The organism is Pontibacter cellulosilyticus, assembly GCF_014306105.1.
Taxonomy (GTDB): Bacteria; Bacteroidota; Bacteroidia; order Cytophagales; family Hymenobacteraceae; genus Pontibacter; species Pontibacter cellulosilyticus.
Map to the genome: position 1 here is coordinate 929,099 of NZ_JACRVF010000001.1, position 57,671 is coordinate 986,769.

56 protein-coding genes (2 of these 56 running past the window's edge) are annotated in these 57,671 nt (G+C 46.9%); 40 read left to right on the forward strand and 16 right to left on the reverse strand.

The window, feature by feature from the left end; genetic code table 11:
- The 4 genes from H8S84_RS04050 to H8S84_RS04065 all read right to left on the reverse strand — a co-directional run.
- Positions 1-286 carry the 5' portion of a hypothetical protein gene (locus H8S84_RS04050; RefSeq protein WP_230407034.1) on the reverse strand. 161 nt of this gene lie to the left of the window's left edge, so the window shows 286 of its 447 coding nt (coding positions 1-286); its start codon is at positions 284-286; its stop codon lies beyond the left edge, outside the window.
- Positions 287-297: 11 nt separating this feature from the next.
- Positions 298-1,146 (reverse strand): TIGR02587 family membrane protein, encoded by an 849-nt coding sequence (locus H8S84_RS04055; protein WP_187065973.1) that lies wholly within the window; start codon positions 1,144-1,146, stop codon positions 298-300.
- 300 nt (positions 1,147-1,446) lie between these two features.
- On the reverse strand, positions 1,447-1,647 hold the full coding sequence (locus tag H8S84_RS04060; protein WP_187065974.1) for a hypothetical protein: 201 nt from the start codon (positions 1,645-1,647) through the stop codon (positions 1,447-1,449).
- Positions 1,648-2,191: 544 nt separating this feature from the next.
- Positions 2,192-3,034 (reverse strand): Mut7-C ubiquitin/RNAse domain-containing protein, encoded by an 843-nt coding sequence (locus H8S84_RS04065; protein ID WP_230407035.1) that lies wholly within the window; start codon positions 3,032-3,034, stop codon positions 2,192-2,194.
- Between the two features lie 79 nt (positions 3,035-3,113).
- Here H8S84_RS04065 and H8S84_RS04070 point away from each other — a divergent pair, with 79 nt between their 5' ends.
- Both H8S84_RS04070 and H8S84_RS04075 read left to right on the forward strand, forming a co-directional pair.
- Positions 3,114-3,536: an EamA family transporter gene (locus H8S84_RS04070; protein WP_187065975.1), complete on the forward strand. Its 423-nt coding sequence runs from the start codon at positions 3,114-3,116 to the stop codon at positions 3,534-3,536.
- Positions 3,537-3,696: 160 nt separating this feature from the next.
- Positions 3,697-4,464, forward strand: a complete 768-nt coding sequence (locus H8S84_RS04075; protein ID WP_187065976.1) for a DoxX family membrane protein — start codon at positions 3,697-3,699, stop codon at positions 4,462-4,464.
- Positions 4,465-4,798: 334 nt separating this feature from the next.
- On the opposite strand, the gene H8S84_RS04080 is transcribed toward H8S84_RS04075, so the two are convergent.
- On the reverse strand, positions 4,799-5,245 hold the full coding sequence (locus H8S84_RS04080; RefSeq protein WP_187065977.1) for a hypothetical protein: 447 nt from the start codon (positions 5,243-5,245) through the stop codon (positions 4,799-4,801).
- A 239-nt stretch (positions 5,246-5,484) separates the two neighbouring features.
- On the opposite strand from H8S84_RS04080, the gene H8S84_RS04085 reads away from it, so the two are divergent.
- Both H8S84_RS04085 and H8S84_RS04090 read left to right on the forward strand, forming a co-directional pair.
- Positions 5,485-5,652, forward strand: a complete 168-nt coding sequence (locus tag H8S84_RS04085) for a hypothetical protein (protein WP_187065978.1) — start codon at positions 5,485-5,487, stop codon at positions 5,650-5,652.
- Between the two features lie 390 nt (positions 5,653-6,042).
- Positions 6,043-6,234 carry a cold-shock protein gene (locus tag H8S84_RS04090; RefSeq protein WP_187065979.1) on the forward strand — a complete coding sequence of 64 codons (192 nt, stop codon included), beginning with the start codon at positions 6,043-6,045 and terminating at the stop codon, positions 6,232-6,234.
- Positions 6,235-6,352: 118 nt separating this feature from the next.
- Here the strand turns inward: H8S84_RS04090 and H8S84_RS04095 are convergent, their stop codons facing one another.
- The gene (locus H8S84_RS04095; RefSeq protein WP_187065980.1) at positions 6,353-6,769 is read right to left on the reverse strand and encodes a hypothetical protein; all 417 of its coding nucleotides are present in this window, start codon (positions 6,767-6,769) and stop codon (positions 6,353-6,355) included.
- Positions 6,770-7,392: 623 nt separating this feature from the next.
- Here H8S84_RS04095 and H8S84_RS04100 point away from each other — a divergent pair.
- Entirely contained in the window at positions 7,393-7,821 is a 429-nt protein-coding gene (locus H8S84_RS04100) for a hypothetical protein (protein ID WP_187065981.1), read from the forward strand.
- 101 nt (positions 7,822-7,922) lie between these two features.
- Here the strand turns inward: H8S84_RS04100 and H8S84_RS04105 are convergent, their stop codons facing one another.
- Complete coding sequence (locus H8S84_RS04105; protein WP_230407036.1) at positions 7,923-8,354, reverse strand: acyl-CoA thioesterase; 432 nt, start codon at positions 8,352-8,354, stop codon at positions 7,923-7,925.
- Between the two features lie 186 nt (positions 8,355-8,540).
- Between H8S84_RS04105 and H8S84_RS04110 the strand changes: the two genes are divergently transcribed.
- Both H8S84_RS04110 and H8S84_RS04115 read left to right on the forward strand, forming a co-directional pair.
- Positions 8,541-13,070 (forward strand): DUF7619 domain-containing protein, encoded by a 4,530-nt coding sequence (locus tag H8S84_RS04110; RefSeq protein WP_187065982.1) that lies wholly within the window; start codon positions 8,541-8,543, stop codon positions 13,068-13,070.
- Positions 13,070-13,690 (forward strand): DUF1684 domain-containing protein, encoded by a 621-nt coding sequence (locus H8S84_RS04115; protein WP_187065983.1) that lies wholly within the window; start codon positions 13,070-13,072, stop codon positions 13,688-13,690. The genes H8S84_RS04110 and H8S84_RS04115 overlap by 1 nt, the downstream gene beginning before the upstream one ends.
- Positions 13,691-13,820: 130 nt before the next feature.
- On the opposite strand, the gene H8S84_RS04120 is transcribed toward H8S84_RS04115, so the two are convergent.
- Positions 13,821-15,701 (reverse strand): vWA domain-containing protein, encoded by a 1,881-nt coding sequence (locus tag H8S84_RS04120; protein WP_187065984.1) that lies wholly within the window; start codon positions 15,699-15,701, stop codon positions 13,821-13,823.
- Between the two features lie 215 nt (positions 15,702-15,916).
- Between H8S84_RS04120 and H8S84_RS20070 the strand changes: the two genes are divergently transcribed.
- The 8 genes from H8S84_RS20070 (at position 15,917) to H8S84_RS04155 (ending at position 22,312) form a co-directional block, all read left to right on the forward strand.
- Complete coding sequence (locus H8S84_RS20070; RefSeq protein WP_230407037.1) at positions 15,917-16,111, forward strand: hypothetical protein; 195 nt, start codon at positions 15,917-15,919, stop codon at positions 16,109-16,111.
- A gap of 12 nt (positions 16,112-16,123) precedes the next feature.
- Positions 16,124-16,516 (forward strand): RNA polymerase sigma factor, encoded by a 393-nt coding sequence (locus tag H8S84_RS20075; RefSeq protein WP_317175423.1) that lies wholly within the window; start codon positions 16,124-16,126, stop codon positions 16,514-16,516.
- Complete coding sequence (locus tag H8S84_RS04130; protein WP_187065985.1) at positions 16,503-17,864, forward strand: energy transducer TonB; 1,362 nt, start codon at positions 16,503-16,505, stop codon at positions 17,862-17,864. Before H8S84_RS20075 ends, H8S84_RS04130 begins: the two co-directional genes overlap by 14 nt.
- Positions 17,865-18,491, forward strand: a complete 627-nt coding sequence (locus tag H8S84_RS04135) for an HD domain-containing protein (protein ID WP_187065986.1) — start codon at positions 17,865-17,867, stop codon at positions 18,489-18,491. It begins immediately after the preceding gene.
- A gap of 123 nt (positions 18,492-18,614) precedes the next feature.
- Entirely contained in the window at positions 18,615-19,343 is a 729-nt protein-coding gene (pxpB, locus tag H8S84_RS04140) for a 5-oxoprolinase subunit PxpB (protein WP_187065987.1), read from the forward strand.
- The gene (locus H8S84_RS04145) at positions 19,333-20,346 is read left to right on the forward strand and encodes a 5-oxoprolinase subunit C family protein (RefSeq protein WP_187065988.1); all 1,014 of its coding nucleotides are present in this window, start codon (positions 19,333-19,335) and stop codon (positions 20,344-20,346) included. The genes pxpB and H8S84_RS04145 overlap by 11 nt, the downstream gene beginning before the upstream one ends.
- The gene (pxpA, locus tag H8S84_RS04150) at positions 20,343-21,119 is read left to right on the forward strand and encodes a 5-oxoprolinase subunit PxpA (protein ID WP_187065989.1); all 777 of its coding nucleotides are present in this window, start codon (positions 20,343-20,345) and stop codon (positions 21,117-21,119) included. The genes H8S84_RS04145 and pxpA overlap by 4 nt, the downstream gene beginning before the upstream one ends.
- Before the next feature lie 2 nt (positions 21,120-21,121).
- Positions 21,122-22,312, forward strand: coding sequence for an NRAMP family divalent metal transporter (locus tag H8S84_RS04155; protein WP_187065990.1), 1,191 nt, complete (start codon positions 21,122-21,124; stop codon positions 22,310-22,312).
- A 12-nt stretch (positions 22,313-22,324) separates the two neighbouring features.
- On the opposite strand, the gene H8S84_RS04160 is transcribed toward H8S84_RS04155, so the two are convergent.
- A complete protein-coding gene (locus tag H8S84_RS04160; protein WP_187065991.1) occupies positions 22,325-22,789 on the reverse strand; it encodes a DUF4268 domain-containing protein in 465 nt (154 codons plus the stop codon).
- Positions 22,790-22,867: 78 nt separating this feature from the next.
- Positions 22,868-23,449, reverse strand: coding sequence for an AraC family transcriptional regulator (locus H8S84_RS04165; protein ID WP_187065992.1), 582 nt, complete (start codon positions 23,447-23,449; stop codon positions 22,868-22,870).
- Positions 23,450-23,805: 356 nt separating this feature from the next.
- Here H8S84_RS04165 and H8S84_RS04170 point away from each other — a divergent pair, with 356 nt between their 5' ends.
- From H8S84_RS04170 to H8S84_RS04180, 3 genes are all read left to right on the forward strand, one after another.
- The gene (locus H8S84_RS04170; RefSeq protein ID WP_187065993.1) at positions 23,806-25,992 is read left to right on the forward strand and encodes a PAS domain-containing sensor histidine kinase; all 2,187 of its coding nucleotides are present in this window, start codon (positions 23,806-23,808) and stop codon (positions 25,990-25,992) included.
- Positions 25,985-26,383, forward strand: coding sequence for a response regulator (locus H8S84_RS04175; RefSeq protein ID WP_187065994.1), 399 nt, complete (start codon positions 25,985-25,987; stop codon positions 26,381-26,383). The genes H8S84_RS04170 and H8S84_RS04175 overlap by 8 nt, the downstream gene beginning before the upstream one ends.
- Positions 26,384-26,593: 210 nt before the next feature.
- Positions 26,594-28,027, forward strand: a complete 1,434-nt coding sequence (locus H8S84_RS04180) for a M48 family metalloprotease (RefSeq protein WP_187065995.1) — start codon at positions 26,594-26,596, stop codon at positions 28,025-28,027.
- Positions 28,028-28,103: 76 nt separating this feature from the next.
- On the opposite strand, the gene H8S84_RS04185 is transcribed toward H8S84_RS04180, so the two are convergent.
- From H8S84_RS04185 to H8S84_RS04195, 3 genes are read right to left on the reverse strand one after another with little or no spacing between them, the layout of a single operon-like run.
- Entirely contained in the window at positions 28,104-28,541 is a 438-nt protein-coding gene (locus H8S84_RS04185) for a nucleoside deaminase (RefSeq protein WP_187065996.1), read from the reverse strand.
- Positions 28,542-28,595: 54 nt separating this feature from the next.
- On the reverse strand, positions 28,596-29,288 hold the full coding sequence (locus H8S84_RS04190) for a CPBP family intramembrane glutamic endopeptidase (protein WP_187065997.1): 693 nt from the start codon (positions 29,286-29,288) through the stop codon (positions 28,596-28,598).
- Between the two features lie 31 nt (positions 29,289-29,319).
- Entirely contained in the window at positions 29,320-30,207 is an 888-nt protein-coding gene (locus tag H8S84_RS04195) for an alpha/beta fold hydrolase (protein ID WP_187065998.1), read from the reverse strand.
- A 221-nt stretch (positions 30,208-30,428) separates the two neighbouring features.
- Between H8S84_RS04195 and H8S84_RS04200 the strand changes: the two genes are divergently transcribed.
- Positions 30,429-31,706 carry a metal-dependent hydrolase family protein gene (locus tag H8S84_RS04200; RefSeq protein ID WP_187066677.1) on the forward strand — a complete coding sequence of 426 codons (1,278 nt, stop codon included), beginning with the start codon at positions 30,429-30,431 and terminating at the stop codon, positions 31,704-31,706.
- 3 nt (positions 31,707-31,709) lie between these two features.
- Here H8S84_RS04200 and H8S84_RS04205 read toward each other — a convergent pair whose 3' ends face one another.
- Positions 31,710-32,627: a mechanosensitive ion channel family protein gene (locus H8S84_RS04205; protein ID WP_187065999.1), complete on the reverse strand. Its 918-nt coding sequence runs from the start codon at positions 32,625-32,627 to the stop codon at positions 31,710-31,712.
- A gap of 94 nt (positions 32,628-32,721) precedes the next feature.
- On the reverse strand, positions 32,722-34,002 hold the full coding sequence (locus tag H8S84_RS04210) for a hypothetical protein (RefSeq protein WP_187066000.1): 1,281 nt from the start codon (positions 34,000-34,002) through the stop codon (positions 32,722-32,724).
- 296 nt (positions 34,003-34,298) lie between these two features.
- Between H8S84_RS04210 and H8S84_RS04215 the strand changes: the two genes are divergently transcribed.
- The 17 genes from H8S84_RS04215 to H8S84_RS04295 all read left to right on the forward strand — a co-directional run bounded on the left by H8S84_RS04215 (position 34,299) and on the right by H8S84_RS04295 (position 52,304).
- Positions 34,299-34,730, forward strand: coding sequence for a CBS domain-containing protein (locus H8S84_RS04215; protein WP_187066001.1), 432 nt, complete (start codon positions 34,299-34,301; stop codon positions 34,728-34,730).
- Between the two features lie 80 nt (positions 34,731-34,810).
- Positions 34,811-35,245 (forward strand): NADH-quinone oxidoreductase subunit A, encoded by a 435-nt coding sequence (locus tag H8S84_RS04220; protein ID WP_187066002.1) that lies wholly within the window; start codon positions 34,811-34,813, stop codon positions 35,243-35,245.
- A gap of 86 nt (positions 35,246-35,331) precedes the next feature.
- On the forward strand, positions 35,332-35,970 hold the full coding sequence (locus H8S84_RS04225) for an NADH-quinone oxidoreductase subunit B (protein WP_187066003.1): 639 nt from the start codon (positions 35,332-35,334) through the stop codon (positions 35,968-35,970).
- A gap of 44 nt (positions 35,971-36,014) precedes the next feature.
- Positions 36,015-36,311, forward strand: coding sequence for a DUF4242 domain-containing protein (locus H8S84_RS04230; protein ID WP_187066004.1), 297 nt, complete (start codon positions 36,015-36,017; stop codon positions 36,309-36,311).
- Between the two features lie 182 nt (positions 36,312-36,493).
- Positions 36,494-38,245: an NADH-quinone oxidoreductase subunit C/D gene (gene nuoC / locus H8S84_RS04235; protein ID WP_187066005.1), complete on the forward strand. Its 1,752-nt coding sequence runs from the start codon at positions 36,494-36,496 to the stop codon at positions 38,243-38,245.
- 124 nt (positions 38,246-38,369) lie between these two features.
- A complete protein-coding gene (gene nuoE / locus H8S84_RS04240; protein WP_187066006.1) occupies positions 38,370-38,834 on the forward strand; it encodes an NADH-quinone oxidoreductase subunit NuoE in 465 nt (154 codons plus the stop codon).
- A gap of 15 nt (positions 38,835-38,849) precedes the next feature.
- Positions 38,850-40,118 carry an NADH-quinone oxidoreductase subunit NuoF gene (gene nuoF / locus H8S84_RS04245; protein ID WP_187066007.1) on the forward strand — a complete coding sequence of 423 codons (1,269 nt, stop codon included), beginning with the start codon at positions 38,850-38,852 and terminating at the stop codon, positions 40,116-40,118.
- Positions 40,119-40,121: 3 nt separating this feature from the next.
- A complete protein-coding gene (nuoG, locus tag H8S84_RS04250; RefSeq protein WP_187066008.1) occupies positions 40,122-42,854 on the forward strand; it encodes an NADH-quinone oxidoreductase subunit NuoG in 2,733 nt (910 codons plus the stop codon).
- Complete coding sequence (gene nuoH / locus H8S84_RS04255) at positions 42,824-43,786, forward strand: NADH-quinone oxidoreductase subunit NuoH (RefSeq protein ID WP_187066009.1); 963 nt, start codon at positions 42,824-42,826, stop codon at positions 43,784-43,786. Before nuoG ends, nuoH begins: the two co-directional genes overlap by 31 nt.
- Positions 43,787-44,104: 318 nt before the next feature.
- Positions 44,105-44,620 carry an NADH-quinone oxidoreductase subunit NuoI gene (gene nuoI, locus H8S84_RS04260; protein ID WP_187066010.1) on the forward strand — a complete coding sequence of 172 codons (516 nt, stop codon included), beginning with the start codon at positions 44,105-44,107 and terminating at the stop codon, positions 44,618-44,620.
- Positions 44,621-44,623: 3 nt separating this feature from the next.
- Positions 44,624-45,154 carry an NADH-quinone oxidoreductase subunit J gene (gene nuoJ / locus H8S84_RS04265; RefSeq protein ID WP_187066011.1) on the forward strand — a complete coding sequence of 177 codons (531 nt, stop codon included), beginning with the start codon at positions 44,624-44,626 and terminating at the stop codon, positions 45,152-45,154.
- An 11-nt stretch (positions 45,155-45,165) separates the two neighbouring features.
- Positions 45,166-45,459, forward strand: a complete 294-nt coding sequence (nuoK, locus tag H8S84_RS04270) for an NADH-quinone oxidoreductase subunit NuoK (protein WP_230407038.1) — start codon at positions 45,166-45,168, stop codon at positions 45,457-45,459.
- A 2-nt stretch (positions 45,460-45,461) separates the two neighbouring features.
- Entirely contained in the window at positions 45,462-47,348 is a 1,887-nt protein-coding gene (gene nuoL / locus H8S84_RS04275; RefSeq protein ID WP_187066013.1) for an NADH-quinone oxidoreductase subunit L, read from the forward strand.
- Positions 47,345-48,928: an NADH-quinone oxidoreductase subunit M gene (nuoM, locus tag H8S84_RS04280; protein WP_187066014.1), complete on the forward strand. Its 1,584-nt coding sequence runs from the start codon at positions 47,345-47,347 to the stop codon at positions 48,926-48,928. Before nuoL ends, nuoM begins: the two co-directional genes overlap by 4 nt.
- Positions 48,915-50,369: an NADH-quinone oxidoreductase subunit N gene (locus tag H8S84_RS04285; RefSeq protein ID WP_187066015.1), complete on the forward strand. Its 1,455-nt coding sequence runs from the start codon at positions 48,915-48,917 to the stop codon at positions 50,367-50,369. Before nuoM ends, H8S84_RS04285 begins: the two co-directional genes overlap by 14 nt.
- Before the next feature lie 242 nt (positions 50,370-50,611).
- On the forward strand, positions 50,612-51,997 hold the full coding sequence (locus tag H8S84_RS04290; protein WP_187066016.1) for an FAD-binding oxidoreductase: 1,386 nt from the start codon (positions 50,612-50,614) through the stop codon (positions 51,995-51,997).
- Between the two features lie 25 nt (positions 51,998-52,022).
- Positions 52,023-52,304 carry a cyclase gene (locus H8S84_RS04295; protein WP_187066017.1) on the forward strand — a complete coding sequence of 94 codons (282 nt, stop codon included), beginning with the start codon at positions 52,023-52,025 and terminating at the stop codon, positions 52,302-52,304.
- A 43-nt stretch (positions 52,305-52,347) separates the two neighbouring features.
- Here the strand turns inward: H8S84_RS04295 and H8S84_RS04300 are convergent, their stop codons facing one another.
- Positions 52,348-52,764 (reverse strand): carboxymuconolactone decarboxylase family protein, encoded by a 417-nt coding sequence (locus H8S84_RS04300; RefSeq protein ID WP_187066018.1) that lies wholly within the window; start codon positions 52,762-52,764, stop codon positions 52,348-52,350.
- Between the two features lie 113 nt (positions 52,765-52,877).
- On the opposite strand from H8S84_RS04300, the gene H8S84_RS04305 reads away from it, so the two are divergent.
- From H8S84_RS04305 to H8S84_RS04320, 4 genes are all read left to right on the forward strand, one after another.
- Positions 52,878-53,330, forward strand: a complete 453-nt coding sequence (locus tag H8S84_RS04305; protein WP_187066019.1) for an Lrp/AsnC family transcriptional regulator — start codon at positions 52,878-52,880, stop codon at positions 53,328-53,330.
- Between the two features lie 12 nt (positions 53,331-53,342).
- The gene (gene dinB / locus H8S84_RS04310) at positions 53,343-54,425 is read left to right on the forward strand and encodes a DNA polymerase IV (protein WP_262890223.1); all 1,083 of its coding nucleotides are present in this window, start codon (positions 53,343-53,345) and stop codon (positions 54,423-54,425) included.
- Positions 54,426-54,842: 417 nt separating this feature from the next.
- A complete protein-coding gene (locus H8S84_RS04315) occupies positions 54,843-57,353 on the forward strand; it encodes a zinc-dependent metalloprotease (protein ID WP_187066020.1) in 2,511 nt (836 codons plus the stop codon).
- 286 nt (positions 57,354-57,639) lie between these two features.
- Positions 57,640-57,671 carry the beginning of a CTP synthase gene (locus H8S84_RS04320; RefSeq protein ID WP_187066021.1) on the forward strand. 1,582 nt of this gene lie beyond the right edge of the window, so 32 of the gene's 1,614 nt are visible here — the first part of the coding sequence; its start codon is at positions 57,640-57,642; the stop codon falls past the right edge of the window.

Genomic DNA, 57,671 nt, shown 5'->3' on the forward strand with positions numbered 1-57,671 from the left:
CAATTATTACCGTTTCTGCCGTGGCGCCGCCTTTGTTCTCAAGCAATACATGGTACCGGTTAGGACTGTTCTGTGAAGGGTCAGGCCAGCTTTGTACATATAGATCTGCTGTAGATGGCTTATGGGTATAAGTCTGATAGCCCAGGTAACCCAATATGGATAGCACCAACAACAGGCTTATGCCAAAAACAACCCACTCCAGCCAGTTCTTTTTATTATCACGCTCATCACTTCCGTTCTGCTGACTACCCTTTTTGTTGTTTCCCAGCTCGTTGTTCTCTTCCATTTAAATTATGTTTACTTTATCAAAAGCCGGCCAGCTGAGGCTCCTAAAGAGGCTAACACTCCGAGTACAATAACATGCTGAAAAGCCACCCAGAAACTAACGCCATCAAACCTGCCAAAAAACCATAAGACAAAGGCAGAGACACCCAGTGAAGTTACATAGCTAACACAAGTGTCGAAGGCCATATCGAAGAATAGTAATTTCTTGCTTTTGCTTACTGTGCCTTTAAAATTGCTGAAAAATACAACCACCACACTTATAAAAAGGGATACAATGGCCATGGCCAAGATATGGCCCGGAGCAGCCTCCACAGCGATCATAATTATTTCTTCGGTAGGTGCCACATTACCTCCAACTACAATAGCGCCACAGATACCTAGCACAAAAAAGCCAAGTTTTGTTCTGCGTTCATCCGATTGCTGCTCTGTCTTATCCTTATTATCTTCTTTAGTTCCCAATTGTGCTGTACCAATAGAAACTCCAATGGAAACAGCCATTGCTTCTATGATAACCTTTCCCATTACCTCATCTATACTCATATCCGTCAGCTGTATCCTGTTCAGCATCAGAAGCACGCCAAAGGAAATCAGCAAACCTATACCCATTTCTTCTACAGAGTTTATAAAAACATGCTTCCAAGAAGCTTCGGGGTGCATGCCGGCAAAGCGGTTGTAGCCAAGCAGGAGCAGGTAAGTAACCGCTACCAACACCATCAGATCCAAGGGCTCGGCTATAAAACCAGCCCACCATACCTCCATCGTATAAAGTAGCGGAAAACTGAACAGCAACCCTCCTGTTATGCCGCGGGCATACTCTTTCAAGGATTTATGAACAGGTCTACTGTTGCTTTCAGATGACATACAAATGAGTTGGGTTTTAATATAACACGCATACGATTCAAGCTGTATTTTGTGTTATAATGAGCCATCAAACTACTCAGCATGTCCAAACAAAGCTGTATTTAATACTCTGAGAAATAAAACAACACGCAAACCAGACTTAGCAGTTTTCAGCAGCAACAATAACGGCTACTATAAAGAAGATGAGTTGATTTATAAACGATTATACTTTCTTCAGGCGTTCTGTTACCACAGCACTGTACTGCTTTTGATAAGGTTGACCGTAGTTATAGCGGATAAAGTCGCTGTACAACATCTCGCTTAATTCTGATGAATGGGAGAACTGGCAGCTATACTTATAGTATCACCTTTAAAAAGCAGGCGTTTAGACTCGTTGACGGAGTTGTGTTCCTGTATAGCGCTTGTAGCAGCAGAAGCGGGAGCTGCTACAGCCTCTTCCGGTACTACTGCCAATACTGTAGAGCCATGGGAAGAGAGGTTGTTAATTTTTTCTTGCATCATTAAGCTTTCAGGGCAGACGTACGGGCAACTTCAAAACTTGTGTGGCCTGTTGGTCTGAAGTATGACCGTAAGTACTTAGGATTGAAATAAGGGATCAGGTAAGACTAAATGAGGGCCATCCTCAGCACCCAATTAGGTATGGCCCTCTTTTGCCTTTCATACATCTTGTAAGTTTAACCTATGTAAACATTACGTGATAGTTAATAGGAATTACGCCTTGCAATAAGCATTGTTCAGGCATTGCACCCATTTTACCTGTATAACTGTCTAAATACCGATTAGTGCTGACTGGTACGTATTTGTTGGTATAAATGGTGAGTAAACACTGGCTATTATATTGCCTATGCTACCAAAGTATAGGCATAGCGTATAGAACTAAAGAGCAGCATGCGCAACCGCTTTGCTGCACCGGATAAATGTCTCTTAGCTTTAATTATTGCACATCTGAAGTAAATCAAAGACGGGAGAGCGGCACCTTTAGCAAGCAACACCTACCTCTATTCATCCTGCAGCTCTCCCTCTTTTCTTTAACATTTTAACGTCTTCAAACTCCAGGCTCATGCTTCTGTAGCAGTTTTGCGATTTCTTGCTGCATGTGCTCATAATGAGATCCTTTCCAGTATACTTTGTCGCATGGGATACACTTATAAAATTCGTTAAAGTACAAGCGGGTTTTCGGGGGTAGTTTATCCAGCACATCCTCTTTGGGTACAGCACTTACCACGGTATTGCAACGCAGGCAGCGCATAAAAGGCTCAAACTGCTCTTGTAGCTTATACCTTACTATCACCTCCTGCAACTGTTCTGTAGTATGCTGCGACCTTAGCCAGTAACCATGCTTTATTATTTTCTGCTTTAGGAGCCCGATGTCGCGGGTAAGCACAATACGCTCCTGGTCCCGGGCAATCTGTGCGATCTCTGCATCGGCAAACTGCTTTTGGTAACAGGTGTCGAAGCCAAGCATGCGCAGCGCTTTGGCTAGTGTACCCAAGTGTACATCAAGTATAAATTTGTAAGGCCTTGGCGGGTTTTCTATCAAACAATAGCCTTCAGGCCATTTCCTGCTCTGCTCGTGCGGGTAAATGTGCAGTTCATCTCCAGGATTAAGGCGTGCAAAAAAATTTAAGGGGTCCTCTCCTCTCAAAATAACGGCTACTTCTGTGTGAGGTACTCCAATGGCTTCAATGGCATCTTTTACAGACTGGGTTTCGGCAAACGTGTAAGCTACCGGCACCCGCTTTACAGCAGGTCTTAAAAAATCCTGCAGGTTACCGTGAAAAGTAATTGTGGCTACATGTGGCATGGTAAAGTATACTTTATACGTTAAAGTATGATTGCTTAACAGGCTTATACTTACGCTGCACGCCTCTGAATCGCTGCTATACAAAAAATTTTAGCCAACACCGGAGAATAGCCAAAAACTTACAGTAGTATTGCGCTTTGTTTACAAACTTACAAGTATAAATATGGAGCAGTGGCTGAGTTACGCCATTATGGCAATGCTGATGGGAGGTGTGGCAATGGTTTTTGCCAAGATGGGAATGGGCAGCGCGAACGAGCACGTTGCCCTCGTGATCCGGACAAGCGTGTTACTGGCCATGGTGGTTGCCAACGCCTGGTATGCCGGCGCTTTAGGAGGCGTTTCGGCTGTAGACAATAAAACGATGCTATGGCTGGTACTGGCCGGACTTTGCACAGCCGTTTACTGGATCTTATACTTTAAAGCCATTAAAACAGCCAACATATCGGTAGTGGCTACCATTGACAGGGCAGGCATTGTGGTAACGGTACTTCTCTCCTATTTTATTCTGAAGGAGCCGCTTACGCCCCGCCTGCTGCTCGGTATGGGCACCATACTTGCCGGCACACTGATACTTATCTGGAAGTAAATATAGAGAGGCAAATGCCTCTCTTTTTGTTTCTGCTCCAGCGGGTAGCAAGTTTTGTAGGGGAAATTCGGGGGTTAGTATAATTTATTTAGATATGAAAAGCTGATGTATTAACTTACTGATAGCAAAATTTTTACGACTCCTAACCACCTACAAAACTATGATCAAAAATAAAGACGTTTTCACTGTGCTAATCCGGCTCTTTCTGGGCTACATTTTCTTCTCGGCCGGCGTTTGTAAGTTATCGCATGGGCAGTTTGGACAGATAATAGGCCCACATTTAATGGAGGAGGCGCTGGCAAAGCACGGCTTGGGTCTATTTGCACAGGTTGTGGCTGTTTTCCAGGTACTATGCGGTGCACTGTTGATGTCGCAGCGCTTTAGTTTACTTGGTGCTATTATGCTGGTGCCCATGAATGTGGCCATACTTGCCGTTACCGTATCCATGAACTGGACTGGAACTCCGTATGTAAATGCTGTATTTCTGAGCCTGAACCTGCTACTCTTGTTCATGGAGCGGCAAAAGTTCAGCTTCCTGTTTAACCCAATGGCCACGCATGAAATATTGCCAACTCGTACCGATGCTTTAGGGCAGAATAAGTATAGCTGGATAGGTTTGGCATTTAGCCTGTTAATAATGATTGCAGCAAGGTACAGTCTGCCGCTTACCAACACCTTTGCCATTATTATTTTTATAAACTTCGCTTTGGCCATACTTACCGTGCCCCCTCTTAGCCTGCTTGATAAGCTATTAGTTATACTGCCTTTTGTAGCCATGTTACTGATAACCTACAGCGACATAAAAGGCATTGCTGCCCCGTCTATACTAGTAATGTTGGTAGCCGAGACTGCTTTATTAGGTACAAGACTTTATATGGGTTCCAGGGCCGGTAAACTGGGAGAAACACCCCTTGTACAGGAAATGTAACCGGGGTTAAGTGGTTACACATATTATTACACAAAAAAAAATCATCATAAATGCGTATTGCAGTTACAACTTGGAATTATTAGTTTTATTCACTAAATATGAATTAATATTACTTTATTTATAAGGCAATAGATCATTAACCACAATTCACCCTGTTATGAGAAAAAGGTTTTTAGAAATGATCAATTTGAATGTAAAGTCACACATGCTACTCTCGATGCTTGTTAAAATGATAAGCCGCGAAAGCTGAAGAAATGCTCTGAACGATTGAGCACATGATGCTATAAAACTTAATGCCTGCTATATAAGCAGGAGAAGGGTAATCTGTCAGCTGTTACGAGACATGCATTGCTGCTCTGAGTTTTAATAGAGCTGTGTCATTGTTCGTTTCGGGAGCTACATAGTGTAGTGCCTCTTCGAGTGTAGCAAAATGCTGCAGTTCTTTTCGCATGCCAAAGATCGTGTAGATTTTTTTCCTCATAGCCTCTGCAACAATCTGTAGTATAGCATCCTGGCCCCGCACCATTGCCACTTTCAGCAGCGGTGTATCTTGTAGCAAAAGACCCAGCTGCTCCACAGACCATTTCTGGTCCTGCATTGTGAAGTTACTTTTAGTAGAGTCCATGATCCAGTTTTCCAACTGATGCTCTTTGATAGTAGAATAGACCTGCAACATTGCCTGCTTGTAAGCATCGTGCTGAGCGGGGCGGGTAAATATAGTAAATATCAGCCTTTGAGGTTTTAAAACCTGGCAGATGAAGAGTTCTTTGGATGCGCTCATAAAAGTGAGATTTTGACCTAAAGTTATACGATAAATTATTACATCATAACAATATATTCTTAAATTAATAATACTGTTCGATAACGTACATAATGATGCATTTTAATGTCCGGTTTAGGACATCTGTACAGCCAGCTAAAACATACAATATATTGATATAAAGACACTTATACTTATGGCATCTTACTTGTAATTAAAAATTCGAACACCACAACCTGAAACGTATGCAGACTAAAACTATGAAACCAGTAATTGCAGCAGTAGCTATGCTAGTCTTGCTCACTTTTACTATGCTAGGCGTTAGAGGCGTTAGCAAATGTGAGATGGATAAACGAGCTAAAGCAGGTAACCTGGAGTGGCATAACCTGGAAAAGCAACTGCCATCAGAAGCCTCGCCTACCAGTTAATGGCGATCCATTTAAATTAGCTTTCATTTAAAATGTAATACTTAATACTTCATCGTTCACAGCTTTAATGCTACACTACCAATCTACCTAAACTATGAAAAAAGAGAAGCCCCTGTAGTACAGGGGCTTTTTGTTTGCTTATTTCCAAAAGAAACGCCTCTACGTATTCCTGTAAGCAACACAACATTAGGCTATTTTATGAAGTTAACTATACTATAAATGTCTACCCTTAACGTTATACTTAGACTTATCACCAAAATAAACTACGATTGATAAAATGCTTTATTTTACAGTTTAGGGCGATTTTTTAAAATAAAATCTGCATTTTGTAAAATATTATGAACAAATTTACCTCCCTAAACGTCTTCAAGACAATAACATCAAAAATTTATGAACAACGGAACAGTAAAATTCTTCAACACCGAAAAAGGTTTTGGCTTCATTAAGGACGACAACACAAACCAAGAGTACTTTGTACATGTAACCGGTTTGGTTGATGAAGTTAGAGAAAATGACAAAGTAACTTACGAACTTCAGGAAGGCAGAAAAGGCCTTAACGCCGTAAATGTTAAGCGTGCCTAACTTGTGGTCACCTTATAACAGAAAAGCCTTACGCCAAACGTAAGGCTTTTTTTATGCCTGCACCGTATTCGTTGGTTCATTCTTGCTGATTTAATACATTATCAAACTATCTGTTGGTTTATTTCATAAAAAGCCATTTCAGAGCGTCTGTTCTCGTTACAAAATCCCTAGACTCACAAGGCAGCGGCACTTCAGATGCCATGCCATAGATTGTGTGTATAGCTAACTGCTGAAACATATCCTGCGCCATAATATTAGCTACTTTTCGGAGTTTACTATGTTGCAAAAGTTCTGCAGTGTGATTTGCGATCCAAACCTGGTCATCAAGGCTAGGGGCAATCATTAAAGTATAGTCAGCCAGAATCAGCTCGACATTATTTTTTAATATAAAATCGCACGAGAAAATCATAGCTTCACGTAATTCTACACTTGCTATGGCTCCTCTCCACTCGTTCCAGATAAAGTGCTCTCCTGAGCAATAACGCATTGTTACATACTCCTTCTCCCATGCTATAGCAAGCTCAAGTGTTTCCATAAGGTAGTGCAAGTCTTCTAATCAATTGTACGATATCAACAATAATTAGTAATTTAAATTTGTTAATTGAATGAAAATTTAACATAGAACTTAGAAATTTGTTTTATAACTAGGTTTAGCTAGAATAACTTAAGCCGCTATGTATCATAGTGCTCGCAAAACATCTTTATATTTGCTTCTCAATTAAAGTTCTAATATGCCAATGTTGCGATTTATACTTTGTTTTGGGTTCTTATGCCTAACTATTGTTGCCTCTGCACAACCGAACTGCCCCGCTCCTACTCTCAAATTATACCATAACGATAAAGAACTTACAGGCACAGCTCCTGAAGGTATTGTATCACTTACAATTAAAATACAGCCAGATGCACAGTGCTCTAAAGGCACAGCATATGAAATTGTGAGAGGGGCGGCTTATTTAATCAGAGGCGAACAGATGCTATCTCAGCACTTGATAACAGGCTCTTATTTAATGCTTGCCCATTGGTTGCCGCAAATGAAGACAGGTGATAAAATCTCTGTTGTTGTTAACCGAATGTACCTGGTTACTGACAAAGAGCAAAAGATACCTTATACTCAGCAGGTTTTCACACGGCTTACCATCAAATAGATTAAGAAATCACATGAGATACCTATTACTAACTTTATTCCTGTTTGCAGCACTTACTGCCACTGCACAAAGTAAGCCCCAGAAACAGGACACCCCTTGCAATTCTCCAGACCTGGTGCTCTACAACGAACTGAACAAACAGCTTCCTGAAGATAGTTTGCCCATCACGAAGGTGAAGCTTGTGGTAAACAATAATCCGGATTGCGATAAAAACGTGAATTTTAAAGTACTTAAAGCAAAGGCATATTATGTAAGGGATGTGCGCCCTCTTGCTGAGGTCGAAATAGAGGGTGACGTTTTTGACTTTTCGATTTGGGAAGGTCCACATAAAGTCGGTGATCGGATCTTAATTCAGGTGCTGGATGTAAGCTATACTTTTGCTGACGGGAAAACGGGAAAGTTTCCGGGAGCAGTCATGAAAAACTGGCACTTCACAAAGTAGGTACCACTACACAAGAAAAGGCGCCTGCAAAGCGCCTTTTCTTTTGATACTGTTATGCTGAACTTAGCTTATAAGTTAGAAAAAGTAACAGCACTGCTAATTTATAATTCCACAAATTCAGCTGCCCTTGGAAGGTGAGCAAACTGCTCGGCCAGTTCATCAGGTAAGGTAGCCAGCTTTCTCTTTAAGGTATCGATCCAGGCTCCCTCTACATTAATTTCAGCGGCTTTTACACCACCCTCCTTAAAAATCTCGTGCTTTATAGCCCATCTCGAGCCGTCTTTTCTGCTGCTGGTGAGTGCGGTAGTAACAGTTACCTGTTCGTTAATGCCTACCTCTCGCAGGTAGATAGTCTCTTCCCTGAAAAGTATAGGCCCGATGTGCAGCCGCTGGAAAGTCTTCAGGTCCAACCCCAGTTGTTCAAGGGCTTCAATTCGGGCTTGTGCGGCAAAGTCGGCATAGGCAGAGTGGCGCATGTGCATATTGGCATCCAGGTGCGACCACATCACCTTACCAGTGTAAGTATGGCTCATGTGTCTTTATCGGTTTGGTTAGGTGCCCCTAAGAAGGCACGCACAAAGATAAAACCTTAAAATGTAACACGGGCTGTGTTTTTCAGAAATGGACTTAGCTGGGATAAAGCATAGCTGTATATTTATACTTTAATTATTACATTTACAGCCTGATAGCCATACTTACAGCATTCACCCTTTTTGCCTATGAGAACAGCTTTACTTCTTATATCCTTTCTGATTTTTACTGCACCTGTTTTTAGCCAGGTTAAAAACTATACACCAGCCTATGTTCTTGGGAACAGCCTCAATAACCCTTATGATCTCATCATCGGGAATGATGGAAACATTCATGTAGCCGACAGTTACACAACACGGATCTTTGATACCTCCGGTAAGTTTATAAAAGAGCACCACCAACCTGGCAGATACAACGACTTTAACAGCAGTACAGGTATAGCCCAAGACAGCCAAGGCAACACGTATACACTTACCGGGTGGGGCAATACTGTGCATAAGATCTCACAAGATGGTAGCGTTACACCCATGTTCGGTGTGGCAGGATCTGAACCGGGGCAATTCAATAATCCCAAAGGTATCGCAGTTGACAAAGAAGGTAACATTTACATAGCCGACACGCAAAATCACCGGATTCAAAAATTCGATCCAGATGGAAATCTGATCTTAATGTTTGGCTCCTTCGGTGCAGAGCAAGGGCAGTTTAACATGCCTACTCAGCTAGCCTTCGATAAGGATGGGAAATTATATATAGCCGATAGTAACAACTACAGAATACAGGTTTTTACAAAGGACGGCGTTTTCTTGCGCCTTATCGGCTCCTCAACTAATCCCGAAGCCATTTTTTACCCATCTGATGTAACAGTAGACCACAATGGCAATATTTATGTGGCAGACATTGCTCAATATCAGATCAAAGTCTTTAATCCACAAGGCGCATTAATAAAACGCATTGGTAAAAAAGGCAGCAATGATGGAGAGTTTATCAGTCAACTATCGCTTGCTGTAGACGGAGCCGGCTTTATTTATGTGGCTGATTTAATAGAACCTTCACGAATACAAAAGTTCTCGCCTGATGGCACTTTCTTAATGGGTTTTGGACAAACAGGCACGGAAGGAGGCTTGATAGATTCTCCTCTTATTGCCGCGTCAGATGATGTAGGCAACTTCTTTGTTGCAAACTCTATCTCCGGGCTAGTTAAAAAGTATGATACAAACGGAATGCATCTTTTAACTTTTGGCGGAAAAGGAAACTTACCCGGTAAATTTGAAGGCTTTCTTATTGATATGAAAATGGACTCGCATGGAAATGTATATGTACTTTCCAATGATGCGAAGGGAGGCATTCAGAAGTTTAACGCCAGAGGTGAATTCATCTCCCGTTTTGCACCATTTGCAACCACTGGTCAGTCTGAGCCCGAAGCACCCGCTAAGCCAATTTACATGGCAATCGACCCCGCTGGTTTTATATATGTGGCGGATAGTTTATACCTGTATAAATACAATCCTGCAGGCTCTTTTGTCAGTAGATTATCTTTCATCAATAATGAGACAGGAGCACCGATCAACTTTGCTGACTATCCAATTAATGGACGCGTTCCTTATGAATTCGACAACAACGGCCTGCTGTACATTGCTTTGATAAAAGGCATCAAGATTTATGAGTTGAATGGGAAGCATGTAAGAGATTTTGTGCCACTCGACCGCGCATGGGGAATAACAGCGGTAGGTATTGACTTTGACATGCACAATAATATGTTTGTAACGGAGCATGGCTACATGAAAAAGTATGATCCGGCAACAGGAACTCTACTCGCTAACAGTACTTACCACTCCCATCTGGTAAACTACCTGAGAAGCAAAATATCAGTAAATGCAACAGGAACAAAAGTCTACGTATCAGGCTATCAGAAAACTGTTACTTGCTTTACCGATGGCTCAGAAGCAGGCAACTCCAACGCCAACTACATTACCGGCACTATTTTCCAGGACAGCAATGATAACTGCATCAAGGATAGCGCAGATCCAGGGCTTGCCGGAATTATTGTAGAGGCCGCTCCCGGTCCTTATTATGCTATAACTGATAAGAGCGGGAAGTATACGCTCGAAGTGAAGGAAGGCAAATACAGTATAACCCAGATCTTACCCGCATCAGTTGTTGGTAAAAAGATAAATGTGTGTGACCCTGTACAGGAGATAGAATTTACCTCGCTTGGAAACGTGTCAAATGGTTTAAACTTTTCTAACCAGTTCATCCTCTCCCCCAACCTCAGCGTCAGCGTCTCCTCCACGCGCCGCCGCCGTTGCTTCGACAGCACCACCAAACTTACCTATACCAACAATGGCTTTGCTCCGGCTAATAACGCTAAAGTATACTTCCAACTGCCCAAAGAGGTAGAACTGCTTTCAGCGGACAAACCCTACACACGCATTTCAAACGGCACGTATGTGTTTGATGCCGGCACGGTAAATCCAGGCCAGACAAGTGTGATAACCATACAGGATAAGGTAGTGTGCGGCGACGAAAGTATACGCGGCCTTACCGTTTGCACAAAAGCTTGGATTACGCCAGGGAACAATGGGCCAGTAGCGCCGCCAACAGCAGTAGCCACTATTACAGGAAAGTGTGACTTTGAGAAAGGCATGGTGCGTTTTGTGCTCCGCAACACCGGTCAGCTAGACATGGATACTCGCAAAGTATTTAAATTATACCTGGATGGGCAGCTGTCTACGGTTGAAGAGTATAAACTGGCAGCCGGTGATAGCCTGGTGCTGTGGATCCCGAACGGGGGCAAAACCGCTCGCTTGGAGGCAGAGCAACCTACTGGCAGCGGCGACAATACATTAGCCAGCGCCACCGTAGAAGCCTGCCGCATCACAGCCACTCCAGCTCCGGTACCGTACAGCACCGGCTTTGTAAATGCCATGCCAACCGACGATGAAGAGGCCGAAGTTTCAGAAGAATGCCTACCTATCATCGACTCCTATGACCCGAACGACAAACTGGTTTCGCCAGTAGGTCTTACGGAGGAAAACTATACCCCGACAGGCGCGGCCCTAAAGTATAAAATACGGTTTCAGAATACGGGTACTGATGTGGCCTACAGAGTAGTGGTAGTAGACACGCTATCTGAAAACCTGGACCTGAGCACACTGGAGCTTGGCTCTACTTCGCATACGGCACGCTTTGAGGTAAGCGGCAAAGGCAAACCTGTTCTCACCTGGACCTTTGATAACATCATGCTGTCAGACAGTACCACGAACGAACCGGGAAGCCATGGTTACATCCAGTTCAGCATTAAACCCAAAGCAGACCTGGCTGAGAAAACAGCCGTGGAGAACTTTGCCGACATCTTCTTCGATTTTAACTCGCCGGTACGCACCAACACCACAGTTAACCGCATTTATGATATGCCTCCTGTGGTAGTAGATGCAGTAAAATTGACACGCGAAGAAATTATCGCTACTCCTGCCATCAGCAGCTTTGCGCCGGCTGCCGGTAAGTATGGAGCAGAAGTTATACTTAGCGGCAGCAAGTTTTCTGCAACGGCCTCTCAAAACAAAGTATACTTTAACGGCGTGGCAGCCACAGTGGTAAGCGCTTCTGAAACCGAGCTAAAAGTACTGGTACCAGCATCAGCCACTGCCACTGGCCAACTGAAGGTTGTAACAGCAGACGGTACAGCAACATCAACAGAATTTTTTGAAGTATACCAGCCACCCGTACTCAGCAGCTTTAGCCCAATAGAGGGTGTAATTGGTTCAACGGTAACACTGCAGGGCCAGCAACTCAGCCCTACCCTGATCCAAAGTATAAAACTGAGCAACTACACCTGCGAGATCATCAGTAACACGGCAAATGCTCTGGTTGTTAAAGTCCCGAACGAGGCTGTTACAGGTTCCTTTAGCATTACAACAATAGGAGGTGAAACTGTAAGTGCATCAAAGTATGTGGTATGGCACCAACCGGAAATCAGCAGCTTAAGCAAAACCACTGACATTGTTGGCGCAACCATACAAATACACGGCGAGAACTTTTCCCCTACTGCCGAACGCAACACTGTGCTGTTTGGGAATGTAAAGGCACAGGTGCTGCAGGCAACTAACACCCAACTGACAGTGCAGGTACCACAAGGGGCTGCCTCTGGTTTTGTAACTGTAGAAACTCCAGGAGGCAAAGCAACCAGTACTACTTATTTTGATGTGATTCCTGGCCCAGTGTTCGTGGCTATGGCACCGGCAATAGGAACAGTAGGTACTACAGTAGAAATCACCGGTTCCCATTTCCTTGCCCTCGGCGTGCAGGATGAAGTTACCTTTAACGGTGAAAAAGCGCAAGTTTTGGAAGCTTCTGAGTCAGTGTTTAAAGTACAAGTGCCACGCGGTGCCACTACGGGTAAGATCAAAATAAAAGGTATAGGTGGCGAAGCTGTAAGTACTATAGATTTCGTGGTGGAAGCCCTTACTCCGGCGCAGGCCATCGATGTTTTCCCGAACCCGACTTCGGGTAACTTTACCATCAGCTTTTTGCATGCTGATTTTGATGTGCAGGATGTGAAAATTTATACTCCTGTAGGAGAGCTGGTGCATACGGCTTCGCTAATCAAACCACGTCCTGAAAAACTGGAAGTAAATATGGAAGCTGCCAAACCAGGCATGTACCTGTTGCAGATAAGAACAGACAGAGGAATCGTAATCAAAAAACTAAGCGTGTTGTAATGAAAGGTAAATTTATACTTGCATTGGCGTTTTTTCTCTCGGCTGGATTAGTCCAGGCACAGGAACAAAACAGCCAGAACTGGCAACAGGAAATAGCAGCTTTTCAGCAGGAACTTAACCAGGAGTTCGCAGACCCGGAAAGGTCTCCCCTGACCAAAGTCGCACAAAAAAAATTTACAGCACTGGCATTTTTCCCGGCAGACAGCAGCTTCCGTGTAAAGGCGAAGTTTGTACGTACTCCCGACCAGCTGCCTTTCGAAATGCCTACCACCACCAGCCGAAAAGCTGTTTATGAAAAGTATGGCGAACTGCATTTTATACTTCAGGGCCAGCCCTATGTGTTAACTGTTTTCCAGAACCACGCCCTGCGCGAGAAAGCAGGCTACGAGGATTACCTGTTCCTGCCTTTTACCGATGCTACAAACGGTTTTACCTCTTACGGCGGTGGCCGGTACCTGGACCTGCGTATCCCTAAGAGCGATACCATTCTGCTTGACTTCAACAAAGCTTACAATCCTTTCTGCGCCTATAACTACAACTACTCCTGCCCTATTCCGCCGAAGGAAAACAGGCTAGAATTAAAGGTAAAAGCAGGTGTGATGGCTCCAAAATCAGAGTAAGAAAAACTGTCATTTCGAGCAGCGCGCGAAATCTATTTAAAACTAATTCAATAAAATCCTGAAGAGATTTCTCGCGGTGCTCGAAATGACAGCATTAGTCTTGTAACCATCAACAATTTGACAATCTAAATTATCTCCTGTCACTTAGCAGGCTCATAGACTTTACCAGGTTGATGAACTCTATCCGATAACCTTCTTCATCTTTACCGCGCGCATCTTTTGCCAGTTCCAGCACCATAGGGTAAGTAGCACTGCCTTTATACTTCGAGTCACGGAGCAGCATGCCACAGGCAGCAACGGCAGCCGAGAAACGGAAGTCGTCGGAAGTTTTTGCAACAGGTGTAGCCTTATCAGTTACAGTAGAGGTTATAAGCTTGCTTTTACTGCCGTCCGGGTCTTTGTAGCGCAGCTTTAGGGTAAGTATTTCAATCGTGTTGTTAGCCTTCGGGTCGAGTTCTATTTTCTGGTATTTGAGTGGATCTACGTTACCAGTTGTTGTCTCTGATTTAGAGTCGGCAGGCACGATCTCATATAGTGCCGTAACTGTGTGGCCTGCTCCCATGTCGCCAGCATCTTTTTTGTCGTCGTTAAATTCCTCGTCAGCCAGGGCGCGGTTTTCATAGCCAATCAAACGGTAGGCTTTTACTTTGGCGGGGTTAAATTCGAGTTGCAGTTTTACGTCTTTGGCAATCGTAAACAGTGTGCCGCCAAACTCATTTACAAACACCTTTTTTGCCTCCAGGATATTATCTACATAGGCATAGTTGCCGTTGCCTTTGTCAGCCAATTGCTCCATGCGGGAGTCTTTCAGGTTGCCGGTGCCAAAGCCCAATACGGTTAAGAAAACACCCAACTCACGTTTCTTCTCTATTATGCGAACCAGTTCGCTGTCGCTGCTTACACCCACGTTAAAGTCGCCGTCGGAGGCAAGTATAACGCGGTTGTTGCCGCCCTTTACAAAATTATCCTGCGCCACCTTGTAAGCCAGATTTATACCTGCTCCACCTGCTGTAGAACCACCTGCCTGTAAGTTTTCAATCGCCTGCATAATAGCTGGCTTGTTATCCCCGGAGGTGGCAGGAAGCACCAGCCCGGCAGCACCGGCATACACCACAATCGCCACCTTGTCCTGCGGACGCAACTGATCTACAAGCAGCTTAAACCCGGCCTTAACAAGCGGCAGTTTTTCTGGCATATTCATCGAGCCCGATACATCTATCAAAAACACCAGGTTAGAAGCAGGTAAATTATCGGTAGCGATGTGCTTGCCCTGAAGTCCGATGTGCAGCAGTTGGTTCTCTTTGTTCCAGGGACACTCCGAAAGCTCAGTGGTTACAGAGAAAGGCGCATCGCCGGTTGGTTGTTTATAGTCGTAGCTAAAGTAATTAACCATCTCTTCAATCCGAACAGCATCTACCGGTGGTTTTTGACCCTGGCTCAGGAAGCGGCGCACGTTGCTGTAAGAGGCATTGTCTACATCGATAGAGAAGGTAGATAGCGGTGTTTTCTTTGCATCCTGAAAAGTGCTTTCTTTTATGTAATCATAGTTTTCGGTGTTATGAGGCGGAGCAGACATTACCATTTCATGAACGACTACCGAATGTGCCATTACCTTACTCTCCGCATTTCTATCTTTCTGTACTCTTATACCCGCTACCTTACCTGCCACACCTCTGATACCATAGCCGGTTACCACAACTTCTGAGAGTGTTGTCGTATTCACCTCCATCTTTACATCCACCTGCTGCTTGTCCCCGACCTTTACTTCCTGTGTGTTGTAGCCAAGAAACATGAATACAAGTATAGCTTTATCTCCGGGCACGCTGATGCTGTACTTTCCGTTTTGGTCGGTGCTGGTGCCGGAAAGAGTACCCTTTAGTTGCACGGTTACCCCCGGCAGCACATTGCCACTGCTAGCGTCAGTTACGGTACCGGTAATCATTCGTCCCTGGGCGTTTGCCTGAAGCCCGACAAACAGAAGGGCTAGCAGCAGGTAGATGTGTTTTTTCATGGCTTTTATGTTTTGGTTTCTTACTGGATGCAGCCATCACACACTTTCCATAAAAATTCTGAAAAATTTTACGTTTCTTTAGTTGAAGGTTCTAATGCATCCTGCTTTGCGCCCTTAGTGGGATTCTTAGCGCACCTTGCGTTTAAACTAACCGCAAAGGACGCAAAGGCTTACGCTAAGACCGCAATGCTCTAAAAAATTAAAAGTATAACCCAATGCTGCCATTCTTCCTCAAGCTTTTTACCAGCGGCAAGCCGCCACCCGGCGATGAGGAACTGCTGCGCCTGTACCGACAAACCGGGCAGTTGGAGCATTTGGGAGAGCTATACCAGCGGCACTCTGAAATGGTATACCTCGTGTGCCTGAAATACCTGAAGGATGAGGAGGAGAGCAAAGACGCTACTATGTAATTGTTTGAGCATGTGGCTGAGGCACTACTAAAGTATGAGGTGGAGAATTTTAAAAGCTGGATGCACAGCACTACCCGCAACTTCTGCCTGATGCAGCTGCGGGCCGGTAAAAAGATACGAAACATCCCCTTGGAAGATTCTCCAACCTTGTTTATGGAAAACACTGCTCCCATGCATCTAACAGAGGCAGAACAGATTGAGAAATCGGAACAGGTTTTGCACCAGGCATTACAGGAACTGCCGCCGGAACAGCGCCAATGCATCGAATTGTTTTACCTGCAACAAAAGAGCTATAAAGAAATAAGTACCCTCACGGGTTGTGATCTGAACAAGGTGAAAAGCTACATCCAAAACGGAAAGCGTAACCTGAAACTATACCTGGAGAAACACCATGCACCAAGATAACCGACATATACTTTGGGAACAGGGAGACCATCCTTCCACGGAACTGCTGCGCCAGTACCAGGAAGATGCGCTGCCTTCGCCCCTGCAGCACCAGTTGGAGCGCCACCTCCTGGATTGCGACCTGTGCTCGGATGTGCTCGAAGGCATAGCTGTATCGGATGTGCGAAGAACTGGTGCAACTGTTAAAAGTATAAACCAACGCATCGCAGCTAAAACCCACAAGCGTAAACGCAGACCCCTACCGTTATACTTAACTGACTGGCGTGTGGCTGCTGCCATACTTTTGGTACTCTGCTCTACACTGCTTGTATTCTATTACAATTACCAGGAACTAAACCGGCAAGAGCAAAGTATAGCCACAGCAGATGCCGAAAGTATAACTGAAGAAGATGTTGTGGCGCAGCCGGAAGATCCCGAAACAGAAAGTATAGCTATGGCTGTACCGGATACTGTAAGCCCGACTGCCATTGCGTCTGCCGCTCCTGTTATTCGGTCACAACGCAACCGAAGCGCAGTCACAGATCTTGAAGAGAAAGAAGACGAGGTAATTGATTTTATTCATACTGCAGAAGAACCCTTCAAACTAACTGAAGCTGTGCCTGAGGCACCTGCTCTTGCCAAAACCGCAGAAAAGACAGAGGCAGCAAAGCCAAACGCCTTTGATACTAAGGCAGCCTTTGCACCTGAAAGCACCTCAGTTTCCAGAGCACTGGCTGGCAGGTCGGCTGGCGCTCAGATAAGAGGGATGAATTCGATTACGACTAATCAGATACAGGGGCAGGTACTCTCATCAGACGGTACGCCTTTGCCGGGTGTGGCTGTAACGATAAAAGGAACTACATCCGGCGTTGCCACAGATGCAGACGGCAACTTTACCATCAACCTTCCGAAAGACAATGCTACGCTGGCCTTCAGCTTTATTGGGTTTGAGCGCGAAGAGAAAACGGTGAGTGCAAACACCCAGAATCTTAAAGTAAACCTGAAGGAAGACACAAGATCATTGAGCGAAGTGGTGGTTACAGGTTATGGTACGGCAAAGGCGCAGCCTCCTGTTATTGTTGCGGCTAAACCGGTTGTGGGGATACGTGCCTACAAGCAATACTTAGAAAAGAACATACGCTATACTTCGGAATCAGAAAAAGGTCGTGTGGTGGTGCAGGCAACAGTTTCGCCTACGGGAGTGCTACAAAACCTGCAGGTTGTAAAAAGCCTGTGCCCCGCTTGTGATGCCGAGGCCCTGCGTTTAGTAAAAGAGAGCCCACGCTGGAAACCAGCCACAAGAGACGGAAACGCAACAGAACAGCAGGTTAAAATAACTATTCGGTTTAAACCTAAAAGCAGCAACTAAATGGCACCACACCTGAAAAAGGAATGGGAACAATTGTGCGGTAAGTATACTTCTGATACAGCGTTAATAGACACGCTTTGGGAGGAACTCGAGCAGGCCTATACTTCGGAGGGCAGGCACTACCATAACCTGGCGCATATTGCCTATATGCTGGAGTTGGCTGAAAAGTATAAGCAGGAGCACCTGAAGTATGACCCGCTGCTTTTTGCTATCTTTTACCACGACATCATCTACAGCCCAACCCGCTCCGACAACGAAGAAAGAAGCGCTGAACTGGCCAGAGAACGCCTCAACCGCATTGGCCTGCCTTCAGCCGATATCACCTTTATTAAGGAAATGATTCTGGCCACCAAATCACATCGGCCACAGCATAACGAGACTACAAACTTTCTGCTGGACCTGGACCTGGCTATACTTGGCACAGGCTGGCAAAAGTATAATGTGTACCGGGAGGCAGTGCGAAAAGAGTACAGCGTGTATCCGGATGCAGTTTACAAGTCTGGCCGAAAGTCTGTTTTACAGCGTTTCCTGGCGCAGCCCCAAATTTTCAAAACAGAACTCTTCCGGGATAGGCTGGAGTTGCGAGCAAGAGAAAACCTGCGCATGGAACTGGACCTGCTGGTGTAGTAACTGCTCTCCAGCTTTTTTTCTGCAGATTAGGCGAGGAAGAAACCCCTCCCTGTTACTTCCAAAAGCACGATTTTTTGCTTAGCTTGAACAGAAGTGTTACCTGGCGCCGTATCAAACTGTATGAATCGTAAAGAATTGCTTCCTATTCAACTGTTCCCCTTAGGCGAGAAAGCTGTTTTGCTGCAGTTTGAGGAAGAAGTATCGGAGCATACGCACGCGAAGATACAGGCCGTGGCAAGATACTTAGACCTCCATCCCACTCCGGGTATGATCGAATATGTGCCAGCTTATACTACCCTTACCGTTTACTACGATCCCTGGTTGCTCAGCGAGAAAGGCAAAATTGACCCATACGATAAAATTGTAACGATGCTGCAGGAGGTGCTCTCTAAAGCAAAAGAGCAAAAAACAGACAAACGTACACCAGTAGAAATACCCGTGTGCTATGGTGGCGACTTTGGGCCAGATTTGCAGGAAGTGGCAGAGTATAACAACTTAAGCACAGAAAATGTGATCGAGCTGCACAGTAAAAATACGTACCTCGTGCACATGATTGGCTTTGCTCCCGGCTTCCCGTACCTGGGTGGTATGGACAAACGCATTGCAACACCGCGTAAAAAGGAGCCAAGAACCATGATACCCAAGGGATCTGTAGGCATAGCAGGTGAACAAACAGGTATCTACCCCATCGAAACTCCCGGCGGATGGCAATTGATAGGGCGCACACCCCTGGTGCTTTTTGACCCGGAGCGGGAACAGCCAAGCTTACTTAAAGCCGGTGATCAGGTTAAATTTGTTCCTGTCTCTGAAAAGGAATTCCAAAAGCAGGTAAAGCAATATGAGCATTAAGGTAGTTAAACCCGGCCTGCTTACAACCATACAGGACCTTGGCAGGCAGGGCCATCAGCAGGAAGGAGTTATTGTGAGCGGCGCCATGGATACGTTTGCCATGCGCATTGCCAACCTGCTGGTGAGTAACCCGGAAAATACTGCCACGCTGGAGGCCACGCTGCAAGGCCCTACTTTATACTTTGAGCAGGACCAGTTAATTGCGCTGACCGGTGCCGACATGGCAGCAAGTATAAACGGAAAACCGGTGCGCATGTGGCGGCCTTTGCTGGTAAGAGGCGGCAGCACCCTTACCTTTAAAACAGCCCGGGAAGGCTGCCGCTGTTACATTGCTGTTTCCGGAGGAATGAATGTGCCAAAGGTGATGGGCAGTGCCGCAACTTATCTGCGGGCTGGTTTTGGCGGCTACCACGGCAGAGCATTGCAGGCAGATGACGTTATACACTGCCGAAAGTATAACGAAACAGATGCCGCAGCACTTTCGGCACGGCTCTCTGACGAAGCTATAGGAGAATGGTTTGCGCAGCCCAACTGGACGCTGGAGCCACAGCCTTATATGGTGTACGAAGAGCAGCCGGTAATACGAGCCATGCGCGGCATAGAGTACGAACTGTTTGATGAAACTAGCCAGGAAGGATTTTGGCAGCATATATTCCAGGTAACTCCGCAATCCGACAGAATGGGCTACCGCTTGCTTGGCCAGATGCTACAGTTGCAGGAACCGAAAGAGTTGCTATCGAGTGCTGTTACCTTTGGAACAGTGCAGGTACCGCCACAAGGAATGCCTATTATACTTATGGCAGATCACCAGACTACTGGCGGCTACCCCCGCATTGCACAGGTAATTGCTGCCGATTTGCCTAAACTGGCACAAGTACAGCCGGGAAAAAATATTCAGTTTAAAGAAGTAAGTTTACAGGAGGCAAACGCATTCTACCTGAAGCAGGAAATGGACCTGGAACAACTTAAAAGCGCTATCAGCCTTAAACTAAACACCACATGAAACCACTCTCCGTTGAGCCGCTTGCAGTAGATCTGAACTGCGATATGGGCGAAAGCTTTGGGGCTTATAAAATCGGAAACGACGAAGCCATACTTCCTTTCATCACCTCGGCCAACATTGCCTGCGGCTACCACGCCGGCGACCCTATGGTGATGCAACGCACAGTGCAGCTGGCGCTGCAGCACAAGGTAGCCGTTGGTGCACACCCCGGTTTACCAGATCTGGTTGGCTTTGGAAGAAGAGAAATGGCAGTTAGTGCTGCTGAAGTATATGCTATGGTGGTGTACCAGATTGGCGCCTTACAAGCTATTGCAAAAGCAGAGGGCGCAGCTTTGCACCATGTAAAACCGCACGGCGCACTCTACAACATGGCTGCTGTAAACCCACAACTGGCGCAGGCTATAGCTGAGGCTGTTTATAAAGTTTGTCCGGAGGCAGTGCTGTACGGTTTGGCAGGCAGTACACTGATAGATGCGGGAAAGGCTGTTGGCATCAGAACAGCCAACGAGGTTTTTGCAGACCGCACCTACCAACAGGACGGTACCCTTACCTCACGCAGGCAACCCGATGCACTTATCACAGACCCGAACAAAGCAGTACAGCAAGTGGTACGGATGGTGAAGGAGAATAAGGTAAAATCGCAGCAGCAGAAAGATGTAAGTATACAGGCTGATACCGTCTGTATCCACGGCGATGGCTCCCATGCGCTGGAATTCGCAAAATTCATCAACGAAACGCTTACAAAAGAAAATATTCAGCTAAAGGCAGTATAGGCATGTTCAAAAACAAAAACTGGGGCGTACTGCTGGGTGCGGCCTTCCTGATGGCTACCTCTGCTGTAGGCCCCGGCTTCCTGACCCAAACAACTGTATTTACCCAGGCTTTAGGTGCAAGTTTCGGCTTTGTTATACTTGCCTCCATCATCCTGGACATTGGTGCGCAGCTAAACGTGTGGCGGGTTATTGCAGTGTCGGAAAAACGTGCCCAGGAAATTGCCAATATGGTGCTGCCAGGTCTAGGAATCTTTATTTCTGTGTTGATCGTGCTGGGCGGCTTCGCATTTAACATAGGCAATGTAGGTGGTGCAGGCCTTGGGTTTAATGTTTTGTTCGGTATGAGTGCAGAGGCCGGTGCCATACTGGCTGCAGCTATTGCCATAGGTATTTTCCTGGTGCGGGAGGCAAAGAAAGTAATGGACAGGTTTGCACAAATTATGGGCCTTCTCCTGATCCTGCTGATGGTGTACGTGGCATTTACTTCTGCTCCTCCCCTTGCCGAGGCTGCTGTTAAAACCATACTTCCGGATGAGATCAGTTTCACAGCGATTATCACATTGGTGGGTGGTACAGTGGGTGGTTACATTACTTTTGCCGGAGGCCACCGGTTATTAGATGCCGGCATTAAGGGCAAAGCATCGTTGCCCGAAGTTACAAACAGCGCTGTGTCAGGCATCACTATCGCCTCCGTTATCAGAATCTTCTTGTTTCTAGCGGCATTGGGCGTGGTAAGCAAAGGTTTGATACTCGACGAGAGTAACCCGCCTGCCTCTGTTTTTCAGTTGGCGGCAGGCAATGTAGGGTATAAGATTTTCGGGGTAGTCATGCTTTCGGCGGCAATCACTTCTGTTATCGGGTCGGCTTATACTTCCGTGTCCTTTATAAAGTCCTTTAAACCTGCCTTTGAGAAGTATGAGAACTGGCTGATAATCGGGTTTATACTTATCTCTACCATAATTTTTGTAACCATTGGCCGGCCGGTGCACCTGCTTATACTTGCTGGTGCTCTTAACGGGCTTATCCTTCCAATAACCTTAGGAACTATACTTTGGGCAGCCCATAAAAGCAAAATTGTAGGCGACTATAAACATCCGATTATACTTACTGTTTTCGGCCTGTTTGTGGTGCTGGTTATGGCCTGGATGGGCGGCTATACATTGGTGGAGCAATTGCCGGCTTTGTTTAACTAGAGAAGACAGCTACTAGTCACGTAGCTCATCAAAGCTATACTTGGCGCCACTCCAGAAATCGTCGAGGGCAATGATGCGGGGCTTGAAAAAGGAGATAAGGGCTGGCCAGTCATTCTGATTAAAAACACTTACGCCGGGAAGTTCTTTGTAAATCCTGCTGATCGTTTTTCCCTCGCTGTTGGTGGTGTGCAGATCCCACTCCCACTCCTCTCCCACATACTCGTGCAGCAGGCTCTTCAGCTCCAGAAACTGCTCAAAAAAGAGCTCCTGAATCTCCGGGTCCGGATGCGTGATTTCGATGCCAATGGATGCAACTTTCTTTTCGGCCTGCATCCGGAAATATACATGCTTAAGCCCTGTTTTATAGTTAGCCCAGTTTATCTTGTAGCCATCAGCAGACGGGTGTGGCGCAATATATTGCCCAAAAGCTGTCCAGAATGCCTGCCGTAGTTGTGATGCCTGCTCGCGTGTGTACATGTATTTATACTTTGGCCGCTTAATTCATACTTCTGCCAGCTGTTTACGAAACTGTTCACTGAAGTATGGCAAAAACATTTACTTCTCTTGTACCTGATCTATGGTTTTGCGCTTTTTGTCTTTAACCTCTTTAAAGTAACTTGGAGTTAAACCCGTTACTTTCTTAAACTGGTTTGATAAATGCGCCACGCTGCTGTAGCCAAGTTTATAAGCAATCTCTTTCAGGCTAAGCTCATTGTACACCAGAAGCTCTTTTACCCTCTCTATCCGCTGCAGGATCAGGTATTTTTCGATGGTGATGCCTTCATGTGCCGAGAAAAGTGAGCTCAGGTAGCTATACTCCATACCCAGTTTATCAGCCAGGTAATCAGACGTATTAATATGCAGGTCTGCCTCGCCCTGGCGGTGCACCAGTTCGATAATTGCTAGTTTTATCTGTTCAATTAGCTGGGTTTTACGGTCATCGAGCAATTCAAAACCGCTTGCTGTAAGTGCTTCTCTTATCCTGTTAATATCGAAGTTATTATCAGCACTGCTGATCTCGGCCTCCCCTAGCGATACCTTTAACACCTGGTAGCCCAGTTGCTCCAGTTCTTCGGTAACTACACGGTTGCAGCGTGCACAAACCATGTTTTTGATATGCAGTTTTAGTGTTGCCATAGCCATTCGCTTTCATGCAAAGGTAAATAACTCTGCTAAGGGATAAACACCATCAACAGCAATTTTATTCGCTGCAGTAGTAGAAGCGGTCTGTTCAAAGCTTTGACTTTTAAACACCAGCTAATCAACCTCATACATTTAGTACAATTTCAATATTGGTATTGATTTAAGATCTTGAGTCACTGACTTGAAAGCAATGATGATTTTTTTTATTTAATTTCAGAGAATTTTATATTGCTGAAAGTTGTATACAGGTAAAGTTTACTGCCTATACTGTACCTTGGGTATAACTTATGTACTATTTGCGCCAACCGAAACAGACTTATTACAAATAATTTTATAGTAATATTATTAATATGAGTCTGTTACCCTCAGATTTTTACAGGCACTTACTTGTGAACAGCACCGATCTGCTAACTATTATCGGCGAAGACGGAATTTACAGGTATGTCGGAGAATCAATAGAACCTTGGTTGGGATTTAAACCGGAGGAGTTAGTAGGCACCTGTGCGTTTGACCTGGTCCACCCCGACGACCTTCCCATGATTCTGGAGGCTTTTCAGCAGATTGCAACCTGCGAAAAAATGCAGATTTCGCCTTTCCGGTACAAAACCAAGTATGACGGCTGGCGCTGGCTAGAGTGCACTGCATCCAACCAGGTACACAACGAAAGTATAAGAGGGTATATCACCAACTCCCGCGATATTACTGAGACCATTGAAGAGAGGTCCAGAAAAGATTTGCACCAAGCTTACTACCAGTCGCTGTTCCAGGAGCACCCCGATGCTGTTTTTTCGCTAGATACCTACGGTTATTTTAAATCTGTAAACAAGCAGTTCTTCCAGATACTGAGCTATCCGGTTAAGGAAATGCTGCATGCACACTTCACAGAGTTTGTTCACCGCGAAGACATCAATAGATTACGTGACTTATTTCTCCAGACTGTAGCAGGCAAGTCGCACGCAACTGAGCTCAAAGTGGTTGATGCGACGGGCAAGGTAAAAGTTACGCATATCACACTGTTGCCGGTTTACCTGAGAGGCACTGTAATTGGTGTGCAGGGCATTGCCAAGGATATTACCGAAACAGTGTACGCACAGCAACTAATACGGGACCACTCGGAGCAATTAAGGAGAATTTTGGATAGTGTGGCCGAACCCTTCTTTGCACTGGATGCTGACTGGAAGTATACATTCGCCAACCAGGCTCACTGCAATTTCTTAGGTGTTACCCCAAGTTATTTAGAAGGCAAAAATATCTGGGAGCTTTACCCCCATATGGCGCGCACAGAGTTTTTCAGGAATTGCCACGAAGTTGTATTAAATGGAAAGCCAGCGTATCTGGAAGAGAATTATCCGTTAGATGATAACATCACGCTCAGCTACAGTATTTTCCCATTTGAAGGGGGAATTGCCATTAGCTTTATTGATGTGACCGCCCAAATTGGTTTGAAGCGCGAAATGGAGAAACTTTCTTTGGTTGCCAGTAAAACCATTAACGGTGTAGTAATCATGAATCCTGATGGCAGTATAGAATGGGTAAACGATGGCTTTACACGTTTAACAGGATACAATAGAGAAGAAGTAATTGGTATTTGGCCAAGCAAACTACTACAAGGCGAAGACACCAATCCTGAAACCTCGAACTACATCCGCCAGAAATACCAGGAACAAGTATACTTTACCTCAGAAGTTCTAAACTATCGCAAAAGCGGAGAGCCGTATTGGGTTAACATAGATGTAACGCCTATTAAAAACGAAGAGAACGAACTGGTAAATTATGTAGCCATCCAAACCGATATCACCGAAAAGAAAAAAGCGGAAGCAGAGCTCATTAAACTGGCAGACGACCTTTACAAGCAGAACCTGAACCTACAACAGTTTACATACATCATATCACATAATCTGCGTGCACCGGTAGCTAATGCGCTAGGTTTGGCAAAACTGGTTAATAAAGTAGAATTAGGCTCCCCTCAGTTTAACTCTATACTAGAAAAACTAGAGCTTTCTATCTTCCAGCTCGACAATGTAATAAAAGATATAAACAACATTCTATCTGTGCGGGATGCTAATAAAACGCTGCCTCGTGAAAAGGTAAACATACTTTCCATTATAAACGAGGTACTGCATCCTTTTCAGGATGAACTGCTGCTAAATAAGGCAAGTGTCAGGCTAAACGTAGACAGTAGCTTTGAAATGCTGTCAAATAAAGCGTACTTGTACAGTATTATACAGAACCTGGTATCGAATGCTATCAAATATCAAGCTCCTGAAAGGCCGCTGGAGTTAAGTATTTCTGTAGAAAAAGACACACGCGGATATGAGTTTAACGTAAGTGATAATGGCTTAGGAATGGAAATGCAGGTTGTAGAGAACCAGCTTTTCAAATTGTATAAGCGCTTTCATCCGAACACACACGGTAAAGGCATTGGTCTATTCCTAGTAAAGACGCAGGTTGAAACAATCGGCGGAAAAATTATCGTTAACAGTGCACCGGGTGTAGGCACAACATTTAAACTGCTTCTGGGAGCAAATCATGTATAACAAAGTACTTATCATCGACGACGACGAGATCAGTATCTTCTTAACCGAAGCCGTACTGGATGTTGCCCAGTTTGCACGGGAATATGTAGGGTTTGCCTGCGCCAAAGAAGCGCTGCAGGAGTTAAATTTTATACTTGGTTCAGGTCAGTTCCACAAGCTTCCGGATGTTATATTCCTGGACCTGAACATGCCCTTTTTGAGCGGCTGGGATTTGCTCGATTCACTAAAGCCTTTTGAGGAAATTATTCGCAACAGGTGCTATATATTTATACTTACCTCCTCGGTAAATGAAGATGAGGTTGAGAAAGCTGAAGACTATGGTCTTGTAACAGGCTTCATCCAAAAACCTCTGGAAGAGCATGCAATTGCAGGTATAGCCAAACGCAACTAATATTTGTACTTTAACATCAATTACTACTATTTATACTTTGGCTTTAGTTAGCAGCTTAATGCATAGGCTAAAGGTATAAAATTAATAGGCACGGCATAGCTAGACAGCTCCGGAAACCTATACTTTTCTGTGCCGTTTGATAAAGTAAATGTAGCTTTTCCAAGAAAACAGATAATATGGAAAAGAGACGCGAAACATTAAACTACGACTATGAAAAAGTATATAACTGTCTGTATGCTGGCAGGCATAATGAGTGTATGGAGTTCGTGTTCTAAAAATCCGGTCACGGGCAAAAAAGAAGTGATCCTGATGTCGGAAGGACAGGAACTGGCCATGGGCCAAGAAGCAGATCCACAGATTGTAGCGCAGTTCGGACTCTATGATGACCCTGCCATACAGCGCTTTATTGATGTACAGGGCCAGAAAATGGCAGCCATCTCCCACCGAAGCAACATTAAGTATAACTTCAAGGTTCTTGACTCTCCTGTAATTAACGCCTTTGCCGTGCCTGGCGGATATGTATACTTTACTCGTGGCATTATGGCGCACTTTAATAACGAAGCGCAGTTTGCAGGTGTGCTCGGACACGAGATCGGGCATATTGCGGCCCGCCACTCGGCACAACAGCAAAGTAAAGCCATACTTGCGCAAGTTGGTTTGATTGCCGGTATGGTACTGGTGCCTGAGTTGGCACAGTTCGGCGACGCAGCCTCACAGGGTTTAGGCCTTCTATTCCTGAAGTTCGGGCGTGATGATGAACGCGAGTCAGACAGGCTAGGTGTAGAATACTCTACTAAGATTGGCTACGATGCTGATGAAATGGCTGACTTCTTTTTAACGCTGCAGCGCAAGCAGGAAGAAAGCGGCTCAGCCATCCCGGAGTTCTTTTCTACGCACCCAAACCCGGAAAACCGCTATATGACTGTGCAAGAGTTAGCTGCGGAGTGGCAGAAAAAACTGAATGCCACTAAGGTGGAGGTAGGCCGAAACTCATACCTGAAAATGATAGACGGTATGATCTATGGCGAAGATCCAAAGCAGGGCTATGTAGAGAACCAGGTATTCTACCATCCAGAGCTGAAGTTCCAGTTCCCGATACCTACTAACTGGAATTACTTAAACTCGCCGCAAGTGTTCCAGATGGCACCGAAAGACGGTAAAGCGATCATGAACTTAACCCTTGCCCCTGGCAATTCATTAGAGGAAGCAGCACAACAAGTAATGCAACGCTATAAATTAACGCCTGTTCAATCCGGTAAAACAACTGTGAACGGATTGCCTGCCCTGGCTATTGTAGCAGACCAGCAGCAACAGCAGAACACTATCCGAACGCTTACTTACCTGATACAATATGGAGGCCGCATTTACAGTATGATGGGTATTACCACAGCTCAGCTTTTTGATTCTTATGCACGTCTGTTTACTAATACTATGGAGAGCTTCAAAGAGCTTACAGATGCCGCTAAGATAAACAAACAGCCAGAACGTATTGACATTATAACGGTACCGCGCACAACAACATTAGCGCAGATACTTCAGCCTTACGCCAAAGAAAACAAAAGACTGGAAGAAATGGCAGTGCTTAACGGCTTGCAGCTACAGGATCGCGTAGAACAGGGCACGCTGATCAAAGTGATTAAGTAAGTATAAACAAGTGTAAACAAAGAGGGGCATTGGCCAATAGCCAATGCCCCTCTTTGTTTACACTTGGCAACTTGCATTACACACCAATGTCCTCATTCCACAGCTCAGGCTTCTCCTGAATAAACTGCTGCATCAACTTATAGCAAACTTCGTTATCAGCAACTTCAACAGCTACGCCTCTGCTGCGGAGTAATTCCTCTTCTCCCATAAAGGTTTTATTCTCGCCTATCACCACTTTTGGTATGCCATACAACAAGATAGTGCCAGAACACATCGGGCAAGGAGAGAGCGTGGTATACAGCGTACACTCACGGTAAATAGATGCAGGCTGGCGTCCTGCATTTTCAAGAGCATCCATTTCGCCGTGCAGCACGACACTCCCCTCCTGCACCCTTTTGTTATGCCCACGGCCAATAATCTTCCCCTTATGCACCAGCACCGATCCGATGGGAATTCCGCCCTCTGCATATCCTTTTTCTGCTTCCTCTAGTGCAGCCTTTAAAAATTCATCCATAGTTTTTTTGTTAAATATCCTTCTTAAAACACCTTTGCAGGTATACTTACACTTCTAGCTGGTAGCCATATTTTGGTTAAATCTTGACAACAGCACCATTACAATAACCGCAAATGCAATGGTGGGCAGGTGCAGATACAACATGCTCTCCAGCGCACTGAGATAACGTGTATGGATGGTAGTGACTGGTTCAAACAAGCTCAGGCGGTCATTGGAGAATATGTACTGGTCTACCAGGTTCCACCCTAGGTGCAGGCCCACAGGCAAAGCGAGGGAGCGTGTTCTGGAATAAGTATAGGCAAACATCAGCCCCCACACGCCAGTGTAAAACAGCACCCAAGCCATGATCACCGGATTTCCCAAAATGCCGAAGCTAAACCAGTGATATACTCCAAACGCAGCGGCACTGATAAGATTCGCATTGCGCTCCCCAAGATAACCAATGGCTTTGTAGAGCAGGTATCCCCTGAATAAAAGCTCCTCGTACAGCACAGAGTTAAACACAGTGTATAAACCCTTTGCCATGTAAGCAGCGCTTATGCCTGCAGCAGGTACCCATGTAAAATTTGCAGTAAGAGAGAAAATATTGCTGATAAGTATAGCCAGTGTAGTTGTAGCCATGAAACCCAAGCCAAACTGCAGCAGCCTGTACAGTGGTGGTGTAAAGCCTAGTGCATGGTGCAACTGCTTATGCTCCAGGCGCAGTAAAAACCAGGAAAGCGCAAGTATAAGCAAGTTGCCAAGCATCGTCTTAGGGGTTGATATACTTAAAATTAGCTTAACTGTGCTTTGTTTGCAAAATTAACTCCTCTGTTTTGTCTGCTATTTCCTGCCATTTCTCTTCCTGCAGCAGGTGCCTTGCCCGCAGCTTGCATACATCCTTCAGGCCGGCGGCAGCCATTATTTCGGTACCATAGCGCTCAAACTTCAGCCCCGGATCATCCGCTCCCCAAATGGCCTGCACCGGGTAATCTGTGTGCTGTACCGCCTGCATGCACAGGTTTTTAAAGGCTTCAGATTTATCAAAGTTCCGCATTATTTTTAGGAATGCTTTTCCTTTGTCCTCGCGTTTAAGCAAGTCTACATAGGCATAGATTTCTTCGTTGGGAATATTGCTGCTATCCACTACTCCAAGGGCTTTAAACATCAGGTGCCAGGTCTGGTGAACCAGCCCAGCCAGTTCGGCTTCGCCTAGAACCGGTTTCTCAAAAGGCCGCATAGGCAGCGGCTTCTCAAACTTGTCTACCTCGATCCAGGTGTTTAGTATGGTAAGGGACAGGATCTTTTCTTTGTTTTCGGCAGCCAGGGCAAAGCCAATGGGCCCTCCAATGTCGTGCACCACCAGGTGAAACTTCTCCAGACCCAGCACATTGGCAGCATCGTTCAGGAAACGGGCAAAGTTATGGAAGCTGTAGTCAAAATCTTCAGGCCTCTGAGACAATCCCAATCCCGGTAGATCAACGCAGATGCCGCGATAGCTTTTGCCTGCAAGCGCACGCAGCATCTTACGGTATAAAAACGATGAAGTGGGCACGCCATGGATACAAAATACTGCCTCTCCGGTTCCGGTATCAGCCACAAACGTTCTAATACCATTCACATTGATATACTTACCGGTTGCCTCATGCTGGCTTATCACACGTGCTACGTCTTCTGATGTGCTCATACCTGTGCTACAGTTTAATTCTTGTTTAAGGATAAAGTCTCATTTACTGATCAACTCAAGTTGATTACGTGTTGCATAGCCATGTAAGTTTAGTTTATAACAAGGAACTACATTGCACTAACTAATACAGCGCTTTTTACTAGCGCCACTAAACAAGTATGTGCGCATTCCTTTTTATGCTATATTTAGCTGAGCAAATTCCATCATCATCACATGTAAGCATGACCATTCGTTCTCTTTTACTTGTACTTCTGATATCCCTTATCACACAGATTGCCTTTGCGCAGTCACCTGCTCAGGAGACGTATTATCTTTTAAAGCCAGACAGGGTTTTTGACGGGGAACAAATGCACGAAGGATGGCAGGTGCTGGTGCATAACAATAAGATAGCGGCAGTAGGTAAAGATTTGAAAGGCGTACCTGCATCCGCAAAAGTCATTGAACTGAAAGGAAAAACCTTACTTCCCGGATTGATAGAAGGCCACAGCCATCTGTTTCTGCACCCTTACAACGAAACACCCTGGAACGACCAGGTACTAAAAGAATCCCGGGCAGAGCGTACAGCACGGGCAGTGAACCACGCCAGGGCCACCTTGTTGGCTGGCTTTATCACAGTAAGAGACTTAGGAACAGAAGGCGCAGCGTATGACGATGTGGGTCTGAAACAAGCAATCGAAAAAGGTGTGATTTCCGGCCCACGGATGATCATTGCCACCAAAGCCATTGTTGCCAGCGGCAGCTACGGACCAAAGGAACTAAGCTATGAAATCGAAACTCCCATTGGTGCCGCAGTAGCCGATGGTGAGGAGGGACTGATACGGGAAGTGAGGACTCAGATAGGTAAAGGAGCAGACCTGATTAAAGTATACGCCGATTACCGCTGGGGCCTGAACAGCGAGGCGCAGCCTACCTTTACCCTTGATGAACTGAAGAAGATTGTGGAGGTGGCCAACAGCAGCGGCCGCCCCGTGGTAGCCCACGCCTCTACTCCGGAAGGAATGCGCAGAGCCATACTTGCCGGTGTCTCAACCATAGAGCATGGCGACGGAGCCACGCCAGAGATTTACCGCCTAATGAAGAAACACAACGTGGCCCTCTGCCCCACTCTTGCTGCCGGAGATGCCGTGGCGCAATACCGAGGCTGGAAAAAAGGAACTGAGCCAGAGCCTGCACGCATACAGGAAAAGCGCAGAAGTTTTGCTGCAGCACTGGATGCCGGCGTAAAGATTTGCATGGGAGGCGATGCAGGTGTTTTCAGCCACGGTGACAATGCCCGCGAAATGGAAATGATGGTTGACTACGGCATGAAACCAATAGAAGTATTGCGCTCAGCCACCGCTGTTAACGCCGATGCATTTGGCGTGGCAAACAAAATAGGAAGAATTAAGTCAGGCCTGTCAGCCGATCTGGTTGCAGTGGATGGAAACCCACTTTCTGACATGAGCAACATCAGAAATGTGGCATTGGTAATGAAAGGAGGAAAACTCTACAAGGAGTAAAAATTAAGGAGCTGTACCCGGCGAAGTATGGCTCTCTCCTGCCGTGTAAAAACGAGTGGTCGGGTAAGCAAACTGAATGTCAGAAGTAGTTGCAAAAGCTTTTAGCACATCCTCCCAAATGGCTTCCTCGCTTTTCCTGCGGCGCATGATACTGCACATGTAGCGCATAGTAAGCCTGATGCCGTTTTCGAGCACATCTGTATAAACATGGGGGTTAAAGTTCTCATAGAAAATAAGGTGCTGTTGCGATTGCTTCTTCACCTGGTTTAGGGCCGTGTCGCTAAGGCTCTCACAGTGCCGCTGCACAATTTCGGTAAGTATAGCCTTGGCCCTTTGCCAGTTGCTTTCAAAGGTTATTCGCACCGTCACCTCGTTCCAGATAAAAGGAAAGCCATAGTTATAGTTGGCCTGCGGCTCTGTAAAAACTTTTAGGTTAGGGATGTGCACAATGCGTCCTGTTGCCTGGTCTGCGTCTACCCAACCATCTATCTCGTTGATAGTAAACTGAAAGAGCCGCTGGTCAATTACGTCGCCGGCATATTCACCGACCTGAATTCTGTCTCCTACCCTGAAAGGGCGTTTCCAGATGATAAAAACCCAGGCAGCCATGTTTAGTACAGGCTCTCTCAGGGCCAGCACCAAGCCAGCGGATAACAAACCCAGAAAAGTAGCCACTGAGCGCAAGCCACCCAACCAGATGTTCACTAAAAGGATAATACCGATAATGGTAATGGTGTAGTTGGTGAATTTTCGCCACTTATAGCGCTTGCGCAGGTCTTTTTCCTGCCTGAATACAATACTTAAGGTAATCCTGCTTAGCAGCCAAAGCCCCAGCAACACCAGCAGCGTTATAAGTAGGTGCTCTACAAATTCGTATGTAAGTCCGGTAAGGTCAGAAAACCAACGCGTAACTCTTTCCATCTGTGCTTTTTTATCTTTCCGCTTACGCTTTTGTCCTATGTTAAGGTTATCGCTGCCATACCTACCATGTTATTTTATAATTTATACTTGCTTTTCAGTGCCACTTGTTCATGTGATCGGCGTGCGTTTTAAGGTAGGCTCCGGGTTTGTAAAAAGTATCGTAAAACTCCAGATCGAGGTGGTGCGCCTGCAGGTACATGAGCATGAAAATAGATGGGACTGTAGCCGGAAACTTACCAAAGGTATCGTACACGTACTGCGCCTGCAACGCCACACATTCTCTAAACCGCTCGTCGTGAACCTGTGCTGCGCCTCTTACTTTGGCAGTGTCTTTCCAGGGGCCCGGAGTTGCCGGATTAAACGGCCCACCTTTACCAAACTTACGCTCACAAACAGCTTGAACAGCTGCACGCATATCCGGGTAGTGTGGCGGACAAAATCCTTCCATTACTCCCTCAAGCCCAGTTGGGTTAGGATAAGGCCAGTCTTTTCTCGTGTCGTACCGGAAGCCAAGCCCAGGCACCTCTGGGTTACCACTTGCCCCCAGCACGCTAAACAAATCGACGCCATCGTACATCCAGCCGCCTAGTCCCATCGCCTGCAGCATTAAAGTGCCTGCATAACAACTGGTAGCTATCTCTACGGTAACTTCCGCCAAACTCAACTGCTCCATAAAAGTAATGTTCCAGTTGTTGTTGATGTCTACCATGTCTTTGTACTTCTCAATGCCGGGGATAGGGCGTTTGTTTATGTCATCAGTCAGTACCATCCCGTTTTGCAGCATATAACAGATAGAAAGTAACACGTGCTGAGCCAGGTCAGCAACCGGGAACACCAAAAGCGTACCCGGTTTGTTCGCTACCCATGTGTTGTGCGCCTCTACGTAAGGCACTTCTGATGGCAGCCGCAAACGGCCATCCTGTATTTTTCGCACATGATTCTTTAGCGCATCCGTAATAGCCTGTAAATCTATACCTCCGTCATCGCTGCGTTCGGCAGCCGCGGCGGCATCACGGTTATCCAGCACATACACCCCGTCATCGTCTGTAAAAAAAGTTTTACTTGTATGGAAGCCCGCAGCCGATGGAAACGTACGGCCTCCTGCAGCGGCTGCATAATTCGAAAGATGCGGCGCATACCGTTGCGCCCTGTGTATCATGTGGTGCCAACCTGTGTTCCCACCACAGGCAGTTACCACCAGCATTTTCTCTAGTTCCGTAAGCGGCACAAGTTCATGCTTCGATTTATAAGCAAATACACCGTCTGGTATTTCGGCTCCCATAAAAAAGCGGCGCGACCTGCGCCCCAACAGCGCTTCAACTAATCCAAATTGGAGCATGTCCTGAAATCCTGGAGGCACGGAAGTAGTTTTCATAGTAGTATACTTAGGTCATACTTCGTTTACTTCTTCTGCTTTTTTCAGTTTTAGTTTATACTTTTTAAATACCAGGCCTCACCATTTATATTCTGATTCTCCAAATTTTATAACATCAGCTAAATGCAACTTATAACCCTCTGGATATTAATTCATAAGCATTCAATATTGCTTTTAGCACATTGTTGAAAATATTTTATGGATATTTCTATTATTTTTTTGACCTTTTTCACCTATCACCGTATACAAAAGCAAATATTCAAAATTCATTATTAACTTATTTACAGGAGGTTGTCATGGGAACAGTTAGAAACATACTCCAAACTAAGGGAAACAACATATTCTCTGTTAGCCCAAATGACACCGTGTTTAGTGCCCTGGAAAAAATGGTTGAGAACAACATAGGCGCATTGCTTGTGCTTAACCATGGAAAGTTCGAGGGTATCTTTACAGAAACTGATTACGCCAGAAAAGTAATCCTGAGAGGCAAAGCCTCCAAAGAAACCCTTATCAAAGAAATCATGACGGAGCGCCCGGTAACGGTAACACCCGATACCACTATGGAAGAATGCATGACGCTCATGACATCCAAGTACATACGCCATCTACCCGTTTTCGAAGGACGAAGCCTTGTTGGCCTGATCTCTATCGGCGACATAGTGAAGTACATCATAGACGAGCAGAAATTTATAATCGAGAATCTCGAACACTATATATCCGGCACCTGATAGCAAGTACTGTTAACTGAGCCTGAACAGAATACCGTTTTTATTTTCAACGAGTTAGCTGCGCCAAAGGGCGAAAGTGTATGTATGCTTCAACTGAAAATGATGTGGTCCTATGGCCATTGTTGGTCTACGGTACCATCGTTCTAAGCCTTGTTGTGCTCATTCTGGGTTTGTCTCATGTGCTGGGACAACGTGCTCAGGGGCGTGCTACAGGGCAACCATACGAAGGCGGCATTGTGAGTGCGGGTTCTGCACGCTTACGCTTCTCCTCCCAATTTTATTTAGTAGCCATGCTCTTTGTCATTTTCGACGTGGAGACGGTATTTATACTTTCCTGGGCCATTGCTTTCAGAGAACTAGGTTGGTACGGTTACATAGGTGTGGTAGTGTTTATTGCCTTGCTGCTGGTGGTGCTGGTGTACGAGTGGCGCAACGGAGCACTGGACTTTGGGCCGGATGGCAAGAAAATTTTAAAAGCGTATAAGCGGCTCATTAAAAAACCGCAGGCTGAATAGTATAGCTTGATTTACAAAATAGAAAGACACTCGGGAAAGTATAACCCAGTGTAATACATCACCCAAACATAAAACGTCAAATGCCTATGAAGTGGTGGCTAAGCAAACCCGACGCACCGGTAAATACCGTGAAAGGTACAGGCTCTTACGAAGATGCCGTGCAGCAAAGCATTATGCTTACTACGGTGCAGGACCTATTGGCCTGGGGGCGTAAAAACTCTATGTGGCCTTTCCACTTTGGCCTTTCCTGCTGCTTTGTTGAGATGGCTACCAGCATGACGCCCAAGTATGACGTGGCCCGTTTCGGTGCCGAGGTAATACGGGGCACCCCGCGCGAGGCCGACGTTATGATCATTGCCGGTACTGTGTTCATCAAAATGGCACCTATCATCAAACGCCTTCATGAGCAGATGATGGAACCGAAATGGGTGATCTCGATGGGTTCCTGCGCTAACTCCGGTGGTATGTACGATATCTACAGCGTGGTGCAGGGAGTTGATAAATTTTTGCCGGTGGATGTGTATGTACCCGGCTGCCCTCCCCGACCAGACGCTTTTATGGAAGGCCTAATGCTGCTTGCCGAGGGAGTAGGAAAAGAACGAAGACCTCTGAGCTGGACCATTGGAGAGCAGGGCGTGATAAGACCTGAAAAAATTGATGTAAAAGCTCGCAAACGGGAAAGATGGGATACCATGAACGAGTTCAGATCACCGGATGAAGTATAAAATTGCTATAAAAACATTCTTAAACTATTCTACCAGAAAGTAATATGCCAAAATACGTTATCGAGCGGGAAATTCCCGGCGCCGGCAAACTGACTGCCGAACAACTTAAAAGCATTTCTCAAACTTCATGTGGCGTGCTTAGCAACATGGGTCCCCAGATACAATGGGTGCACAGTTATGTAACAGGTGACAAGATCTACTGTGTATACATAGCACCAAACGAAGAAATGGTACGTGAACATGCAAAACAAGGCGGGTTTCCGGCTAATTCAGTAAGTGAGGTATCCACTGTAATCGACCCCACAACTGCTGAAACAGTAACTGATAAAGCACTGGCCTAAAGCTGGTTACAAATAAATCAAGGTATACCTATTTGCTGGCGTTCCGGAAACTAACCATTGCCAGAACACCAGCAAATGGAAAACATACAAAACATCAACAAAAACAAATTTTAAAGTAAGCTTACAGCACTTTCTTACAATGAGTTAACAGTAATACAGGCATAAATTTTTCATTCCTCCTTATGGAAAATAACAGCGGCACATTGCTGGAACTGCAATCGCGGTTCGGCGAAGATACGTTTAAGCAGCAACAAACCCGGGATGAGATACTCACCCTCTGGATGCCATGCAACCAGCTGAAGGAAGTGCTCACATTCCTTAAATCGGCTGTTCCGAAGCCATTCCGGATGCTGTATGATTTAGCCGCTGTAGATGAGAGAACACGCAACAAGCAACACAATGGCTTCCCGTCTGCTGCCTTCACACTCGTTTATCACCTTTTCTCATTCGAACGCAATGAGTTTGTTCGCTTAAAAGTAGCTCTCTCCGACGAATTCCCGACCGCACCAAGTATAAGTAACATATGGGCTAACGCTAACTGGTACGAGCGTGAAGTATATGACATGTTCGGCATCAAATTCGAAGGGCACCCGCACCTTTCACGTATTCTCATGCCGCGCACCTGGGTAGGCCATCCGCTTAGAAAAGAACATCCTGCCCGCGCCACTGAAATGGGACCGTTCCAACTTTATGACGATAAGGTAGATCTTGAACAGGCAGCGCTGCAGTTTAAACCTGAAGAATGGGGACTGGAACGGCAAAGTGAAGACAGCGACTTTATGTTCCTGAACATCGGCCCGCAGCACCCCGGCACGCACGGTGTACTTAGAATTATACTTCAGCTGGACGGTGAGGATATCGTGGATGCCATTCCGGATATCGGCTTTCACCACCGTGGTGCCGAAAAAATGGGCGAACGCCAGACATGGCATTCCTACATCCCCTATACCGACAGGGTAGATTACCTGGGCGGCGTGATGAATAACCTGGCCTACCTGCTTTCGGTGGAAAAACTAGCTGGTATCGAAGTACCAGAGCGCGTGAAAGTGATCCGTGTAATGCTGTGTGAGCTCTTCCGTATTGCCAGCCACCTGGTATGGTATGGCACCTTTGCACAGGACTTAGGCCAACTTTCCCCTGTTTTCTACATGTTCTCCGATCGTGAGAAAATCTTCAATATCATAGAGGCCGTTTGTGGCGGGCGCATGCACCCGAACTGGTTTAGAATTGGTGGTGTGGCGCAGGACCTGCCTAAGGGTTGGGAAAAGCTGGTGCAGGACTTTGTCGATTACTTCCCGAAACGCCTGAAAGAGTACGACAGCATGGTGATGAAGAACAGCCTGTTCAAGGCACGCACCGTGGGTATCGGCATCTTTACCTTGGATGAGGCCATTGAATGGGGCGTTACCGGACCTGGCTTAAGAGCCTGTGGCATGGAATGGGACTTCCGCAAAAAGCGCCCTTACTCCGGCTATGAGATGTTCGACTTTGATATTCCGACTGCTGCCAACGGCGACTGCTACGATCGCGCTGTAGTACGCGTGGAAGAGATGCGCCAGAGCCTGCGCATTATAGAGCAATGCCTCAAAAATATGCCCGAAGGACCTTACAAAGCAGATCATCCGCTTACCACCCCTCCTATGAAGGAACGCACCATGCACGATATAGAAACCCTGATCAGCCACTTCTTGAGTGTAACCTGGGGACCTGTGATGCCTGCCGGTGAGGCCATGAGCTGCATTGAGGCGACAAAAGGTGCAAACGGATATTACCTGACCAGTGACGGGAACACGAACCCTTACCGGGTACGCATCCGGACTCCCTCTTTCCCGCACATGCAAATGCTCCCTTACATCAGCAGAGGCTATACCGTAGCCGACATGCTATCTATACTTGGAGCCATGGATTATGTGCTGGCTGATATTGACAGATAGCTTGCTAGATGAGTGAATTCTGAATGCGTGAATGAATAGAAATAAATGGTACACAGTGGCGCTGTATTCAAGTACGCGCCGCTTGTACCACCAAAAATATGGTCTTGATACTTGTCTCTTAGCTATGCTTACATCAGAAGAAATAGAAAAAATTGAGCATGAGATCTCGCTGGTGCCTGTCCGGAAAGCAGCCTGCGTAGAGGCACTGAAGGTGGTACAGCAGCATCGTGGCTGGGTGTCAGATGATACCCTGAAAGCTGTGGCAGAGTTCATGGAAATGTCTACTGCCGAACTGGACAGTGTAGCCACCTTCTACAACCTGATCTACCGCCAGCCGGTGGGTCGCCACGTGATCCTGATCTGCGACAGTGTGAGCTGCTGGGTGATGGGCTATGAAAATGTGCGGGAAGTACTGTCGGATAAACTGGGTATACAATATGGCCAAACCACACCAGACGGAAAATTTACGATGCTCCCCAACGTTTGCCTCGGCTGCTGCGACCACGCTCCTGCCCTGATGATAGACAACGACCTCTACCACGACATCACACCTGAGAAACTGGACGAAATACTGGCAAAGTACGCCTGATAAAACAATGGCACCATGGAAACGCCCCTGACCCAACATATCGTAGCCAACCGGCCGCCACTCAGCTTAAAAGAGTATGAGCAGGTAGGCGGTTACCAGTCTGTAAGGAAAGTCCTGAAGCAGATGACACCGGCTGAAGTAACCGAGCTTGTAAAAGCCTCTAACCTGAAAGGCCGGGGTGGTGCCGGCTTTAGCACAGGTATGAAATGGAGCTTTGTGCCGATGGATGTTCCGGGGCCGAAATACCTGATCTGCAACGCCGATGAGATGGAGCCAGGCACCTTTAAAGACAGGCTGCTGCTTGAGGGAAATCCGCACCAGCTGATAGAGGGGATGATCGTGGCGGCCTATGCCATACAGGCAAATGTTTCTTACGTGTTCCTGCGCTGGGCCTACAAACTGGCAGCACACGAGATCACCAAAGCCATACAGGAAGCGTACGATGCCGGCTACCTTGGCAAAAATATATTGGGCACGGGCTTTAACCTGGACATGCACCTGCATACTGGCGTAGGCCGCTATATCTGTGGCGAAGAAACGGCTTTGATAAACGCACTACAAGGAAAAAGAGCCAACCCAAGAGCCAAACCTCCTTTCCCGCAGGTAAGCGGACTTTACGGCAAGCCTACTATCGTGAACAACGTGGAAACGCTTAGCTGTCTGCCACACATTGTAAACAACGGAGCAGAGTGGTTTAAAGGCCTGAGTAAAAGTGAGGATTCCGGCACCAAATTGTACGGGGTAAGCGGCAAAGTGAAAAGGCCCGGTACTTGGGAGTTACCCATGGGCATAACTGTTCGGGAGCTGCTGGAAGAGTATGCCGGCGGCATGAAAGACGATGTGCAGTTCAGAGGTTTGTTACCAGGCGGCGCTTCCACAGACTTTCTGGTAGAAGAGCACCTCGACCTGAAAATGGATTATCCTTCCATTACCAAAGCAGGCAGCCGCATGGGCACAGGCACTATGATCGTGCTGGACGATAAGACCTGTCCTGTTGGCTTTGTGCTTAACCTGCAGCATTTCTTTGCCCAAGAATCTTGTGGCTTCTGTACCCCTTGCCGTGATGGCCTGCCCTGGGTAGAGAAGATACTCCTGGCTATGGAACGTGGTGAAGGAAAGCCTGAACATATGAACATACTTGAATTTCATACACAGTTCCTTGGTCCCGGCAACACCTTCTGTGCCTTGGCTCCCGGTGCTATGGAGCCCCTGCAAAGTGCACTTAAGTATTTCAGAGCAGATTTTGAAAGACACATCACAGAACATAAATGCCCCTGGAAGTAAGATATGGCAACAATATACATAGACGACAAACCCTTTGAGGTACCAGAAGGCAAGAACCTGCTGGAGACTTGCCTGAACTTGAAAGAAGACCTCCCCTACTTTTGCTGGCATCCGGCAATGGGTTCGGTGGGAGCCTGCCGCCAATGCGCTGTTACTGTTTACAAAGACGAAAATGATAAGGTAGGCAGGCTGATGATGTCGTGTATGGAGCCGGTGCGGGATGGCATGCGCCTTTCCATCAAGAACCAGCAAGCGAAGGACTTCCGCAACAACGTAATCGGCTGGCTGATGACAAATCACCCTCACGACTGTGCCGTGTGCGACGAAGGCGGTTCCTGCCACTTACAGGACATGACCGTAATGACCGGCCATACTTACCGCAAGTATAGTTTTGATAAGAAAACGTACCGCAACCAATACCTGGGCCCGTTCCTGAACCATGAGATGAACCGCTGCATACAGTGCTACCGCTGTGTACGCTACTATAAAGACTATGCCGGCGGGAAAGACCTGGACGTTTTCGGAGCCCACAACCATTTATACTTTGGCCGCGCAGAAGAAGGCGTGTTAGAGAGTGAGTTCAGTGGAAACCTGGCAGAAGTATGCCCTACCGGTGTATTCACAGACAAAACCTTGAAACAGCACTATACCCGCAAATGGGACCTGACCACCGCTCCATCGGTTTGCCACCACTGCAGCCTGGGATGTAACACTATTGCCGGGGAAAGATATGGTACTTTGCGTAACATCACCACCCGCTACAACGGCGAAGTTAACGGGTACTTTTTGTGTGACCGTGGCCGCTTTGGCTACGAGTTCGTGAACAGTGCCGCCAGAATCAGAAAGCCACTGGTAAGAAGTCAGTTACCGGAAGCCACTACCAAAGAGCATGCTTTACAGGAAGCAGCCGGCATGATCAGCAAAGGCCGTGTGATTGGTATTGGATCGCCACGTGCATCCGTAGAATCCAACTTTGTTCTGAAAACGCTGGTTGGTGAAGATAATTTCTACCTGGGTGTATCAGAGCCGGACCACGACCTGGTGGAGTTCAACCTGCGGGTGCTAAGAGAAACAAAGGCGCACATCCTATCACTTAGAGAAGTAGAGAAGTGCGATGCAGTACTTATACTTGGCGAAGACTTGACCAACACAGCTCCAATGTTGGCGCTGGCGGTGCGGCAGTCGGTAAGGCAGCAGCCTTTAGAGGAAGTAGCTGCTCTTAAAATACCGCTGTGGCAGGATGCAGCCGCACGCGAACTGATTCAGGATAAGAAAGGACCGCTGTACATTGCCACCTTCAACCCAACCAAGCTAGATGAGGTTGCCACCGAAATATTTAACGCCACTCCTGCCGAAATTGCCCGACTTGGTTTTGCCATAGCCAATAAAATTACCGGTCAGCCGTCAGAGGTAAACGACTTAGGCAAGGCAGAAGAAGATTTGGCAGCGCAGATTGCAGAGGCACTGCTTTTGGCAAAACGCCCTGCCATTATCTCCGGAACGCACGGTGGCCGCGAGAGCATCATTAAAGCAGCAGCCAATATTGCCAATGCCCTGCACGACAAAGGCAAAGAAGCAGGCATTATGCTCACTGCTCCGGAATGTAACAGTATGGGTTTGGATATGCTGGGCAGCCACCGGCTGGAGTCAGCCTTTGCGGTAATGGAACACGGTGAAGCTGATACGGTAATTATACTTGAAAACGACCTGTACCGTAGGGCCTGCTCAGATGAAGTAAATAAGTTCTTTGAGCAATGTAAAAATGTGATCGTACTCGATCATCTGCACACGCCCACCACCGAAAGGGCAAATGTGCTTTTATCGGCGGGTACCTTTGCTGAGTCTGATGGTACACTGGTGAATAATGAGGGACGTGCACAGCGGTTTTACCAGGTATATCCTACCTCAGAAGACTTACAGGAAAGCTGGCGCTGGCTCATGCAACTCGGTGCAGCTATAGAACATAAGCAGATGCTTGGCTGGAGCACGTTTGATGATATCTTGCCTGCCATTGTAGTAGCACACCCTGAGTTAAAGGGAATTGAGCGTGTTACACCATCTGCCGATTTCAGGATAGCCGGACAAAAGATACCACGCGAAACACACCGTTTTAGTGGCAGAACAAGTATGAACGCAGGCATGAATGTTAGCGAACCAAAGCCGCAGGAGGACCCGGATTCACCACTAACCTTCACGATGGAAGGCTACCGCGGTCAGGCACCTTCCTCGATCATACCATTCTTCTGGTCACCGGGCTGGAACTCACAACAAGCTATCAATAAATATCAGGAAGAAATTGGCGGGCCGCTACATGGCGGCGACCCTGGTATTAGAATGATTGAAAAAACAGAGCAAAGTATAGGCACGCACTTCAGCGAGGCTCCGGAGCATTTCCAACCACTGGCCGACCACCTGTTCATGGTGCCGGTTTACCATACTTTCGGCTCCGAAGAGTTAAGTGCACAGGCTCCGGCAATTGCTCAACTCACTCCAGAGCCTTATCTCATACTTAATGTGACAGATGCCTTGGAATTAAAACTGGAAGAGGGACAGCACCTGACATTTAAGATAGGTGAACTGATGTACCACCTACCGATAAAGATAAGCATGACGATCACAAGAGGTACGGCTGGCTTGCCTGTTGGATTGCCGGGTGTGCCATTTGCTGAGTTGCCAGGTTGGGCCATTTTAAATAAAGATCTGATATGGAAGCAGAAACCACAAGCTATCTCCTGATCATTGGAGTCACACTTTTTGTGCTTCTGAATGTAGCGGCACTCCTGATATGGGTAGAACGCCGCATGCTGGCACTCTGGCAGGACCGCTATGGCCCTAATAGAGCGGGTCCGTTTGGCTTGCTCATCGTAGCAGCCGATTCCCTGAAACTGTTCTTTAAGCAGGATTGGATTCCGCCGTTTGCCGATAAAAAGGTATTCGTGATTGCGCCAACTGTTGTGCTGATTTCGGTGCTGATGGCTTTTGCCGTAGTACCTTTCGCACCAGGCATTGTGGTGGCTGATCTCAACATCGGACTCCTGTTTTTCCTGGCTATGTCGTCGATGGGTGCTTACAGCATTATTCTTGGCGGCTGGGCTTCTAATAATAAGTATTCCCTGCTTGGCTCCATGCGCGGCGCTGCCCAGATGATCTCTTACGAGGTTTTCATGGGCTTATCGCTGATGGGGGTTGTGCTGATGGCGGGCAGTTTTAACTTATCAGACATCGTGCTGGCGCAGGCAGAAATGTGGTTTGTGGTGCCGCAGATATTAGGCTTCATAATCTTCTTCATTGCCGGCATCGCCGAGACGCACCGCCTGCCACTGGATATTCCAGAAGCAGAAAGTGAGTTAAGTGCAGGTTTCCACTCAGAGTATTCAGGTATGAAGTTCGGCATGTTCTTCATTGGCGAGTATCTGGGCATTACCCTTATCTCCTGCATGGTGGTGACTTTATACTTTGGCGGTTGGCTTGGCCCTGATTTTCTGCCGCCTATCGTGTGGTTCATACTTAAAGTAGCTTTCTTCATCATGATTTTCATACTGTTGCGGGCCTCACTGCCAAGACCAAGATATGACCAGTTGATGGAGTATGGCTGGAAAATCCTGCTGCCACTTACCCTGCTGAACCTGCTGGTAACTGCTGGGGTGTTGCTATGGCTGGCGGAGTAGGAATATTGAATGAGTGGGTGAGTAAATTATCCAACCACCCCTAACCCCTCCTTATCCAAGGCGAGGAACATTCGCAGATGTAATTAACCTCTAGGGAGAGGCTATAGGTGGGTTTGAACAGGTTACTATTACTACTGGGATGGCAGAAAAAGTGGTAATAGCGGACTCCCCGCCTTGGATAAGGAGGGGATAAAGGGGTGGTTTGACCCGGTACTGCAAAAAGACGGAATTAGAATCCGAAACACAATTGCAGTCCCCTCAAGGGGACAAATAAAAAATAGATTAGAATAATAGCTATAAAAAGAAAGGAGCAGGAATATGTTTAGTTTACTGCGTACCATGTGGCTCACGTTTTTACATGCATTCCACAAGCGTGATACCATACTTTACCCTGAGCAAAAGCCCATACTTCCAACGCGCTGGCGGGGCCGCATTGTCTTGTCGCGCGACCCGGATGGTGGCGAACGCTGCGTGGCCTGTAACCTCTGTGCCGCCGCCTGCCCCGTGGACTGTATCTCGCTGCAGGCTACCGAAGACCCTACCGGCAGACGCTATCCGGAGTTCTTCCGCATTAACTTCTCGCGCTGCATCTTCTGCGGCTACTGCGAAGAGGCCTGCCCTACTTATGCTATCCAACTCATACCTGATTTTGAGATGGGAGAATACAACCGCCAGAACCTCGTGTACGAGAAAAAGGATCTGCTCATTAACGGGCAAGGCAAGTACCACGGCTACAACTACTACAGAGTGGCAGGTATGGCCATTGGCGGAAAAGACAAAGGAGAAGCAGAAAATGAAACGCCTCCTGTAGATGTTAAAAGCTTAATGCCCTAACCTATGGAACTGACATTTTACATAGCTGGCGCCGTAGCCATACTTGCTACCATCATGGTTATTACCAGGTATAACATGATCCACGCCTTACTCTACCTGGTTGTCTCTTTCCTGGCAGTAGCCGTGGTATTCTTTACACTGGGTGCACCGTTTATGGCGGCCCTGGAAATCATCATCTACGCCGGGGCCATTGTGGTGCTTATCATCTTCGTGATCATGATGCTGAACCTGAGCGAGGATGCCACCCAGCAGGAGAAAGAATGGCTGAAACCCAGCATCTGGATAGGCCCGGCCATACTTTCAGCGGTGCTGCTAGCCGAGCTGATATACATTTTCACAGCGATGGATGTACCTACTACTGCCACTGTTCCGGTTGATGCCAAGCTAGTTGGTCTGGCTCTGTTCGGACCATATATGCTGGGAGTGCAGCTGTGCGGTATGATGCTGATGGCAGGTATCGTGGGAGCTTATCACCTGGGTCGTCAGAAGAAAAAAGTTACTCACCGCTTTTTGGAGAAGGAGGCCGCACAATGAACGGAATAAGCATGGAAGCCGGACTGCTCTTAGCAGCCATACTTTTTGCCCTGGGCCTAATGGGTCTGCTGATGCGGCGCAACATCATTTTTATGCTGGTGTCTGTGGAGATCATGCTCAATGCTGCCGGCCTGGCCTTTATTGTAGCAGGTATGCGCTGGGCCCAACCCGATGGACAGGTGATGTTCATTTTTATACTTACGATGGCAGCCGCAGAGGTATCTGTAGGCCTGGCACTTATACTTCAGTTGTATCATCAGTTAAAAACCTTGGACAGCGATGCCGCAAGTAGAATGAGAGGATAACAATGGAAAATCTGATCTGGTTAATTCCCGCCCTGCCCTTTTTAGGTGCACTGCTGCTTATACTTTTCGGCCTGAAGATGCCGCGCATTATGGTACCGGTGATTGGAGCTGGTAGTGTAGGCATATCGTCACTGCTCACTATATTTTTGGGCATACAATTCTTGTCGGATGGTGCGGCCATGTACGTGCAACATGTCTGGACGTGGTTCAGTATTGGTGGCTTCAGTCCGGGCATTGCTTTCCATGTGGATGCGCTGACAATGGTGTTCATTTTTGTCATCACATTTGTCGGTTTTCTTATCCATTTATATTCTGCAGAGTTCATGGCCGAGGATGCCGACTACTCCCGCTTCTTTGCCAGCATGAACTTGTTTGTGGGCTCTATGCTGGTGCTGGTTTTGGCTGATAACCTGGTGCTTTTATACTTAGGTTGGGAAGGCGTAGGCTTGTGCAGTTTCCTACTGATCGGTTTCTGGTACCGTGAGCCCGCCAACGGCTACGCGGCTCGCAAGGCCTTCATCATCACACGCGTAGGCGACACAGCCATGGCCATTGGTCTTTTCCTGCTATTCCAGTACTTCGGTACACTTAATATTCAGGAGATACTCACGCAGGCACCGCAAACCTGGTCGGTTGGTTCGCAAACGGCTGTGCTGGTGGCGCTGCTGCTGGTGGGTGGCGCTGTGGGCAAATCGGCTCAGTTGCCTTTGCAGACTTGGCTACCAGATGCGATGGCTGGCCCTTCTCCTGTTAGTGCGCTGATACATGCGGCAACCATGGTAACGGCTGGTGTATACTTGATTACCAGAACCTACGTGCTGTTCGAGTTGGCTCCTACGGCACAAATGGTGGTAGCTTTTATTGGTGCTGCCACGCTGCTAATTGCCGGCTTCACCGCCCTCACGCAAAACGACCTGAAACGGGTGCTCGCCTACTCCACCATCAGTCAGATCGGGTATATGTTCCTGGCTTTGGGCGTGGGTGCCTGGTCTGCTGCGGTGTTTCATTTCATGATTCACGCTTTCTTTAAGGCTTTACTATTCCTCGGAGCAGGGGCGGTTATCATGGCATTGCACCACGAGCACGACATGTTTAAAATGGGAGGCCTACGCAAAAAAATGCCTGTAGTGTTTTGGACCTTTTTGATCGGTTCTGCCTCGCTGGCTGCTGTGCCTTTAATCAGTGCCGGTTTCTACAGTAAAGACCAGATTTTATGGCTCGGACTGGCAGGTGGAAACGGCAGTGTTATACTTTACATCGCGGCGTTGCTGGGTGCATTTGTCACCTCCATTTATACTTTCCGGATGGTGTTCATCACCTTCTACGGCGAAGAAAAAACGCACATCAGCCACATGCCGGGCTTCTGGATGAAGCTGCCTTTGGTGGTGCTGGCCATACTTTCGTTGCTGGGTGGTTTTATAGAACTGCCGCACAACTTCGCCCATTTTACGCTGTTCACAGATTACCTGAAGCCGGTATTGCCTGTCATTGTGATTGATGAAGGACTGGCAACCATTGAATGGATCTTCCAGATCGTGGCGGCGCTGGTGGCACTATCGGGTATTTACATTGCGTACCTGTTCTACCTCAAGAAACCATACCTGGCGCAGAACATGGAGCGATCAAAATTTGCTATGTCGTTGCATCGCTTCTGGTACTCCGGCTGGGGCTTTGATGCGCTGTATAATGCCGTTTTTGTAAGGCCATACGTGTACCTATCCAAAGCAAACCGGAGCGATGGTATTGACTTCTTTTACACCGGACTCGCCTACTTTACCCAATGGCTTAACAGCCTGTTTACCCGCACCCAAACCGGTATGCTGCGCACCTATATGATGGGCGTGCTGGTGGGGGCTATACTTGTTGTAACTATAAGTCTGCTGCTATGATACTACTCTGGATGATCGTGATTCTGATGGCAGGCGGCGTGCTTGCCTGGATTACAGGTCGGGTAAACGATGCGCTGCCCCGATGGATCTCTTTGCTGACTATACTAGCCAACCTGGCGCTGGCAGTGTGGCTATGGCTTGCAGAGCCTGCTACGGCGTTAGTGCCAAAAGGAGCCTGGATTGCTAACCTAAGTATAGCCTGGATTCCGCAATGGGGCGTTGGTTTTGACCTGGCGCTGGACGGACTTAGCCTGCTAATGTTGCTGCTCACATTTGTGCTGGGCTTTCTGGCAGTACTAGTATCCTGGAATGAGATCTATACCAAAGTCGGCTTCTTTCATTTTAACCTGCTGTGGGTATTGGCCGGTATCACAGGCGTGTTCCTCACCATGGACCTGTTCCTGTTCTACTTCTTCTGGGAAGTGATGCTGATACCAATGTACTTCCTCATTGGCATCTGGGGACATGAAAACAGAACCTACGCAGCTTATAAATTCTTCATCTTTACGCAGGCCAGCGGACTTTTAATGCTGTTGGCTATACTTAGTCTATACTTTATACATGGCAGCCAGACAGGAATTTATACTTTCAACTATTTCGAGCTGCTAGGTACCAGCTTCTCTCCTGCTATGGGCATGTGGCTGATGTTCGGTTTCCTGGCCGCTTTCTTGGTAAAGTTACCGGTAGTGCCGTTCCACTCCTGGCTACCCGACGCACACTCGCAGGCACCGACAGCGGGTAGCGTTATACTTGCCGGACTGCTTCTGAAAACCGGTGCTTATGGTCTGCTGCGTTTTGTATTGCCGCTGTTTCCGGAGGCTGCCATAGCATTTGCTCCCTGGGCCATGCTGCTGGGCGTGATCGGTATTATTTACGGAGCCATACTTGCCTATTCTCAAACCGACCTGAAACGACTGGTAGCCTATACTTCGGTGAGCCACATGGGCTTTGTGATTCTGGGGGTGTTTGCCTTTAACGAACTGGCTTTGCAGGGTGTGGTGATGCAGATGATCACGCACGGCCTCAGCACCGGCGCACTCTTCATCATGGCCGGCTTCCTGTACGACCGCATCCATACCCGCAACATCGAGAAAATGGGGGGCTTCTGGGCTACGGCTCCTAAAATGGGCGTGATAGCTTTGGTGTTCGTGATGGCTTCGCTTGGGCTTCCAGGACTGGGCAACTTTATTGCAGAATTCCTAACGCTGATCGGCAGCTGGCAAGCCAACAACTGGCTGACAGTGTTTGCTACCATTGGTGTGGTGCTGGCTACTGCTTACTCGCTGCGCATTCTCAAAAAAGTATACTACGGCCAAAACCTGACAGACCACATCATCCACGACCTTAGCGGACGCGAAATGCTGATTATGGTGCCGATGGTACTGCTGATTTTGTGGCTGGGCCTTTACCCACAGCCGGTGATCGATCTGGCAAAACCATCTATTGACGAGCAGCTACAGGCATACACGAATGTACCTGAAGATAGAACAATCTCAATGGAAAAGTCTGAAAGTACAACACAACCGACAGATACCCTTTCTCAACTAAAAACAAAAGGAGGTGCTTATGGTCTTAGATGATTTCTTACACCTGATGCCGCTGCTGATCCTGGTCATGGGCTCACTTATCACCATGCTGGTGATCGCTGTAAAACGTTACCACAAGATCATTTATATCATCACGATGCTTTCGCTAATCGCAGCCTTTGCCTCCTTGTTCGAGATAGGTATCGGAGAGCCTTATCATATCAGTCCGTTGTTTATAGTAGATGGTTTTGCGATCTTTTATATAGGGCTAATCCTTTTGTCATCATTGGTCGTAGCCATGCTGTCGTACGCTTATTTTGAGCAGCGAGAAGAACGGAAAGAGGAATATTACATTCTGCACATCCTGGCAACACTGGGCGCCTGTGTGATGGTGATCAGCAAACACTTTGGTGCGCTTTTCCTGGGGCTTGAAGTGCTGAGCGTTTCCTTGTATGGATTAGTTGCTTACCTGCGCACCCGCGAACGCTCCGACGAAGCTGGCATTAAATACCTTATACTTGCCGCCATGTCGTCTGCTTTCCTGCTGTTCGGAATGGCGCTGGTATATGCGATGTCAGGCTCTATGGGATTTTATGAGATCGGTTTATACTTAGCTGCCTCGCAACAGGTGCCGCTAATACTTATTGTGGGCTTCGGACTGATGGTGGTAGGCATCGGCTTTAAGTTGGGCGTAGTGCCTTTCCATATGTGGACGCCGGATGTTTATGAGGGTGCTCCTGCTCCGGTAACTGCTTTTATTGCAACAGTCTCCAAAGGAGGTATGGTAGCCGTGCTGATCCGTTTTTTTATGCAGACAAACGGCTTCAACTATCCTACCATGATCCTGATCTTCACCATTATTGCCATTGCCTCCATGTTTGCAGGTAACATCCTAGCCCTGATGCAGAACAACGTGAAGCGTATACTTGCTTATTCCTCCATCGCGCACTTAGGGTATATCTTAGTAGCCTTTCTGGCAGGCAATGCCATGGGCATAGAGGCTGTAACGTTTTACTTGGTAGCCTACTTTATCACCAGCCTGGGTGCGTTCGGTATCATTACGTTACTGTCGGATGAGGAGCGTGATGCGGAGCAGATGGAAGACTACCGCGGTCTGCTCTGGCGGCGCCCCTGGACAGCAGCTGCCTTTACTGCTATGTTGCTCTCTTTGGCAGGCATTCCGCTAACCGCAGGCTTTGTGGGCAAGTTCTTTGTGCTGGCGGCCGGTGTAAGAACTGAGCTGTGGCTGCTAGTAGTCATGCTGGCACTTAACAGCGTGATTGGTCTATATTACTACATCAAGATCGTAGCTGTTATGTTTTCCCAGACCAACGTGGGACATGAACGACAGGCACTGCACCCGTCGGCTTACCTTGTTAGTGGCGGCACCATAGCACTACTGGCCATACTTTTAATTTATGTAGGTGTTTATCCTGCCGGGCTGATGCAACTGATAGAAGCGCTTATAATTTCTATTTACGCACCAGTCATGTAAATTTTGAACGTTCACCATCATTTACTAAAGCCGCTGCTACGTTAAACAGCGGCTTTGCTTTAGTTACCAAGTTTTAGCCTTGTCCTTTTCATAAACCTGTAGCATTCGTATACATTACTATAAAGCAAAACATTTAAAGTATAGGTTGCACCAGGTTACATAGCACCCTCTCATTTTTTCCGCATCACCCCACACGCAATAGATCATGGTGCAATTCTTAAATAAAAAAGGAGGAGTAAACCATGAACGAAACAAGTACAGTTCAGGACTTAAAGGCTGAGTTACTGGGCAAACTAATCCAGCCAAACGAAGAGGACTACGACCAGGCCCGTAAAGTATACAACGGCATGATTGACAAGCACCCGCGGCTCATTGCTCGTTGCGAGGACGTGGCCGATGTAGTGTATGCCGTAAACTATGCCCGCGAAAACAACCTGTTGGTATCTATTAAAGGAGGCGGCCACAACGGTGCCGGGTTGGGCATGTGCGATGATGGTCTTGCCATTGACCTTTCGCTGATGGACAGTGTGCGCGTGGACCCGGAAAAGAAGACGGCACGCGTGGAAGGCGGCTGCACCTGGCACAAAGTAGACCACGCAACGCATGCTTTCGGGTTAGCAGTTCCAAGTGGAATAATATCCTCTACCGGCGTTGGCGGACTTACACTTGGCGGTGGCATTGGCCATCTCAGTCGTATGTATGGCCTTACTATAGATAACCTGCTGGAGGTAGAGATGGTATTAGCAGATGGTAGTTTTGTAAAGGCAAACGAAAAAGAGCATTCAGATCTTTTCTGGGCTGTTCGTGGCGGCGGCGGCAACTTTGGGGTTGTAACAGCCTTCCTGTTCCAGCTGCACCCTATAGACACAGACTATGCAGGTCCGATGTTTTGGGAAATGGACAAGGTAAAAGAGATCATGCAATGGTACCGCGAGTTCATCCTTAAAGCACCAAACGATCTGAACGGGTTCTTCGCCTTCGTGCAGGTACCACCCGTTGAACCGTTCCCGCCTGAGCATCACAATAAAATTGTAGGCGGTATAGTATGGTGCTACACCGGACCAATGGATAAAGCCGAAGATATTTTCAAGGACATTAAAAGCCAGTTACCTCCTCCTGCTGTTGACCTGGTGGGTCCGATACCACACCCTACGCTGCAAAGTATGTTCGATCCGCTCTACCCAGCCGGACAGCAATGGTACTGGAAAGCAGACTTTGTGGAGGAACTGCGTGACGAGGCAATTGATTTGCACATAGCACATGCTAAAAAGCTCCCAAGTTCGACTTCTAGCATGCACGTCTACCCTATTAATGGGGCCGTACACGACGTAAAGGAAGATGCCACTGCCTGGAGTTACCGCGATGCAAACTGGGCCGAAGTAATTGTTGGTGTAGATGCAGACCCGGCAAACAAGCAGAAAATCACTAACTGGACCCGAGAGTACTATGACGCGCTGCACCCTTACTGCTCCGAAGGTGCTTATGTAAACTTTATGATGGAAGAAGGCGAAGACAGGATACGAGCCACTTATCGTGACAACTATGATAAGCTGACAAAAATCAAGAGAAAGTATGATCCGGATAACCTTTTCAGAGTAAACCAAAACATTAAACCAGCTGCATCCTAACATCACAAGAAAACAGACAAATAATATGGGATATCTTTTAATCAGACACGAAGTCAACGATTTTGATCACTGGAAAACAGCTTATAATGAGCACAAAGGCGCACGTGAAAAAGCTGGCCTGCGGGATTTATACCTGCTTCAGAACAAGTATAACCACAACGAAGTAGTGATACTCTTCGAAACCGAAAACGATCATCGGGCACAGGATTTCATTGAATCTGAGGATTTAAAAAAGGCTATGGAACGTGCAGGCGTCGTGGGTATGCCAGAGATCAGGATGCTGGAGGGTGAATCTGCGCATGTATAGATAACACCACCGGTTATACTGGTAGGCCGGTGGTGTTATAATTTTACTTTACAGGTTGCAGGTTAAGTATAGCCCCGAAACGCTGTGAGGCAGTAATAAAACAAATGAACGCACAAAGCGCAGCTATTTCCTTCTCTGTAAACACCTCCCGCAGCAGCTCGAAATGAGCACCCGAAATAGATAGATGATCCAAAGCAAAAAGCTCTGCAAACGCTGTGGCGTAACTTTCCCGCTTATCTGCCTTTACCTCGTTTGGCTTGCCTTTGGCCATGCAATAAGCACATTGATTTCCAAAGGCAAGTGTTCTGCGCACCTGCTCCAGTAAGGCTGCGTCCAGTCCTGACCTATTAAATAATGTTACCTCCAGCTCATCCCAGGCCTGAAGTATAGCAGGATTATGCCCTAGTAGTTTTGCGAACGGAGTACTACCGTTATCTGAAAGTTTGACTCTTGTTTCCATTGTTTTTTTAACACAAAAGTATAGCCTGTTGTGTATCTTTGGCATTAGAATCGAAGCTTCTGTAGCCAACATAATTTCGATTCCAAGCTTTTTACATATACTTTCTTTCGGTTATGGAAATGGATAAACTGAACTGGGCTATACTTACAGTATTACAGGAAAACAGCCGGCTTTCTTTTGCAGAAATCGGAAGGCAGGTAGGCCTCTCTGCCCCAGCTGTGGCTGAGCGGGTACAGAAACTGGAGGATAATGGTGTGATAAAAGGCTACGGCATTACGTTAGACCTGAGTAAACTTGGCTATACATTGCAGGCGCTTGTAGCCTTTAAAGCACATGCCGGTAAACTTCCCCGCTTCCTTGAGCTATTGCAGACCATGCCTGAGATCAGGGAGTGCTATCGCGTAACAGGAAGCGAGTGCCTGATGATGAAAGTAGCAGTAAAACAGGCCCAGGACCTGGAACTGATCATTAACGTATTTGTAGAGTATGGCGAGCCGACAACCTCTGTTATACTTTCAAATCCGGTAAGTTCCAAGCCCGTTGTAGAGCAGTTAGTTACCCATTAAGTATAATCCCTCTTGTCAGCACCCATCCGTAAGATAATACACATCGACATGGACGCATTTTTCGCGTCGGTGGAGCAGCGCGATAACCCGGAGCTGCGCGGAAAGCCTGTGGCTGTGGGTGGCTCAAAGGCAAGAGGCGTGGTAGCAGCGGCTAGTTACGAGGCCCGGAAGTATGGCGTGCACTCGGCCCTGGCCTCTAAAATTGCTGCACAGCGTTGCCCGCACCTTATTTTCGTAAAGGCCAGGTTTGAAGTATACAGTGCCGTGTCTCGGCAGATCCGTGAGATATTTCATTCTTATACCGACCTTGTGGAACCGCTTTCACTGGACGAGGCTTACCTGGATGTAACCGAAAATAAAGTAGGAATGCCTTCAGCCACTATTATTGCACAGGAAATCAGAAAGCGGATTTTTGAAGAAACCGGACTAACGGCATCAGCAGGCGTTTCCTACAATAAATTTTTGGCCAAGATCGCCTCTGACATGAACAAGCCCAACGGTTTCACACTAATAACCCCAGATAAGGCAGAGGGTTTAGTGGCTGGACTTGCAATAGAGAAGTTTCATGGGATAGGAAAGGTAACGGCTGCCAAAATGCAAAGTATGGGTATACTTACTGGAGCCAACCTGCGGGAACGCAGTGAAGAAGAGTTGGTTCGCAACTTTGGCAAAGTTGGCCGCTACTACTACCGCATTGCCCGCGCGCAGGACGACCGCGACGTGCAGCCGCATCGTATCCGTAAATCTATTGGCTCGGAGCGCACCTTTGACGTGGACCTGATAGAAGAGCACGACATGCTGCTGCAAATAGATAAACTATGTCAGGAAGTTGCTCATGATATGGAGAGGCTAAAAGCTACAGCCAAAACCGTAACACTTAAGATCAAATACTTCGACTTTACCCTGAACACGCGTAGCAAAACGTTCCTGAGCGAGTTCAGCAGCGCCGATGCTATTTATACTATCACACGCGACCTGCTGCGCACACCCCAGCTTCCCCTCTATCCTGTCCGGCTATTGGGCGTATCAGTTAGCAGCCTGCTCTACCAACACGACCGTCTGCAGGAAGGCTATCAGCTTACTCTGGAGCTCTGATAAGGATTTAGATAATTAGAAGATTGTCAGTATCGGGTCCAACCACCCCTGCCCCTCCTTATCCAAGGAGGGGAGTTTTACTTACTGTTTCTCTTATAATTCAAATAGCAACTTTCCTTCTCTTGTTATCATCATAGATATTATTTTGAGGGAGGTTGTGCGTTTGCTCCAGAGCTTCAGCCTGAACTTTGGTAAAACAAGGCTCCCCTCCTTGGATAAGGAGGGGCAGTTAGACCCGGTGCTGCAAAGGAATCCTGCTCATCCAAAAATCCTACAAATCCTGATCCAGATTAAACCATCTACCTTATTACTAGTCTTAACAAAAGCTGCAGCAGAAACAGATGTTGCAACTTTTATTTCTTACATTACCATTAACTAATTCTAACTAAACCTAAATCACTAACTAATCACCTACTTATGAGTAAAAATTTACGATTTGCTCCTATAGTGGCTCTAATGCTGGCAGGCGCGGCTATTGCTCCGTCGTCGGCATATGCCCAGAAGAGCAAAAAGAAGAAGAAGGCAAAGCAGGAAACCACTGCTGCCGCGCCAACACAAGCACCGAAGAGAGACGACAGTAAGCCAAAGCCATACAACGAGGTAGTTACTGCCAAGGCCCTTACCGACGAAGGTCTTTTTAAAGTACACAAGATCGACGAGAAGTACCTGTACGAGATTCCGGATACGCTCCTGAACCGCGACATGCTGATGGTAAGTCGCATCGCCAAAACTGCCAACAATATTGGCTACGGCGGTGAGGAACTGAATACACAGGTGCTGCGCTGGGAGCGTAAAGGCAATAACATCTTGCTGCGCGTTGTATCCTATGAAAACGTGGCTGCTGACACCCTGGAGATCTTTAATTCTGTACAGAACTCAAACCTTGCCCCGGTTATTCAGGCTTTCGACATTAAAGCGTTTGGTAATGGCACGCAGGTAATCGATGTAACTGATTTCTTCTCGAAAGACGTGACTGCCCTTGGCCTTGACAAGAGAAGACGTGAGCAGTACAAAGTGCGCAGACTCGACGACAAGCGTTCTTTTATTGAGAATGTAAAAAGCTTCCCGATCAACGTAGAGGCACGCTCTCTTATGACTTACGAAGCTACGGATGCACCGGCAAACTCCAGCACAGGTACTATTACGCTGGAGCTAAACCACTCTATGCTGTTGCTGCCAGAGAAACCGATGCCTGCACGTACATTCGATCAGCGCGTTGGCTTCTTCACTATTAATCAGACCGACTTTGGTACAGATGAGCAACGTGCAGCCAAGCGTCGTTATATCGTGCGCTGGAGACTAGAGCCAAAAGATGAGGCAGCCTATGCCCGTGGCGAACTGGTTGAGCCTAAAAAGCAGATTGTATACTACATAGACCCGGCTACGCCAATGAAATGGCGCCCATATTTAAAGCAGGGTGTGGAGGATTGGAACAAAGCATTTGAAGCTGCAGGCTTTAAAAATGCCATTGTTGCCAAAGACCCTCCTTCTTTCGAAGAAGATCCGGAGTTCAGCACCGAAGACGCGCGTTACTCAGTTATCCGCTACTTCTCTTCTGAAACACAGAATGCTTACGGCCCTAACGTACACGATCCACGCTCTGGCGAGATCCTGGAGAGCCACATTGGCTGGTACCACAACGTAATGAACCTGCTGCGCAACTGGTACTTCATCCAGACGGCTGCCGTTAACCCGGATGCCCGTGGTATCAAGTTCAAAGACGAAGTGATGGGTGAGCTGATTCGTTTCGTATCGGCACACGAAGTTGGCCATACGTTAGGCCTACCGCACAACATGGGCTCTAGCGCTGCTTACCCGGTTGAGAAACTGCGCGATCCAAAATTCACGAAAGAAATGGGTACTGCCCCTTCTATCATGGACTATGCCCGCTTTAACTATGTGGCACAGCCAGAGGATAAAGGTGTAGCGTTGATGCCTGGCATCGGTATTTATGACAAGCATGCGGTGAAGTGGGGCTATTCATACTTCCCTGAAACGAAAGGTCACGACAATACAGAAAAGCTTGCTGCCTGGATTCGTGCACATGAAAATGATCCAAGGTACCGCTTCGGACGCCAGCAGGGCAACCCTGTCGATCCATCTTCTCAGACAGAAGATTTAGGTGACGACGCGATGCTGGCAAGCAGCTACGGCATTAAAAACCTGAAGCGCGTTATGCCGAACCTGATCGAGTGGACTAAGGAGGATAACAAAAACTACACAGACCTGCAGGAAATGTACAGTCAGGTGCTTGGCCAGTGGAACCGCTACATGGGCCACGTAACGGCTAACATCGGTGGTGTGTATGAGAATTACAAGACCTACGACCAGAAAGGTGATGTTTATTCTTATGTACCGAAAGATAAGCAGAAGCGTGCCCTGTCATTCCTGAATGAGCAAGGCTTTGCTACTCCAACCTGGATGCTAGATGACAATATCCTTCGTAAGATCGAGTCTGCTGGTGCTGTGGAGCGCGTGCGTTCTGCTCAGACCAACATTCTGAACAACGTATTGGATGCTGGCCGTATGGCACGTTTGATCGAAGCGCAGGCTACGTTGGGCAACAACACTTATACTTTAACTGAGATGATGGCTGACCTGCGTGGTGGCATCTGGTCTGAGTTAAATGCAGGCAAATCGATAGATACGTATCGCAGAAACCTGCAGCGTGGTTACTTAGAACGATTGGAATACCTGATGATAGACCAGGAAAGAGGCGCAAATGCAGCTGCAAGCCGTACCAACAGAGGTGGCGGCACGCAAGTAGATGTGGCACAATCTGACATTCGTCCGGTAGTGCGCGGCGAACTAATTGCGCTGCGCAGTCAGATCAGAGCTTCGCTTCCAAAAGCAAAAGATACCATGACAAAGTATCACCTGCAGGACGCTCTGGTAAGAATTGACAATATTCTGAATCCGAAGAGCTAAGTTTATACTTACAGGTTAGATAATCAAACCGCCTCAGCCATATTGGTTGGGGCGGTTTTTTTATACTTACAACAGCTTCCAAAGTATAAACTGTACCATTATACTTTCCTCTCAAGTCTTATGGTAGAGTTTCTCAACAGCGAATAACGCTATCACGCCAAATTGACTTAATTTACACTTGAATTTTAAGAAAGATATCTTAAGGCCAATCCACTACTTGAGTCATTTTTCAGGAAAATTAAAATAATAAACCTACCTTTGTAGCCCATATAGTTAAACCTAACTTATGGCTTCTAAATATATTTTCGTTACCGGTGG

What these genes read in the sequence shown, in the direction of transcription:
- H8S84_RS04055 (WP_187065973.1), bottom strand. Translation starts at nt 1,146, where the DNA reads ATGTCATCTGAAAGCAACAGTAGACCTGTTCATAAATCCTTGAAAGAG.
- H8S84_RS04060 (WP_187065974.1), bottom strand. Translation starts at nt 1,647, where the DNA reads ATGATGCAAGAAAAAATTAACAACCTCTCTTCCCATGGCTCTACAGTA.
- H8S84_RS04070 (WP_187065975.1), top strand. Translation starts at nt 3,114, where the DNA reads ATGGAGCAGTGGCTGAGTTACGCCATTATGGCAATGCTGATGGGAGGT.
- H8S84_RS04075 (WP_187065976.1), top strand. Translation starts at nt 3,697, where the DNA reads ATGATCAAAAATAAAGACGTTTTCACTGTGCTAATCCGGCTCTTTCTG.
- H8S84_RS04080 (WP_187065977.1), bottom strand. Translation starts at nt 5,245, where the DNA reads ATGAGCGCATCCAAAGAACTCTTCATCTGCCAGGTTTTAAAACCTCAA.
- H8S84_RS04085 (WP_187065978.1), top strand. Translation starts at nt 5,485, where the DNA reads ATGAAACCAGTAATTGCAGCAGTAGCTATGCTAGTCTTGCTCACTTTT.
- H8S84_RS04090 (WP_187065979.1), top strand. Translation starts at nt 6,043, where the DNA reads ATGAACAACGGAACAGTAAAATTCTTCAACACCGAAAAAGGTTTTGGC.
- H8S84_RS04095 (WP_187065980.1), bottom strand. Translation starts at nt 6,769, where the DNA reads ATGGAAACACTTGAGCTTGCTATAGCATGGGAGAAGGAGTATGTAACA.
- H8S84_RS04100 (WP_187065981.1), top strand. Translation starts at nt 7,393, where the DNA reads ATGAGATACCTATTACTAACTTTATTCCTGTTTGCAGCACTTACTGCC.
- H8S84_RS04105 (WP_230407036.1), bottom strand. Translation starts at nt 8,354, where the DNA reads ATGAGCCATACTTACACTGGTAAGGTGATGTGGTCGCACCTGGATGCC.
- H8S84_RS04110 (WP_187065982.1), top strand. Translation starts at nt 8,541, where the DNA reads ATGAGAACAGCTTTACTTCTTATATCCTTTCTGATTTTTACTGCACCT.
- H8S84_RS04115 (WP_187065983.1), top strand. Translation starts at nt 13,070, where the DNA reads ATGAAAGGTAAATTTATACTTGCATTGGCGTTTTTTCTCTCGGCTGGA.
- H8S84_RS04120 (WP_187065984.1), bottom strand. Translation starts at nt 15,701, where the DNA reads ATGAAAAAACACATCTACCTGCTGCTAGCCCTTCTGTTTGTCGGGCTT.
- H8S84_RS20070 (WP_230407037.1), top strand. Translation starts at nt 15,917, where the DNA reads ATGCTGCCATTCTTCCTCAAGCTTTTTACCAGCGGCAAGCCGCCACCC.
- H8S84_RS04130 (WP_187065985.1), top strand. Translation starts at nt 16,503, where the DNA reads ATGCACCAAGATAACCGACATATACTTTGGGAACAGGGAGACCATCCT.
- H8S84_RS04135 (WP_187065986.1), top strand. Translation starts at nt 17,865, where the DNA reads ATGGCACCACACCTGAAAAAGGAATGGGAACAATTGTGCGGTAAGTAT.
- pxpB (WP_187065987.1), top strand. Translation starts at nt 18,615, where the DNA reads ATGAATCGTAAAGAATTGCTTCCTATTCAACTGTTCCCCTTAGGCGAG.
- H8S84_RS04145 (WP_187065988.1), top strand. Translation starts at nt 19,333, where the DNA reads ATGAGCATTAAGGTAGTTAAACCCGGCCTGCTTACAACCATACAGGAC.
- pxpA (WP_187065989.1), top strand. Translation starts at nt 20,343, where the DNA reads ATGAAACCACTCTCCGTTGAGCCGCTTGCAGTAGATCTGAACTGCGAT.
- H8S84_RS04155 (WP_187065990.1), top strand. Translation starts at nt 21,122, where the DNA reads ATGTTCAAAAACAAAAACTGGGGCGTACTGCTGGGTGCGGCCTTCCTG.
- H8S84_RS04160 (WP_187065991.1), bottom strand. Translation starts at nt 22,789, where the DNA reads ATGTACACACGCGAGCAGGCATCACAACTACGGCAGGCATTCTGGACA.
- H8S84_RS04165 (WP_187065992.1), bottom strand. Translation starts at nt 23,449, where the DNA reads ATGGCAACACTAAAACTGCATATCAAAAACATGGTTTGTGCACGCTGC.
- H8S84_RS04170 (WP_187065993.1), top strand. Translation starts at nt 23,806, where the DNA reads ATGAGTCTGTTACCCTCAGATTTTTACAGGCACTTACTTGTGAACAGC.
- H8S84_RS04175 (WP_187065994.1), top strand. Translation starts at nt 25,985, where the DNA reads ATGTATAACAAAGTACTTATCATCGACGACGACGAGATCAGTATCTTC.
- H8S84_RS04180 (WP_187065995.1), top strand. Translation starts at nt 26,594, where the DNA reads ATGAAAAAGTATATAACTGTCTGTATGCTGGCAGGCATAATGAGTGTA.
- H8S84_RS04185 (WP_187065996.1), bottom strand. Translation starts at nt 28,541, where the DNA reads ATGGATGAATTTTTAAAGGCTGCACTAGAGGAAGCAGAAAAAGGATAT.
- H8S84_RS04190 (WP_187065997.1), bottom strand. Translation starts at nt 29,288, where the DNA reads ATGCTTGGCAACTTGCTTATACTTGCGCTTTCCTGGTTTTTACTGCGC.
- H8S84_RS04195 (WP_187065998.1), bottom strand. Translation starts at nt 30,207, where the DNA reads ATGAGCACATCAGAAGACGTAGCACGTGTGATAAGCCAGCATGAGGCA.
- H8S84_RS04200 (WP_187066677.1), top strand. Translation starts at nt 30,429, where the DNA reads ATGACCATTCGTTCTCTTTTACTTGTACTTCTGATATCCCTTATCACA.
- H8S84_RS04205 (WP_187065999.1), bottom strand. Translation starts at nt 32,627, where the DNA reads ATGGAAAGAGTTACGCGTTGGTTTTCTGACCTTACCGGACTTACATAC.
- H8S84_RS04210 (WP_187066000.1), bottom strand. Translation starts at nt 34,002, where the DNA reads ATGAAAACTACTTCCGTGCCTCCAGGATTTCAGGACATGCTCCAATTT.
- H8S84_RS04215 (WP_187066001.1), top strand. Translation starts at nt 34,299, where the DNA reads ATGGGAACAGTTAGAAACATACTCCAAACTAAGGGAAACAACATATTC.
- H8S84_RS04220 (WP_187066002.1), top strand. Translation starts at nt 34,811, where the DNA reads ATGTATGCTTCAACTGAAAATGATGTGGTCCTATGGCCATTGTTGGTC.
- H8S84_RS04225 (WP_187066003.1), top strand. Translation starts at nt 35,332, where the DNA reads ATGAAGTGGTGGCTAAGCAAACCCGACGCACCGGTAAATACCGTGAAA.
- H8S84_RS04230 (WP_187066004.1), top strand. Translation starts at nt 36,015, where the DNA reads ATGCCAAAATACGTTATCGAGCGGGAAATTCCCGGCGCCGGCAAACTG.
- nuoC (WP_187066005.1), top strand. Translation starts at nt 36,494, where the DNA reads ATGGAAAATAACAGCGGCACATTGCTGGAACTGCAATCGCGGTTCGGC.
- nuoE (WP_187066006.1), top strand. Translation starts at nt 38,370, where the DNA reads ATGCTTACATCAGAAGAAATAGAAAAAATTGAGCATGAGATCTCGCTG.
- nuoF (WP_187066007.1), top strand. Translation starts at nt 38,850, where the DNA reads ATGGAAACGCCCCTGACCCAACATATCGTAGCCAACCGGCCGCCACTC.
- nuoG (WP_187066008.1), top strand. Translation starts at nt 40,122, where the DNA reads ATGGCAACAATATACATAGACGACAAACCCTTTGAGGTACCAGAAGGC.
- nuoH (WP_187066009.1), top strand. Translation starts at nt 42,824, where the DNA reads ATGGAAGCAGAAACCACAAGCTATCTCCTGATCATTGGAGTCACACTT.
- nuoI (WP_187066010.1), top strand. Translation starts at nt 44,105, where the DNA reads ATGTTTAGTTTACTGCGTACCATGTGGCTCACGTTTTTACATGCATTC.
- nuoJ (WP_187066011.1), top strand. Translation starts at nt 44,624, where the DNA reads ATGGAACTGACATTTTACATAGCTGGCGCCGTAGCCATACTTGCTACC.
- nuoK (WP_230407038.1), top strand. Translation starts at nt 45,166, where the DNA reads ATGGAAGCCGGACTGCTCTTAGCAGCCATACTTTTTGCCCTGGGCCTA.
- nuoL (WP_187066013.1), top strand. Translation starts at nt 45,462, where the DNA reads ATGGAAAATCTGATCTGGTTAATTCCCGCCCTGCCCTTTTTAGGTGCA.
- nuoM (WP_187066014.1), top strand. Translation starts at nt 47,345, where the DNA reads ATGATACTACTCTGGATGATCGTGATTCTGATGGCAGGCGGCGTGCTT.
- H8S84_RS04285 (WP_187066015.1), top strand. Translation starts at nt 48,915, where the DNA reads ATGGTCTTAGATGATTTCTTACACCTGATGCCGCTGCTGATCCTGGTC.
- H8S84_RS04290 (WP_187066016.1), top strand. Translation starts at nt 50,612, where the DNA reads ATGAACGAAACAAGTACAGTTCAGGACTTAAAGGCTGAGTTACTGGGC.
- H8S84_RS04295 (WP_187066017.1), top strand. Translation starts at nt 52,023, where the DNA reads ATGGGATATCTTTTAATCAGACACGAAGTCAACGATTTTGATCACTGG.
- H8S84_RS04300 (WP_187066018.1), bottom strand. Translation starts at nt 52,764, where the DNA reads ATGGAAACAAGAGTCAAACTTTCAGATAACGGTAGTACTCCGTTCGCA.
- H8S84_RS04305 (WP_187066019.1), top strand. Translation starts at nt 52,878, where the DNA reads ATGGAAATGGATAAACTGAACTGGGCTATACTTACAGTATTACAGGAA.
- H8S84_RS04315 (WP_187066020.1), top strand. Translation starts at nt 54,843, where the DNA reads ATGAGTAAAAATTTACGATTTGCTCCTATAGTGGCTCTAATGCTGGCA.